Annotated in this window: 45 protein-coding genes and 1 other RNA gene (2 of these 46 only partly in view); 30 read left to right on the top strand and 16 right to left on the bottom strand. The window is 73.1% G+C overall.

What is annotated here, in order from left to right:
- A protein-coding gene (locus tag NI25_RS23920; protein WP_061444405.1) for an ABC transporter permease crosses the window boundary here: on the bottom strand, positions 1-477 show its 5' portion. Its footprint begins 468 nt before the window's first position; only the first 477 of its 945 coding nucleotides appear in the window; its start codon is at positions 475-477; its stop codon lies off the left edge, out of view.
- Between the two features lie 172 nt (positions 478-649).
- Between NI25_RS23920 and NI25_RS23925 the strand changes: the two genes are divergently transcribed.
- Both NI25_RS23925 and NI25_RS23930 read left to right on the top strand, forming a co-directional pair.
- Entirely contained in the window at positions 650-1,282 is a 633-nt protein-coding gene (locus NI25_RS23925) for a TetR/AcrR family transcriptional regulator (RefSeq protein WP_061444406.1), read from the top strand.
- Positions 1,283-1,590: 308 nt separating this feature from the next.
- Positions 1,591-2,028: a glutaredoxin domain-containing protein gene (locus tag NI25_RS23930; RefSeq protein WP_061444407.1), complete on the top strand. Its 438-nt coding sequence runs from the start codon at positions 1,591-1,593 to the stop codon at positions 2,026-2,028.
- 54 nt (positions 2,029-2,082) lie between these two features.
- Here NI25_RS23930 and galE read toward each other — a convergent pair whose 3' ends face one another.
- The gene (gene galE, locus NI25_RS23935) at positions 2,083-3,063 is read right to left on the bottom strand and encodes a UDP-glucose 4-epimerase GalE (RefSeq protein ID WP_061444408.1); all 981 of its coding nucleotides are present in this window, start codon (positions 3,061-3,063) and stop codon (positions 2,083-2,085) included.
- Between the two features lie 78 nt (positions 3,064-3,141).
- Positions 3,142-3,624: a MarR family winged helix-turn-helix transcriptional regulator gene (locus NI25_RS23940; protein WP_061444409.1), complete on the bottom strand. Its 483-nt coding sequence runs from the start codon at positions 3,622-3,624 to the stop codon at positions 3,142-3,144.
- A 115-nt stretch (positions 3,625-3,739) separates the two neighbouring features.
- On the opposite strand from NI25_RS23940, the gene NI25_RS23945 reads away from it, so the two are divergent.
- Complete coding sequence (locus NI25_RS23945) at positions 3,740-4,153, top strand: organic hydroperoxide resistance protein (RefSeq protein WP_061444410.1); 414 nt, start codon at positions 3,740-3,742, stop codon at positions 4,151-4,153.
- A gap of 21 nt (positions 4,154-4,174) precedes the next feature.
- Here the strand turns inward: NI25_RS23945 and NI25_RS23950 are convergent, their stop codons facing one another.
- The 9 genes from NI25_RS23950 to NI25_RS23990 form a co-directional block, all read right to left on the bottom strand.
- Positions 4,175-5,728, bottom strand: a complete 1,554-nt coding sequence (locus NI25_RS23950; RefSeq protein ID WP_061444411.1) for a hypothetical protein — start codon at positions 5,726-5,728, stop codon at positions 4,175-4,177.
- A 128-nt stretch (positions 5,729-5,856) separates the two neighbouring features.
- Entirely contained in the window at positions 5,857-7,215 is a 1,359-nt protein-coding gene (locus tag NI25_RS23955) for a hypothetical protein (protein WP_420710755.1), read from the bottom strand.
- Positions 7,212-9,449 carry a bifunctional glycosyltransferase/CDP-glycerol:glycerophosphate glycerophosphotransferase gene (locus tag NI25_RS23960; RefSeq protein WP_061444412.1) on the bottom strand — a complete coding sequence of 746 codons (2,238 nt, stop codon included), beginning with the start codon at positions 9,447-9,449 and terminating at the stop codon, positions 7,212-7,214. Before NI25_RS23960 ends, NI25_RS23955 begins: the two co-directional genes overlap by 4 nt.
- A gap of 6 nt (positions 9,450-9,455) precedes the next feature.
- Entirely contained in the window at positions 9,456-11,675 is a 2,220-nt protein-coding gene (locus tag NI25_RS23965) for a bifunctional glycosyltransferase/CDP-glycerol:glycerophosphate glycerophosphotransferase (RefSeq protein WP_061444413.1), read from the bottom strand.
- A 145-nt stretch (positions 11,676-11,820) separates the two neighbouring features.
- Positions 11,821-14,106 carry a bifunctional glycosyltransferase/CDP-glycerol:glycerophosphate glycerophosphotransferase gene (locus NI25_RS23970; RefSeq protein WP_061444414.1) on the bottom strand — a complete coding sequence of 762 codons (2,286 nt, stop codon included), beginning with the start codon at positions 14,104-14,106 and terminating at the stop codon, positions 11,821-11,823.
- Between the two features lie 165 nt (positions 14,107-14,271).
- On the bottom strand, positions 14,272-15,189 hold the full coding sequence (locus tag NI25_RS23975) for a carbohydrate ABC transporter permease (protein ID WP_061444415.1): 918 nt from the start codon (positions 15,187-15,189) through the stop codon (positions 14,272-14,274).
- Positions 15,186-16,541, bottom strand: a complete 1,356-nt coding sequence (locus tag NI25_RS23980; protein ID WP_199561021.1) for a carbohydrate ABC transporter permease — start codon at positions 16,539-16,541, stop codon at positions 15,186-15,188. The genes NI25_RS23975 and NI25_RS23980 overlap by 4 nt, the downstream gene beginning before the upstream one ends.
- Before the next feature lie 4 nt (positions 16,542-16,545).
- Positions 16,546-17,943 carry an ABC transporter substrate-binding protein gene (locus NI25_RS23985; protein ID WP_061444417.1) on the bottom strand — a complete coding sequence of 466 codons (1,398 nt, stop codon included), beginning with the start codon at positions 17,941-17,943 and terminating at the stop codon, positions 16,546-16,548.
- A 235-nt stretch (positions 17,944-18,178) separates the two neighbouring features.
- Entirely contained in the window at positions 18,179-22,198 is a 4,020-nt protein-coding gene (locus NI25_RS23990; RefSeq protein WP_061444418.1) for an FHA domain-containing protein, read from the bottom strand.
- Between the two features lie 407 nt (positions 22,199-22,605).
- Between NI25_RS23990 and NI25_RS23995 the strand changes: the two genes are divergently transcribed.
- From NI25_RS23995 to NI25_RS24010, 4 genes are all read left to right on the top strand, one after another.
- The gene (locus tag NI25_RS23995) at positions 22,606-24,228 is read left to right on the top strand and encodes a serine/threonine-protein kinase (RefSeq protein WP_061444419.1); all 1,623 of its coding nucleotides are present in this window, start codon (positions 22,606-22,608) and stop codon (positions 24,226-24,228) included.
- Between the two features lie 105 nt (positions 24,229-24,333).
- Positions 24,334-25,584, top strand: coding sequence for a serine/threonine-protein kinase (locus NI25_RS24000; RefSeq protein WP_061444420.1), 1,251 nt, complete (start codon positions 24,334-24,336; stop codon positions 25,582-25,584).
- 78 nt (positions 25,585-25,662) lie between these two features.
- Positions 25,663-26,769, top strand: coding sequence for a peptide chain release factor 2 (gene prfB, locus NI25_RS24005; RefSeq protein ID WP_061444421.1), 1,107 nt, complete (start codon positions 25,663-25,665; stop codon positions 26,767-26,769).
- 325 nt (positions 26,770-27,094) lie between these two features.
- The gene (locus tag NI25_RS24010) at positions 27,095-27,826 is read left to right on the top strand and encodes a hypothetical protein (RefSeq protein ID WP_061444422.1); all 732 of its coding nucleotides are present in this window, start codon (positions 27,095-27,097) and stop codon (positions 27,824-27,826) included.
- A 141-nt stretch (positions 27,827-27,967) separates the two neighbouring features.
- Here the strand turns inward: NI25_RS24010 and NI25_RS24015 are convergent, their stop codons facing one another.
- Entirely contained in the window at positions 27,968-28,162 is a 195-nt protein-coding gene (locus NI25_RS24015; RefSeq protein WP_030402048.1) for a hypothetical protein, read from the bottom strand.
- A gap of 214 nt (positions 28,163-28,376) precedes the next feature.
- Here NI25_RS24015 and ftsE point away from each other — a divergent pair, with 214 nt between their 5' ends.
- The 5 genes from ftsE (at position 28,377) to ssrA (ending at position 32,339) form a co-directional block, all read left to right on the top strand.
- Positions 28,377-29,066 carry a cell division ATP-binding protein FtsE gene (ftsE, locus tag NI25_RS24020; RefSeq protein ID WP_019325705.1) on the top strand — a complete coding sequence of 230 codons (690 nt, stop codon included), beginning with the start codon at positions 28,377-28,379 and terminating at the stop codon, positions 29,064-29,066.
- Between the two features lie 42 nt (positions 29,067-29,108).
- Positions 29,109-30,026: a permease-like cell division protein FtsX gene (ftsX, locus tag NI25_RS24025; protein WP_030402047.1), complete on the top strand. Its 918-nt coding sequence runs from the start codon at positions 29,109-29,111 to the stop codon at positions 30,024-30,026.
- Between the two features lie 68 nt (positions 30,027-30,094).
- Positions 30,095-31,294 (top strand): S41 family peptidase, encoded by a 1,200-nt coding sequence (locus tag NI25_RS24030; protein WP_199561024.1) that lies wholly within the window; start codon positions 30,095-30,097, stop codon positions 31,292-31,294.
- A gap of 46 nt (positions 31,295-31,340) precedes the next feature.
- Positions 31,341-31,820 carry an SsrA-binding protein SmpB gene (gene smpB / locus NI25_RS24035; protein WP_007450171.1) on the top strand — a complete coding sequence of 160 codons (480 nt, stop codon included), beginning with the start codon at positions 31,341-31,343 and terminating at the stop codon, positions 31,818-31,820.
- A 118-nt stretch (positions 31,821-31,938) separates the two neighbouring features.
- Positions 31,939-32,339: a transfer-messenger RNA gene (gene ssrA, locus NI25_RS24040) on the top strand.
- A gap of 103 nt (positions 32,340-32,442) precedes the next feature.
- Here ssrA and NI25_RS24045 read toward each other — a convergent pair.
- Positions 32,443-33,738 carry an MFS transporter gene (locus tag NI25_RS24045; RefSeq protein WP_061444424.1) on the bottom strand — a complete coding sequence of 432 codons (1,296 nt, stop codon included), beginning with the start codon at positions 33,736-33,738 and terminating at the stop codon, positions 32,443-32,445.
- Between the two features lie 83 nt (positions 33,739-33,821).
- Between NI25_RS24045 and NI25_RS24050 the strand changes: the two genes are divergently transcribed.
- The 7 genes from NI25_RS24050 (at position 33,822) to NI25_RS24080 (ending at position 43,988) form a co-directional block, all read left to right on the top strand.
- Positions 33,822-34,793: a LysR family transcriptional regulator gene (locus NI25_RS24050; protein ID WP_061444425.1), complete on the top strand. Its 972-nt coding sequence runs from the start codon at positions 33,822-33,824 to the stop codon at positions 34,791-34,793.
- 301 nt (positions 34,794-35,094) lie between these two features.
- Positions 35,095-36,567 carry a hypothetical protein gene (locus NI25_RS24055; protein WP_061444426.1) on the top strand — a complete coding sequence of 491 codons (1,473 nt, stop codon included), beginning with the start codon at positions 35,095-35,097 and terminating at the stop codon, positions 36,565-36,567.
- Positions 36,567-38,774, top strand: coding sequence for a glycosyltransferase (locus NI25_RS24060; RefSeq protein WP_061444427.1), 2,208 nt, complete (start codon positions 36,567-36,569; stop codon positions 38,772-38,774). The genes NI25_RS24055 and NI25_RS24060 overlap by 1 nt, the downstream gene beginning before the upstream one ends.
- Positions 38,775-38,881: 107 nt before the next feature.
- Positions 38,882-40,153, top strand: a complete 1,272-nt coding sequence (locus NI25_RS24065; RefSeq protein ID WP_420710756.1) for an acyltransferase family protein — start codon at positions 38,882-38,884, stop codon at positions 40,151-40,153.
- Between the two features lie 81 nt (positions 40,154-40,234).
- On the top strand, positions 40,235-41,197 hold the full coding sequence (locus NI25_RS24070) for a hypothetical protein (protein ID WP_061444428.1): 963 nt from the start codon (positions 40,235-40,237) through the stop codon (positions 41,195-41,197).
- 132 nt (positions 41,198-41,329) lie between these two features.
- A complete protein-coding gene (locus NI25_RS24075) occupies positions 41,330-42,691 on the top strand; it encodes a nitrate/nitrite transporter (protein ID WP_061444429.1) in 1,362 nt (453 codons plus the stop codon).
- A 109-nt stretch (positions 42,692-42,800) separates the two neighbouring features.
- Entirely contained in the window at positions 42,801-43,988 is a 1,188-nt protein-coding gene (locus NI25_RS24080; RefSeq protein WP_061444430.1) for a uroporphyrinogen-III synthase, read from the top strand.
- A gap of 679 nt (positions 43,989-44,667) precedes the next feature.
- Here the strand turns inward: NI25_RS24080 and NI25_RS24085 are convergent.
- Positions 44,668-45,216: a DUF1772 domain-containing protein gene (locus NI25_RS24085; protein WP_107071821.1), complete on the bottom strand. Its 549-nt coding sequence runs from the start codon at positions 45,214-45,216 to the stop codon at positions 44,668-44,670.
- 189 nt (positions 45,217-45,405) lie between these two features.
- Between NI25_RS24085 and NI25_RS24090 the strand changes: the two genes are divergently transcribed.
- The 6 genes from NI25_RS24090 to NI25_RS24115 all read left to right on the top strand — a co-directional run bounded on the left by NI25_RS24090 (position 45,406) and on the right by NI25_RS24115 (position 52,464).
- Positions 45,406-45,996, top strand: a complete 591-nt coding sequence (locus tag NI25_RS24090; RefSeq protein WP_061444432.1) for a CGNR zinc finger domain-containing protein — start codon at positions 45,406-45,408, stop codon at positions 45,994-45,996.
- Positions 45,997-46,191: 195 nt separating this feature from the next.
- Entirely contained in the window at positions 46,192-46,716 is a 525-nt protein-coding gene (locus NI25_RS24095; protein WP_007450155.1) for a sigma-70 family RNA polymerase sigma factor, read from the top strand.
- Positions 46,717-46,775: 59 nt separating this feature from the next.
- Entirely contained in the window at positions 46,776-47,564 is a 789-nt protein-coding gene (gene rsuA, locus NI25_RS24100; RefSeq protein ID WP_061444433.1) for an anti-sigma U factor RsuA, read from the top strand.
- 82 nt (positions 47,565-47,646) lie between these two features.
- The gene (locus tag NI25_RS24105) at positions 47,647-49,974 is read left to right on the top strand and encodes a HelD family protein (RefSeq protein WP_061444434.1); all 2,328 of its coding nucleotides are present in this window, start codon (positions 47,647-47,649) and stop codon (positions 49,972-49,974) included.
- Positions 49,975-50,413: 439 nt separating this feature from the next.
- Positions 50,414-51,829: an NAD-dependent malic enzyme gene (locus NI25_RS24110; RefSeq protein WP_061444435.1), complete on the top strand. Its 1,416-nt coding sequence runs from the start codon at positions 50,414-50,416 to the stop codon at positions 51,827-51,829.
- Between the two features lie 353 nt (positions 51,830-52,182).
- Positions 52,183-52,464 (top strand): HU family DNA-binding protein, encoded by a 282-nt coding sequence (locus NI25_RS24115; RefSeq protein WP_004000874.1) that lies wholly within the window; start codon positions 52,183-52,185, stop codon positions 52,462-52,464.
- Between the two features lie 186 nt (positions 52,465-52,650).
- Here NI25_RS24115 and murA read toward each other — a convergent pair whose 3' ends face one another.
- Positions 52,651-53,997, bottom strand: a complete 1,347-nt coding sequence (gene murA / locus NI25_RS24120; RefSeq protein WP_061444436.1) for a UDP-N-acetylglucosamine 1-carboxyvinyltransferase — start codon at positions 53,995-53,997, stop codon at positions 52,651-52,653.
- Between the two features lie 233 nt (positions 53,998-54,230).
- Between murA and NI25_RS24125 the strand changes: the two genes are divergently transcribed.
- From NI25_RS24125 to NI25_RS24145, 5 genes are all read left to right on the top strand, one after another.
- Positions 54,231-54,803 carry a YqgE/AlgH family protein gene (locus NI25_RS24125; RefSeq protein WP_061444437.1) on the top strand — a complete coding sequence of 191 codons (573 nt, stop codon included), beginning with the start codon at positions 54,231-54,233 and terminating at the stop codon, positions 54,801-54,803.
- A gap of 30 nt (positions 54,804-54,833) precedes the next feature.
- Positions 54,834-55,118, top strand: a complete 285-nt coding sequence (locus tag NI25_RS24130; protein ID WP_030402030.1) for a DUF3039 domain-containing protein — start codon at positions 54,834-54,836, stop codon at positions 55,116-55,118.
- Positions 55,119-55,360: 242 nt separating this feature from the next.
- Positions 55,361-56,659, top strand: coding sequence for an extracellular solute-binding protein (locus NI25_RS24135; RefSeq protein ID WP_061444438.1), 1,299 nt, complete (start codon positions 55,361-55,363; stop codon positions 56,657-56,659).
- The gene (locus tag NI25_RS24140) at positions 56,656-57,648 is read left to right on the top strand and encodes a carbohydrate ABC transporter permease (RefSeq protein ID WP_061444439.1); all 993 of its coding nucleotides are present in this window, start codon (positions 56,656-56,658) and stop codon (positions 57,646-57,648) included. Before NI25_RS24135 ends, NI25_RS24140 begins: the two co-directional genes overlap by 4 nt.
- Positions 57,645-57,671, top strand: partial view of a carbohydrate ABC transporter permease gene (locus tag NI25_RS24145; protein WP_061444440.1) — the beginning only. It continues 819 nt past the right edge of the window; only the first 27 of its 846 coding nucleotides appear in the window; it begins with the start codon at positions 57,645-57,647; its stop codon lies beyond the right edge, outside the window. The genes NI25_RS24140 and NI25_RS24145 overlap by 4 nt, the downstream gene beginning before the upstream one ends.

A 57,671-nucleotide genomic window follows, 5' to 3' on the forward strand; every position in this document is an offset into this window, starting at 1 on the left:
CTGGAGGCAGAAGGACACCGGCAGCGCCGCCCGCGGGAAGTGCAGGGCGCGGACGAGGCCGAGGTTGCCGGAGATGGCCCGGGTGCCCGCCATGACCGAGCTCTGCGTGAACGTCCACACGAACACGCCGGTCACCAGGAACGGGACGAAGTCCTCCACGCCGCGGCTGGTGTTCATCAGCATGCCGAAGATGAAGTAGTACACCGCCGCGTTGAGCAGGGGCGTCATCACCTGCCAGACCTGGCCCAGCTTGGCCTGGCTGTACTGGGCGGTGAGCTTGGCGGTGGAGAAGGCGCCGATGAAGTGCCGGCGCGCCCACAGCTGGCGGACGTACTCGGGCAGGGAGGGGCGGGCACCGCTGACCGACAGTCCGTGCCGGGCGGCGAGTGCCGCGAGGTCGTCCGGGTCGGGGGCGGGTGCGGGGGCGGCCTGGGCCGACGCCTGGGTCGGGGGCGGGGGGTCGAGGACCTGGCTCACATCCGGTGCTTTCGCTCGGGGGAGGGGGCGAGAGGGCGCCGCCCGTCGTTCACCCGGGTGACCGTGTGTGTTCACTTACGTCGGGACGGCACCGTATCGTCGTAACGTGAGCGTAGGGCGTGGCGACGCCGGAACGCAACCGTTTCGTCGTGACGCCCTATGCTTGACGCGCATGACGACCAACGCCGCCGCCGACGAGCCGACGCCGCGCCCGCGCCGCCGGGCCCCCGCCGGGGCGGCGGTGCTGCGCGAGGACGTGACGGAGGCCATCCGGGCGGCGGTCTTCGAGGAACTGGCGGCGGTCGGCTACGCCCGGATGTCCATCGAGGGCATCGCGCGCCGCGCTGGCGTCGGCAAGACGGCCGTCTACCGGCGCTGGCGCTCCAAGCTGCACCTGGTGCTCGACATCGTCTCCGCCCTCGCCGTCCAGGGCCTGCCCGCGCCGGACACCGGCTCCCTGGAGGGCGACCTGCGGCTGCTGTACGAGGTGACCTCCCGCGCCCTGCGCCACCCGGTGGCCTCGCAGATCATCCCCGACCTCCAGGCGGAGGCGGCCCGCAATCCCGACATCGCCGAGGCGCTGCAGAAGACCCTGCGCGAGGGCCAGGACGGCGTCGCCAGCCGGATCCTCGCGGCGGCGACCGAACGCGGCGAGCTGAGTCCCGACCTCGACACCGACCTGGCCCTCGACCTGATCTCGGGCCCGCTGTACTGGCGCGCGGTGGTCGTCCGCAGCCCGAAGCTGCCGAAGGGCTACCTGGGCTCACTGGCCCGGGCGACGGCTCAGGGTCTGAAGGCGGTCTGAGCCCGGGGCGGACTGTCAGTGGTCGTCAGTGGTGACTGTCAGTCAGTGGTCGTCAGTGGTGCCTGTCATGATGCCGCGCGTCGTGGCCGACGGCGAGACCCTGGTCTCCAGGGTGCAGGTCCCGCACGAGACGATGGGCGTCCCATGGGCGTCCCCCGGACCGTGTCCCTGTGGACGGTCCGGGACGGGCGGATAATCGACGGCCGGGAGTACTGACGGCCCTGGGCTCGGACCCGTCGCCCGAGTGGCGGGCGGCGTTCGTGCGACCGCTGCAGGCGGGCCGGCGGGGGTGTGACGGGAGGGTGGACATGAGGCGCGCGTGGACAGGTCCGGTGCTGTTGCTGATCGCCGGAGCGGGAGCCGCGACCGGGCCGTTCGTGCAGGGGCGCACGGGGACGGGTGCCGTGCTGTTGCTGGTGTTCGTGCTGGTGGCGGGGGCGACCTCGCCGCTGGTGTTCCCCCGGTCGGTCGGTGCGGTGGAGGCGCGGCGGCGCAGTGCCGCGGACGGGCGGCCGGTCGTGTTCTGGCGGCCCGGGTGTACCTACTGCATGCGGCTGCGCTTCCGGCTGGGCCGGAGGGCGCGGCGGTTGCACTGGGTCGACATCTGGCGGGACGAGGCCGGGGCGGAGCTGGTGCGGGAGGCCAACGACGGCGACGAGACCGTGCCCACGCTGCTCGTGGCGGGCCGGGCGTACACCAATCCCGACCCCGCGTGGGTGCGTGAGCAGGTCTCCTCGGCCCGGTGACCGGGCGGCCTGGTGGCCCGGGGGGCCGGCGCCACGGCGCTGCGCGCCCCGGTGTCAGTCCCGGGCCGCCTCCGGGTGGAGCCGTACCCAGCCGGCCCAGGCCGACGTGATCATGTCCTCGACGTCGTACTTGGCCTTCCAGCCCAGTTCGACGGCGGCACGGTCGGCCGAGGCGACGACGCGGGCCGGGTCGCCGGGGCGGCGCGGGGTGACCGTCGGGGGCTGGTCGTAGCCGGTGAGGGCGTTGATGCGGTCGATCATCTCGCGGACGGAGACGCCCTCGCCCCTGCCGATGTTGAGGGTGAGGGTGCGGCCGGGGGAGGACTGCAGGGCGCGGGCCGCCGCCACGTGGGCCTCGGCCAGGTCGACGACGTGGATGTAGTCGCGCACGCAGGTGCCGTCCGGGGTGGCGTAGTCGTCGCCGAAGATGCGCGGGGCCGCCGACTCCGTCAGCTTCTCGAAGACCATCGGGACGAGGTTGTAGACGCCGGTGTCGGCCAGCTCCGGGCTCGCCGCGCCCGCGACGTTGAAGTAACGGAGGGAAGCCGTGGCCAGGCCCGAGGCCTTGCCGGTGGCTCGGACCAGCCACTCGCCGGCCAGCTTGGTCTCGCCGTACGGCGACATCGGCACGCACGGCGTCTCCTCGGTCACCAGGTCGACGTCGGGCATGCCGTACACGGCGGCGGAGGAGGAGAAGACGAAGGACGGGACCTCCGCCTCCGTGACCGCCTCCAGCAGGACCCGCAGGCCCTCGACGTTCTGCCGGTAGTAGTGCAGCGGCAGGTCCACCGACTCGCCGACCTGCTTCTTGGCGGCCAGGTGCACGACGCCGGTGACCGAGTGGTCGGCCAGGGCGCGCGCGACCCGCTCGCCGTCCAGGACCGAGCCCACCACCAGGGGAACGCCGTCGGGCACGCGCTCGGCGATGCCCGTGGACAGGTCGTCGTAGACGACGGCCTTCTCGCCCGCCTCGGTCATCGCCCTTACGACGTGCGCCCCGATGTATCCGGCGCCGCCGGTGATCAGCCAGGTCATTGCGGCCGTCCCCTTACGTTCGGTGGTTCTTGGTGCCCATGATCCGTCATCCCGGCAGCCGCCGGGCGTCCGCACCCGTCAGGACGGTACGGACCGTGCGGGTGCCGGATCGGTACCGTACGCGTCCAGGGCCGCCGTGAGCCGGTCGAGGCGGGCGCGCAGGTCGCGGACCTCGCTGATGTCCAGGCCGGTCGCCGCGGCGATCCGGCGCGGTACCTCGACGGCCCGCTCGCGCAGCGCGGCGCCTTCCCCGGTCAGCCGCACCTCCACCGACCGCTCGTCGCGCGCACTGCGCTCGCGCCGGACCAGACCGGCCGCCTCCAGCCGCTTGAGCAGGGGCGACAGGGTGCCGGAGTCCAGGCGGAGGTGCTCGCCGAGCTTCTTCACCGGCAGCTCGCCGTGCTCCCACAGCACCAGCATCACCAGGTACTGCGGGTACGTGAGCCCCAGCTCCTTGAGGACCACGCGGTAGACGCCGCCGAAGGCGCGCGACGCGGCGTTCAGGGAGAAGCAGATCTGCTGGTCCAGGCGGAGCCAGTCGGTCGCGGGCGGGGTGGTCATGCCTCCCAGGGTAGCGGACGGGATTTGTGCGTCATTGAGTTGTGCACAACTTAATTGCGTGCTCTACTTGTGGGCGTCAAGCCACGCAGTCTCCTTCCGAAAGGGACGGTCTCCCATGGACGCGATCTACACCGCCGCCGCCACCGCCACCCACGGCCGTGACGGCCGTGCCGTCAGCTCCGACGGCACGCTCGACCTCGCGCTCGGCGTCCCCGTCGAGATGGGCGGCAACGGGCAGGGCACCAACCCCGAGCAGCTTTTCGCCGCCGGTTACGCCGCCTGTTTCGGCAGCGCCCTCGGTGTGGTCGGCCGCGCGGCGAAGGTCGACGTCAGCGACGCCGCGGTGACCGCCGAGGTCGGCATCGGCAAGGAGGGCGAGGGCTTCGCGCTCGCCGTCACCCTCCGGGTCGAGCTGCCCGACGGCCTCGACGAGGAGACCGGCCGCAAGCTGGTCGAGCAGGCCCACCAGGTCTGCCCCTACTCCAACGCCACCCGCGGCAACATCCCGGTCGACCTCGTCATCGAGTAGTCCCCTTCCGGGGAGCGGTGCTCAGCCGACCCGGGCCAGCACCTCCCCCGTCCGTTCGCTCCACGCCACCACCACCGCCTCCTCGGGCACCGGGTGCCAGCGGGTCAGCAGCAGCCAGCGGACGTGGTAGCGGCGTACGACGGCGGCGCGCTCGGCGCGGGTCGAGTCCGGCGCGAGGTACGCCTCGGCGTCGGCCACCCGCCGCCCGCGCTCCCGCTCGTCCAGCGACGGGTCCGGCCATGCGGGCGCCGCGAGGTTCGGGCCGTACCCGGCGATGGCGTGCCCGGCGTAGTAGCCGTCGGTGATCACCACCTCGCCGGGGCCGATGTGCCGGGCCGCCCACTCGTACGTCGGCCACTGCGGCGGCTGCTCGAAGCCGACCGGGTCCAGCGCGCGCGGCACCACCGCTCCCGCGTGGACCGTGAGGAACCCGAGCAGCGCACCGGCCGTCGCGGTCCAGCCCAGCGCCGCCCGCCACCGCCCCCACGGCCTGGGCGCCGCCAGCTCCACCGCCAGCGCGAACTGCAAGGGCACCAGAGTGAGCCCGAGGATCCGGCCATAGGTGTAGTGGCCGCTGAACCAGCCGTACGCCACCACCGCGCAGTCCAGCGCGAACATCAGCACCAGCGGGTCCCGGCGCGAGCGGCGTCCGCGCGCCCACAGGGCCGGCAGGCCGAGCAGCGCCAGCCAGAACTCCCCGGGCAGGTCGAGGTACAGGACCCGGTGCATGGCGTCCACGCTGCCGTCGCCGGCCAGCGCGAACACGTCGAAGTACGGCCAGGCCGCCGCCGCCCCCACCGCCACGGCGCCCGTCAGCGCCCACCGTCCCGCGACCGGCCCGCGCCACCCGCGCTGCCATCCGGCCACCAGCGCCACCGCGCCGATCACCGCCGCCACCGAGGTGATCGGGTGGACGAGGAGGATCAGGCCGTAGAGGCCGCCCAGCGCCGCGTATCCGGGCAGCCCGCGCAGTCCGCTCGGCCCCACGTACCGCACCCGGCGCGTATCCCGCGTCCGTGCGCCCGTCAGCGCCCAGGCCCAGAAGGTGAGCCCGATGGCGAACGTCGACGGGTAGCCGAGGTTGCCCGTCATCGACATCAGCCCGAGATAGCCGCTCCACCAGGCCCGCTCCGTGCCCCACAGCAGCGTCATCGCGCCCAGTGCGAGGACCGGTGCCCACGGCCGCGGGGTCAGCACCCGGACGAAGCGGTTCAGGCCGGTCAGCAGCACCAGCAGGTTCAGCGGCCCGGCGAGCCGCACCACCTCCCAGCCGCCCAGCCCCGTCAGCCGGGCGAACACGCCCTCGGCCACCGCGTACGGCGAGTAGTACGCGCTGCCCTCGCCCGGCAGGTCGGCCATCGGGTGGCGGGGGTGGAGGAGGTCGGCCTTCAGGCGCTCGACGACGGCCGCGTGCTGGCCGGCGTCGCAGCACAGCGGCACCGCCCAGTACGCCAGCGTCGTCACGAGGAAGAAGCAGAAACCGGCGACCTGGTACGGGGTGGGCCGCCAGGTGCGGCCCCCGCGCAGCGCCGTCGCGCCGCGCACCGGCCGCCGGACGAGGACGCCGGCGCTCACAGGACGGACGAGGAAAAGTGCATTCGGGACATTTGCCGTATGTTCCCGATGTTCCCGAGGGGATCGGCCCCGTGAACCCAAGTCACCTCAACGGGTGACGCTCAGCCCGCTCAGCCCGGTCAGGCCGCTCAGCCCACCGCCTCCGCCCGGTCCCGCTCCCCTCGCGACCCGCGCACCGGCAGGGGCGCCCGGCCGCCGGCCCGCGCCACCGGCTCCAGCAGCAGCGGCACCCCCACCACCGGCAGCAGCCACGCCAGCACGATCAGCCGCTCCCCCCAGATGTTGATGTCCGGATGCCCGGCCTGCGTGAGGATCCCGGTGAACGCCGCCGCGACCAGGAAGCCGCCGACCGCGCCCCCGCGCCGCAGCGCGCCCCACGCCCCGGCACCCAGCGCCGCGGCGAACAGCGGCTGCCAGGCCTGCCTGCGCAGCCATTCCACCCAGAAGTTGCCCTGCAACTGCCAGAACTCCGGCCACGGATGCTTCCGGTCGGGACGGTTGAAGTGGCCGGTGAGCAGGTCCTGGAGGCTGTCCGTCTCGGAGGGGTAGTGCAGCAGCCGTGCCAGCAGCAGGGTGACGGCCACGCCCGCCAGGCCCACGGCCGCGAGCGCCAGCACCTCCCGGGGCGCCGGACCGCCCCGCCCCTGTGCCCGTCGCCGGTGCCGCCGCAGGGCGATCGCCGCCCCCGCCGCCGCGAAGCACACGCCCAGGAACAGCGCCTGGGAGTGCTTCACCGTGAACAGGGCGAGCAGCGAACCGGCGACCAGCGCCAGCCCCGCCCGCGGCCGCCCGGCCCGCAGCACCAGCGCGCAGCCCCACACCGCCGCCAGGGTCAGCGCCATCAGCAGGCCCTCGGTCATCGGGCGCATCGCGGTCGTCCCGCACGGCAGCACGTAGTACAGCGCCTGGCCCGTCAGGGCGAGCGGCACCGGCACCGCCAGGGTGCGCAGGATCAGGAAGACCAGGACGCCGCCCGCGCACGCGATCACGACTCCCGCCGCCCACAGGCCCCACGTCACCCCGAAGGCCAGGACGAACGGCACCAGGAACGCCGGGTAGCCGGGCCGCGCCTCGAAGATCGCCATGAAGCGCTCCGGCATGTACGGCACGGTGTGCCCGCCGGTCTGTCCGGCCGCCAGCCGCGGCCGGACCACCGCCCACTCCCGCTCGCGGCACTCGGCCGTCACCTCGTCGGTGGGGTCGGCGCGGTGGAAGCGGACCACGTGCACGCTCTGGTCCCGGCGGGCCCGCTCCGCCCGGCTCGCACACACGTAGTCGATGGTGGCCGTCGCCGCCGCGCGCTTGTCCTGGCCGGTCAGGCTCAGCGCGTACGACAGGTAGTTCTTGGTGTCGGGGGTGTCCCGGCCGGTGACGTTCGCGAGCTGGAGCGCGGCGAACACGGCGGCCAGGACCAGCACCCCCAGGAACCGGCCGCCCGGCCGGCTGCCGGGCCTCGTGCCGCCGGGCCTCGTGCCGCCGGGCCTCATGTGGAGGGCAGCAGGTCGCGTCCGGACGGGACGCCCCGGGCGCCGGGGACGCCCGAGGGCTCGGGACCGGGCATCGGCTCGCCCAGGAGCAGCGTCCGCACCACCCGCTCGGCGGCCCGGCCGTCCTCGTACTCGCAGTACCGCGCCCGGAAGGACGCCCGCAGCCGCGCCGCCTCCTCGTCCCGCCACGCCCCGGACGCCAGCAGCCACGCCAGCTCCCGGTAGGAGCGCGAGACGTGCCCGGGCGCCTCCTCGGTGATGTCGAAGTACGCGCCGCGCGTCGCCGCGTACGGCCCCCAGTCGTCGGCGTGGATCAGGATCGGCCGGTCGAGGAGGACGTAGTCGAACATCAGCGCGGAGTAGTCGGTGATCAGCAGGTCGGAGGCGAGCATCAGATCCTCGACGTGCGGTTCGTCCGTCACGTCGACCACCACGCCCCGCCGGTGCAGCTCCGACAGGCCGAGACCCCGCGCCGGGCCGGTGGCCAGAGAGGGGTGCAGCCGGACCAGCAGCGTGTGGTCCTCGCCGAGGTCGGCGGCGAGCCGGGCCACGTCCAGGCGTTCGACGAGCCCCCCGCGCCGGTACTCGCGACGGGTCGGCGCGTACAGCACGACGGTGTGGCCGTCGGGGACGCCGAGCCGCTCGCGGACCCGGTGGCCGTCCTCCGGACCGGCGTTCACCAGGACGTCGTTGCGCGGGCTGCCGGTGCGCGCGGACGTGAAGTGGCAGGGGTAGGCCCGCTCCCAGATCCGTTCCGCGTACCGGCCCGCGACCAGGCTGTGGTCCCAGCGGTCGGACCGGCGCAGCATCTGCGGCACGTCCAGGCCGAGCCGGGCGCCGGGCCTGCCCAGCAGATCGACGCCCATGTACTTGAGCGGGGTGCCCTGGTGGGTGTGGATGTGGACGCTGCCCTCCCGCTTCGCCACCGTGCCCGGCCAGTTGACGTTGTTGACGAGGAACGCCGCCCGCTCGGTCACCCGCCGGTAGGCGGCGCTGCCCAGGAGCACGTGCTCGGTGCCCGGCGGCAGCAGGGCGGGGTCCGCCGCGCACTCCTCGTCCCGCACCACCCACACCCCGCGCAGGTGCGGGGCGTGCTCACGGGCCGCGCGGTGGATCGCCGCGGGGTCGCCGAGCACGCCCCGGTGGGAGAAGGCCGAGTACACGACGAGGTCCGGGTCCAGCGCCCGGCGGGGGAGCAGCCCGGCCGCGGCCCGGCGGGCCCGCCCGGCGGCCGTGCCGCGCGCCTGCCGGGTACGGCGCTCCAGCTCCCGGACCGCCCGCCCGGACTGCCGACGCAGCCGGTAGGCGGCGTACGACCCCTCCAGCACCCGGAGTTCGGCCGGGACCGCCGCGTCCTTCGGCCGGTACGCGCGGAACATCTGCGCCGTGCGGTGGAAGAACTCGGCCCGGTCGGACGGCGGCAGGCGGTCCGGCTTGGACAGGATGTCCAGGCAGTGCTCGCCCATCTTGGCGTGCAGGAACGCCCGCCACCGCTCCGCCAGCTCCGGGCGGGCGTCGAGGAAGGCGAAGACCCGCTCGTACTGCGCGTGGACGTCGAAGTGCTTGCGGCTGGTGGTGGACAGGATGTTGCCCTGGCGGCGCTGGCGGTAGTTCAGGCAGATCCGGTCCAGCGCGGCGATCCGCTGCGCGCTGAACATGACCGGGAAGGTCCAGGGCGTGTCCTCGTAGTAGCCCGGCGGGAAGGTGAAGCCCTCGTGGTCGACGAAGTCGCGGCGGTAGAGCTTGTTCCACACCACCATCAGCAGGTCGAGGATCTCCGGGTGCCCGGCCGCCGTGAACGTGCCGTCGCCGGCCTCCGCGAGCACCCGGGCCAGGACGTTGCGCCGGGTACCGCCCCACCAGTAGGTGCGCGCGTAGTCGAAGACCAGCACGTCCGGATCGTCCGTCTCCGCCAGCCGGTCGGCCATCGCGCGCAGGGCGCCCGGGGTGAGGGAGTCGTCGCTGTCGAGGAAGAAGAGGTAGTCGCCGGTGGCGTGCGGCATCCCGGCGTTGCGGGCCCGGCCGAGGCCGACGTTCTCCTCCAGGTGCAGCACCCGCACCCGGTCGTCGCGGGCCGCGTACTCGTCCAGGATCGCCCCCGAACCGTCCGGGGAGCAGTCGTCGACGGCGATCACCTCGATGTCCCGGAAGGACTGGTCCAGGACCGAGTCGAGGCACTCGCGCAGGAAGCCCTGCACCTTGAAGCAGGGGACGATGACGCTGAAGCGGGGCACGGCGGGTCAGCTCCTTACGAGGCTCTCGTGGGGGGCGGCGGCGGGCGCCGGGACGCGGTCCGTGAGCGGGGTCACGGGCGGCAGCGCCTCGGGCGGCTCGCCGAGCAGCACCCGGCGCACGACGCGCTCGGCGGCCCGCCCGTCGTCGAACTCGCAGAACCGCTCCCGGAACGCCGCCCGCAGCGCCGTCGACTCCGGGCCCGCGTAGGTGCCGTCGGCGAACACGCGGGCCAGTTCCTCCGGGGTACGCGCCACCGGTCCGGGCGGGGCCGCCATGAGGTCGAAGTAGACGCCGCGGGTCTCCCGGTAGACGTCCCAGTCGTCGGCGTACACGACGATCGGACGGTCCAGGTTGGCGTAGTCGAACATGATGGACGAGTAGTCCGTGATCAGCGCGTCCGCGGCCAGGCACACGTCCTCCGAGGAGCGGTGCGCGGTCACGTCGAGGACCCGGCCGGTGCGCTCCCGCTTCCCGCCCCGGTCGTAGAAGTAGTGGGCGCGCAGCAGCACGACCACGTCCTCGCCGGCCGCCTCGCAGAACGCCTCCAGGTCCAGGGCGCCCGCGCCGAACCCGGTCTCGTAGTCCCGGTGCGTGGGCGCGTACAGGACCGCCGTCTTGCCCTGCGGGACGCCCAGTTCGCGCCGGACGCGGGCGACGTCCTCGGTGGTGGCCGTGCAGTAGACGTCGTTGCGCGGGTAGCCGTACTCCAGGTGCTCGTAGGAGCCGGGGAAGGCCCGCTCCCACATCCGGGTGGAGTGCCGGTTGGCGGACAGGTTGTAGTCCCAGCGGTCCACGCGGCCCAGCAGCTTGGTGAAGCTGCCGGTGGCGGCCGCCACCACCGGGTACGGCGACTGGTCCACGCCCATCGTCTTCAGCGGCGTGCCGTGCTGCGTCTGCACGTGCACGCTGCCGGGGCGCTTGACGACGCCCTCGGCGAAGTTGGCGTTGTTCACCAGGTACTTGGCGCGGGCCAGCACCTCCCAGTACCGGTGGCTGCCGATGACGGCGTGGTCGACGCCCGCCGGGAGCGTGTGCGCCTGGTCCGGCTCGACCAGGAACACCGACTTCAGGTGCGGGGCGAGTTCGCGGGCCTTGGCGTGGATCGCCGCCGGGTTGCAGGCGTAGCCGCGGCCCCAGTAGGCGCAGTACACGACGAGGTCCGGATCCAGCGGTCGGCGCAGGTGGCGGCGGTAGCGCAGCCGGGTGCGCAGTCCCCGCGGCCACGGCAGGCGGCCGAGGACGCCGGTCGCGGCCCGGTTGGCGGCGCGCAGGGCGCGGAAGCCGGCGTACGAGCCCGACGCCAGCAGCCGGTGCTGCACGCCGAGCCGCCCGCCCGGCGGCCGGAAGCCCGCGGGGCGATGGCGCCGGTACAGACGGCTCGCCCGGCGGTAGAAGGCGCGGCGCCCCCGCCCGGTCAGGCGCCGGGGGTGGGAGGCCGTCTTCAGGACCTGCGCGAAGAGCTGCTCGAACAGCGGGCCGAACCGCGCGGGCGGCAGGCCCCGTTCCGCGGCGTAGGTCAGCGCCAGCTCGGTCTGGTCGAGCAGGTCCGCGTGGTGCTCGCCGGGCAGGTTCAGCCGGTTGCCCTGGCGCCGCACCCGGTGCCGTACGACCACGGAGCGCAGCACCGCCACGCGCTCGGCGCGCACCGCGACGCGGGCGCCGAAGCCGACGTCCGTGAAGTGCCCGTCGGTGAAGTCCAGTCCGCGCTCGGCGAGGAAGGTGCGCCGGTGCACCGCGCTCCACGCCGGCAGGTGCACGCCGGTCAGGTGCGGCGCGCGGTCGGGGGAGAAGGCGCCGTCCGGGGCCTTGGCCAGCAGCGGGGCGGCCGGGTTGGTGGTCTCGCCCTCCCACCAGGGCACGCGCACGTACTCGCAGTACAGGACGTCCACGCCGCCGGTGTCCGCGAGGCGCGCGTCCAGCGCCGCCAGCGCGCCCGGCACGAGCACGTCGTCGCCGTCGAGGAACAGCAGGTACGCGCCGGTCGCCGCCCGCATCCCGGCGTTGCGCGCGCCGGCCAGACCGGCCGACGGCGGCGAGTGCACCGGCGTCACCCGGGAGTCCCGCTCGGCGTGCTCCCCGGCGACGTCCGCCGCGGCGCGGTCCGGCCCGTCGCAGACCGGGATCAGCTCGAAGTCGCCGAAGGACTGGCCGAGGACCGAGTCCAGGGCCTGGGAGAGCCGCCCCGCGACCCCATGGGACGGGACGATGATGCTGAAGCGGGGCATACTGCTCTTTCTCTTCTTTCGTTCGTGGTCCCGGCAGGCCGCGACGGCGGCCCCGGCCGCCCCGCCGGCCGCCACGTGGGCGGCCGGGACGGAGTGGGCCGCGACGAGCTGCGGGACATGGGAACTCCCGGTGGACAAACGGCGGTCAGAGGCTGTCGGTGACGGTCCGGGGCCCCGCCGGTTGCGGCACCGTCGCCAGCGGGGTGCGGGCGAGCAGGGCCGCGGCCGAGGGCGCCGCGCGGCGCTCGGCGAGCGGCACGACCGGCGGCAGGTCGCTGTCGCCCAGGACGATCCGGCGTACGACGCGGTCGGCGGCGCGGCCGTCGTCGTAGGGGCAGAACCGCTCGCGGAAGGCGGCCCGCAGCCGGGCCGTCCGGGCACTGTGCCAGTCGCCGCTCGCGAAGACGCCGATCAGCTCGTCCTCGTCCCGGGCGATCGCGCCCGGCGGAAAGGAACGCAGATCGACGTAGGTGCCGCGGACCGCCTCGTAGGCCTGGGGCTCGTCGGCGTGGATCACGATCGGGCGGTCCAGGCCCGCGCAGTCGAACATCAGGGACGAGTAGTCGGTGACCAGGGCGTCCGAGGCCAGGCAGAGCGACTCCACGTGCGGGTGGTCGCTGACGTCCAGCACCCGGCCGGCGGAGACGGCGAGCGGGCCGCCGTGGGCGGGGTGGGCGCGGGCCAGCACCATGAAGCGCGGGCCCAGCCGGCGCACGACGCGCTCCAGGTCCAGGGCGGAGCGCTGGGTGCGCCGGTAGTCCCGGTGGGTGGGGGCGTACAGGATCGCGACCGTGCCCTCGGGGATGCCGAGGGTCTCGCGCAGCCGGGCCACGTCCGCCGCCGTCGCCCGCTGGAGGACGTCGGTGCGCGGCTGCCCGTGCTCCAGGGTGGTCCAGCCGCCGGGGTGGACGCGTTCCCAGGTCAGCGTGGAGTGGCGGTTGGCGGAGACCACGTAGTCCCACGTGTCGACCTCGCGCAGCAGCCGGGCGAAGTCCGTGCCGCGCGCGGCGCCGGGGCGCTCCTGGAGGTCCAGGCCCATGTGCTTGAGCGGCGTCCCGGCCTGTGTCTGCACCAGGACCTGGCCCCGGCGCCTGACCAGACCGGGGCCGAAGGCCGCGTCGCACACCAGGTAGCGGGAGCGGGCCAGGGCCGTCCAGTGGGCGGCCGTGCCCGGCGTCAGGCGGCGGGTGCCGGGCGGCACGGTGTGGTGGTGCACGGGGTCGGCGGCCCACGCCGTGCGCACGTGCGGGGCGAGCCGGCGGAACGCCTCCTCCAGCGCGCCCGGGTCGCGGCCGTACCCCCGGTGGCCCTCGACGGCGAAGACGGCGCGGTCGGCGCGCAGCGGAAGGCAGCGCTGGACGCGGTAGTGCAGGCGCAGGGCGCCGGTACGGGCGGCGCGCAGCAGGCCCGCGGCGATGCTCGCCGTACGGCGGCGCAGGGCCGATGCCAGGCGCAGGGCGGCGTAGGTGCGGCGCAGGCCCAGGCGGAGCAGGGCGTGGCGGAGGCGCACGGGCAGCGGGGCGGGGGCGCCGGGGACCCGGTAGCGGCGGCAGTGGACGCGGGCCCGGCGCAGGAACTCGGCGCGCAGGGAGCGCGGGAGGCGGTCGGGGCGGGTGTACACCGTCGTCAGGTGGTCGGCCATGCGGCGGTACAGGAGGGGCCGCCAGCGGGCCAGCTCCCGGCGCGCCTCCGGGTGCGACTGCGCGCGCGCGTCCAGGAACGCGAAGACGCGGTCGTACTGCGCGAAGACGTCCAGATGCCGTTCGCTCGGTGTGCCGAGGATGCTGCCCCGGCGCCGCTGCCGGTAGTGCACGCAGACCCGGTCCAGGGTGGCGACGGACCCAGCCGCCATCAGGACCGGGTACGTCCACGGGGTGTCCTCGTAGTAGCCCGGCGGGAAGGCGAGGCCCTCGCGCTCGGCGAACTCCCGCCGCACCGCCTTGTTCCAGGCCACCATCAGCAGCTTCAGCAGCCCCGGCCGGTCGGCGAGCCGGAACGGCGCCGGGCCCTGCTCGGTGAGGTGCGCGGCGGCCTGGTTGCGGACCGTCTCGCCGGTCCAGTACGTGCGCGCGTAGTCGTAGACCAGGACGTCCGGCTCGCCGGTCTCCTTGATCCGGTCGGCGATGCCGCGCAGCGCGTGCGGGGTGAGGGTGTCGTCGCCGTCGAGAAAGACCAGGTAGTCGCCGCCCGCCCGTTCCATCCCGGCGTTGCGGGCGGGGCCCAGGCCCTCGTTGCGCGGCAGGCGTACGACGCGGACGCGCGGGTCCAGGGCCGCGAACTCGTCGGCGATCGCGCCGCAGGCGTCCGGCGAGCAGTCGTCGACCACGATCACCTCGAAGTCCGGGTACGACTGGGCCAGCACCGACTCCAGGCACGCGTGCAGATACGCCTGCACCTGGTACGCGGGAACGATGACACTGAACCGGGGCACGGGGACATCCATGGGTCGGCGGGATCGGCGCGGGCGTTCTGCCCGGCAACGGCCGCCGACGCGACTTGGTTACGGTCCCCGGGGCATTCGGGGGACGTTGTGCCCGTACGGATGAGGGGGCGGGCCGGAGACCGGCCGGCCCCCTCAAGGGTGGCTTCGCGGCGGCTACTTGACGGCGCCCGCCATGACGCCGGAGACGAACTGCCGCTGGAAGGCGAAGAACACGGCCAGCGGGATCACCATGGAGATGAACGCCCCCGGTGCCAGCACGTCGATGTTGTTGCCGAACTGCCGTACCTGGGTCTGCAGGGCGACCGTGATCGGCTGGCTCCCGGAGTCCGAGAAGATCAGCGCGACCAGCATGTCGTTCCACACCCACAGGAACTGGAAGATGCCCAGGCTCGCGATCGCGGGCCCGCCGAGCGGCATCACCACCCGTGCGAACAGCCGCAGTTCGCCCGCCCCGTCCAGCCGGGCGGCCTCCAGCAGCTCCCTCGGGATCTCCGCGAAGAAGTTCCGCAGCAGGAACACCGCGAAGGGCAGGCCGAAACCGACGTGGAAGAGGATCACGCCGATCATCGAACCGAACAGGCCGATCTTGCCGAAGAGTTCGGCGATCGGGATCAGGGCCACCTGCACCGGCACGACGAGCAGCCCGACCACGGCCAGAAACCACCAGTCGCGGCCCGGGAAGTCCATCCACGCGAACGCGTACCCGGCCAGCGCCCCGATGACCACGACCAGGACGGTCGCGGGGACGGTGATCAGCGCGGTGTTGAGGAGGGACGAGGTGATGTCGCCGTTCTTCAGCAGCTCCTCGTAGCTCTGGAAGGTGAGCTGCGAGGGCTCGGTGAAGACCTTCCACCAGCCGCTCGCCGCCATGTCCTGGGGCGTGCGCAGCGAGGACAGCAGCAACCCGATGGTGGGGACCAGCCAGAACAGGCCCACCACGATCAGGAACACCCGGACGAGCCCGCCGCTGACGGCCTCGGCGAGCCGGGACCCGAGAGACTGCTTCGCCACGACGGCCGTCCCGGGCGGCTGTGCGGCCGCCGTGGTGAGGGAATCCGCCTGAGCGGTCATCGCCGCACCTCCCGCCGAAGTCGCCGTACGTTGAACCACATCACCGGGATGACCAGGAGCAGCAGGAACACCGCGATGGCGCTGGCGACGCCCGGCTGGTCGGAGGCGAAGCCCTTGCGGTACAGCTCCAGGGCGAGCACGTTGGCGTCGTCCTGGGAGGAGCCCGGGGCGATGATGAAGACCAGGTCGAAGACCTTCAGCACGTTGATCATCAGGGTGACGACCACGACCGCGAGGACCGGTGCGAGCAGCGGTACCGTGACCCGCCGGAAGACCTGCCACTCGTTGGCGCCGTCGACCCGGGCGGCCTCCAGCAGTTCCCGGGGGACCCCGGCCAGCCCCGCCGCGATCAGCACCATCGCGAAGCCCGCCCACATCCACACGTACGATCCGATGATCGCCGGGGTGACGAGGGAGGGGCCGAGCCAGTTCAGGCCGTTGTACGGCTCCTTGAAGTTGTCGGCGGGGAGTCTGAGCAGCGCCCCGTCGGCCGCGGCGGGCAGCGTGAAGGTGCCGTCCCCGGCCGCCGTCGTCGACGCGACGACCTCGCCGTCCTTGACCGCCTCGATCTTCATCCCGGCGTAGCCCAGCTCGGCCGCGTCGACGCCGCCGAGCTTGCCGACGCCCTTGCCGCGGGTGAAGTCCTGCCAGGTGGTGCCGGTGACCTTGCCGTCCTCGGGCTCGGCGACCGCGGCGTTCTTCGCGCCGTCGGGCATCAGGTCGGGCGCGACGCCCACGAGGGGCAGGACGACCGGGGTGCCCGCGCTGACCGGCCGCTTCGTGATGAACGCGCCGTCGCCGGCCGGTTTCAGCGGCGAGTCGCGGCCCGGGTGCGCCTTCGGGAACGCGGACGACTCGGCGAACGTGTCGTGCACCCCGACCCACACCGCGTTGGCGACGCCCTTGTCCGGGTCCTGGTCGTACACCAGGCGGAAGATGATGCCCGCCGCGAGCATCGAGATCGCCATCGGCATGAAGACGACCAGCTTGAACGCCGTGCCCCAGCGGATGCGTTCGGTCAGCACCGCGAAGATCAGGCCGAGCGCGGTGGCGACCGTCGGCGCGAACACCACCCAGATGACGTTGTTCTTCAGGGCGGTGCGGATGCCGTCGTCGGTGAACAGCGTCTCGTAGTTGTCGAACCCGGCGAAGGAGTCGCCGGACTGGTCGTAGAAGCTGCGGATCAGCGAGTACCCGATCGGGTAGACCACGAGCGCGCCGAGCAGCACCAGGGCGGGCAGCAGGAACAGCGCGGCCACGGACCTGCGGGTGCCGGTCACGCTCCTGCGCGACTTGGGTGACTTGGGGGCGGCGGGGCCCCGCGAGGCTCCCGCCGCCGTGGCCGACGTCATCGCGTCAGCCTCCGTAGGCGGCGGCAGCGTCCGCCTCCAGCTTCGCCTGGGCGCCGGCGACGTCCTTCGGGTTCTTCAGGAAGTCCTGCAGCGTCTTCCACTCGCCCTTGCCGGGCGTACCGCCGAAGGCCTGCGGGGCCTGGTCCGACATGTCGAAGCGGAAGTCGTCACCGGCCGCCACCAGCGCCTCGGCGATCTTCTTCTGCACCTCGTTCGGGTACACGGACGCGTCCACGCTCTTGTTGGGCGAGAGGAACCCGCCGAGCTTCGCCTGGATCGCCGCCGCGTCCGGCGAGGCCAGCCAGGTGGCCAGCGCCTGGGCCGCCTTCGAGTCCTTGAAGACCACGGCCGCGTCGCCGCCGGAGACCACCGGTGCGGTGTCGCCCACGGCCGGGAACGGGAACACCTTGGCGTCCGTGCCGACCTTCGCCTCGGTCTCACCGATGTTGACCTGCACGAAGTCGCCCTCGTAGACCATGCCCGCCTTGGGCTGGTCGCCGCCGGTGAAGGTCTGCGTCACCGAGGCCGGGAACTCCGTCTGGAGCGCCCCGGACGCGCCGCCCGCGACGAAGTCCTTCTTGCCCCAGATCTCCGCGAGCGTGGTCAGCGCCTCCTTCACGGACGGGTCCGTCCACTTGATCTCGTGCTTGGCCAGTTGGTCGTACTTCTCCGGGCCCGCCTGCGAGAGGTAGACGTTCTCGAACCAGTCGGTGAGCGTCCAGCCGTCCGCGCCGCCGACCGAGAACGGCGCGACACCCGAGTCGTAGATCATCTGGGCGGTGTCGAGCAGCTCGTCCCAGGTCTTGGGCTCGGACGCCCCCGCGTTCTCGAAGACCTGCGCGTTGTACCAGATCAGCGACTTGTTGGCGGCCTTGTAGTACACGCCGTACTGCTTGCCGTCGACCTTGCCGATGTCCTGCCAGCCCTGCGAGTAGTTCTCGCCGAGCTCCTTGGCGGCCTCGGCGCCCAGCGGCTTGGCCCAGCCCTTCTCGACCGCCTGCTTGATGGCCCCCGGCTGCGGGAGCATCGCCACGTCCGGCGGGGCGCCGCCCGCGATCTTCGAGCCGAGGAAGTTGATGATCGGGTCCTGGGCCGGCACGAAGGTCACCTTGGCGCCGGTGCGCTTCTCGAACTCGGCGAGGACCTTCTTGAAGTTCTCCTGCTCGGTGCCGGTCCAGACGGCGGCGACCTCCAGGCTCTCGCCGTCCAGCTTCGGGAGGGTGACGGAGGAGGCCGGTGCCTTGGCACCGCCGCCCTTGTCGCCGTTGTCACCGCCGCCGTTGTCGTCGTCACCGCCGCACGCGGTGAGCGAGAGGGCGAGTGCCGCCGCGGCGAGGGCGGCGGCGGCGCGGGTGGCCCTCTTGACGGTTCTGCCTGTCCGGATGGTGCTGCTCGTGCGCATCACTGCCCCGTTCTTCGTTCATCGTCGAACGCTCGGCGCTGTTCCGTGCGCTCTGGTGTACGCCAGGGGGGTGAGAGCGGCAAGGGCGCGTCCGCCGTCGAGCGGGGATTCGTGACCGCGTCGTGACGCGCACGAGCGCCGTCTGCGGGCAGGAGTGCCGCCGGGGCGGCACGGGTGGGGCGCAGGCGGCACCCCGTGGCGCCGGGCCGCGCACCCCCGTACAGCACCCGTTGGGCTAAAGCAGCGACGGGACCTCCGCCGCCGAGACCTCGCGGGCCGCGCGCTCCAGGGCGCTGGCCAGAAGGGCCAAGTCGGTGGGGCCGTTGCCCAGTTCGCGCACCGGGCGGCGGGTGGGCGGGTCGCCCATGCGGTGCCACTCCAGGGGGACGACCGTGGGGCGGAGGGTCGCGGTGCGCGGGATGCGGCCCGTGACCCGGCCGCCCTGGAAAGCGGTGGTGCGTCCGTCGGGGTGGGTCAACACGCCGCGTCCGGGCGCCGGTTCGTCCGGCCCCGGCACGGGCGCGTCCAGGGTGACGCGCAGGGTCGCGCGCAGGGCCGGTTCCGTGTTCTCCGTACGGCCGTCGGGGGCGGTCGCCGCCACCAGGTGGACGCCGAGCCGCTCGCCCTCCCGCGCGACGGCCTCCAGCGCCCGCATCACCGACCCCGCGGCAGGGCGCCCCGGGGAACCGAGCGGGGGAGTGACGAGGGCGTCGAGGTCGTCGACGACCACGACCAGGCGGGGGAGGGGAGGGACGGGTCCCGTGCGGCGTTTTGCGGCGGGCCGCAGGCGCAGGGTGGAGCTGGGCGGGGACTCGACGTCCCCGGAGTCGGAGACGGGCACGGTCCCCGCCGTGGCCGGTGTGCGCTGGGCGACCAGTCGGCCCGACACCTCGCGTCCCGTGTGCCACTCGGCGAAGTGCGACCGCCCGAGCAGCTCGGCGCGCCGCTTCAGCTCGGCGCTCAGGGACTGGGCGAACTCCCGCATCCGCACGGGGTCGTTGGCGGTGAGGTGGGTGGTGACGTGCGGTACGTCCGTGCACACGCGCAGGCCCTCGCCGTGGGCGCCGCCCGAGCTGACGCTGTCGCGGCCGTCCATGAGGACGACGCCGAGCCGGTCGGGGCGTTCGGCCGAGGCGAGGGAGGCGACGAGCGCCCGCAGCAGCTCGGTGCGGCCGCTGCCGGGCGGTCCCTCGATCAGCAGGTGCGGCCCCTCGGCAGCCAGGTCGACCGGGACGGGGCCGCGCGGACCGGCGCCCAGCACCGCCTGTGCGCGTCCTCCGAGGGACTCCGTGTCGTCGGCCGCGGCGGCCCAGCGGGCCATCAGGGAGGCGGGGGTGGCGCGGGCCAGGCCGAGCTCGTCGAGGAGCCGGGCCGTCTGGGGGAGCGGTGCGGACACCCGCGCGTGGTGCTCGCCGCCGGTGGCGGTGTCCGTGCGCAGCGGGGCCAGGGCGCGCGCGAAGCGCTCGGCCCACGGCAGGGAGACGGCGTCCAGCGTGCCGAGGGTGCCGTGACCGACCGGGCCGGCGGGTGCGGCGGGCGCGGCCGGGGTGCCCGGGTCCGAGCCCGGACCGGCGCTCGTGCCGGTGCTCGTCCCCGTGCGCGCGACGCGCAGCAGGCGCAGGGCCGTCGCCACGTCGCCGCTGAGCAGCGCGACGGCACCGCACTCCCGGAACACCGGCGACACCGCGCAGGCCGCCTCGTACGTCCGCGTCACCGGGGACGTGGGGGAGGCGGCGGCCGTCTCGGCGAGGCACACGACGTGGATGCCGGCCCGCGGTCCCTCCAGGGCCAGCCGCGCCACCGCCTCGCGCACGTCGGCACCGCCGGGGTCCCCGTCCACGACGACCACGGTGTACGGGCCGGTGAAGCCGCAGGCAGGGTCGGCCCCGTCGCCGCTTCCGTCGGCGGGGCGGGCCCGGGAGGGCTGGTGACGGGCGGTTTTGCCGGTCGCGTCCGCGGCCGCGTCCCGGGCGCGCGCTCCGGACCGGGCCTGGTCGGCGTGGTGGTCCTCGAGGCGGCGGAGGAGTTCCTGCGCGCGGGCCGTGGCCTGCTCGCGGTCGTGGGCGAGCAGCAGACGGCAGTCCTGGCCGTGTCCCGGGCGCACCTGCGGCAGCCAGCCGAGCCAGGACCACTCGGCGTTCCGCTCGGCCAGCGGACGGGAGCGGTCCGCGCTGATCAGGACGATCTCCAGGGTGTCGGCCGAGTGCAGCGCGGCGAGCTGGGCCAGCACCGAGCGGGCCAGCCCGGTGAGCCGCTCGCGCGGGCCCGCGAGGCCGAGCGCGCCGACCTCGCGCAGGTCGGCGGTGACCGGGACCGCGGGCAGCGGGGCGGCACCGCCCGGTGCCGTCCGGTCGGCCGTGCCGAGCCGCACGGTGAGCGCCTCCGGGTGATCCGGACCGCGCTCCCACAGCCGCGGTCCCGGTCCCAGCGCCGTCAGCAGCAGCGAGGCGGGGTCCGGCCAGGTCTCCGGGGCGCGCGAGGGGGTGCCGGGCGGGGCGTCCGGCGCCGCTGTGGCGGCCGCCGTCCCGTCGTACGCCTGCGCGTCGGACACGCCGGTCTCCTGAGCGCCTGTGCGGCCGCCGGTCAGCCGCCGGGCCCACGCCCCTATCCCACCGCGCCTGCGCACCTCTTGCGGCACGTCGGTGCCGCGCAGGGGGGTGCCCTTGCGGCCGGTGCGGGTCTCGCGGCCCGGGCGGTCGTCAGGGCCTGGGCCGTCGGTCCGGCCGCGGGCGTCGGAGGAACGGCGGGGAGCCTCACCGGCCGCGCCCGCGCGGGGCGCACCCGCACCGGCGGAGCCGCCCCCGGACCCGCCCACGCCGACGTCGCCGTACGCGCACGTGCCGGGATCGCCCGGTCGGTACGGGTCCGGTGCAGAGGTACCGGGGCGGTAGCCGTCCCCGCCGGGCGTGCCGGCGCCGTACGCGCCCCCGCCGGGCGTGCCGGTGCGGGGCGGGGCACCGCCGTGCGCGTCGGCCCCGTACCCGCTCCCGCCGGCTTCGTCGGCCCCGTACCCGCCCGGCGTGGAGGAACCCCGGCCGCTTCCGTGCTCGCCGGGTGTGCCCGGCGCGGGGGTGAGGGGCCCGCCCGCGCGGTGGCCGCCGGTCGCGTACGACCCCGCGCCCTGCGCGCCGCCGTGTGTCTCGCCCGCGGCGGGGGACTGCCGCGGCAGGCCCGGTGCGGGGCCGGTGCCGTGGCTCTCGATGCGGGGGGCGCCGCCCTGGCCGGGGACCTGCGGCGGTTCGGCGGACGCTCCGCCCCTGCCGTACGCCGAGGTGCCGTACGCGTGGTGGGTGCGCCCCGCGGACGCGGTGGTGGCGTCGGGCGCCGGGCCCCAGGTGCCGTGGGCGGTGGCGTCCGGCGCGGTGCCGGACGCGCTCGGGCCGTCGGCCGCACCGCGCGCGGCCGGAACGGCGGCGTCCGGTGCGCCGCCCGCCGCCCGGGCGGCTCGGGCCGGGTCCGTCGCGCGGGAGCGGCCGCCCGCGCCGCCGGGGGCCCCCGCGCCGTCGGCCACGCGTGCGTGGGTCACCGCGCCGCCGTCCCCGCCGCCCGGTGCGGGCGCCCGGTACCCGGACAGCCGTACGTGTCCCTCCCCGTCCGGCGTCGTCGCCACCCGCGCCTCCGCCGTCGGCGGCACCGGCACGAGCCGCAGGGCCGACTCACCGATCCGCAGCAGGGCGCCCGGCGCGAAGCGGACCGGGCGGTCGCCCACGCGGGTGCCGTCCAGCGTGGTGCCGTTGGTGGAACCGAGGTCGGCGACCGAGACGCGGCCGTCGGGGCCGACGGTGACCGCGCAGTGCATGCGGGAGACGTCCGGGTCGTCGAGCGCGACGTCGGCGTCGGCGGAGCGGCCGAGCCGGATCTGGCCGCCGTGCAGGAGGTGGACGCCGCCCGCGTCGGGACCCGCGACCACGTGGAGCTGGACGGGGACGTCCGCCGGCTCGATGTGCGGGTCGGGCTCGCCCGGCGCGCCGAGACAGAGCACGGCGCCGTCGACCAGCGGAGGCTCGCCCAGGGTGCTGCGCTGGGCGTCGAGGCGCTGCGCGCCGGAGTACAGCACCACCTGGCCGGAGCCCGCGCCCTCGCCGGGGAGTGCGGCGGCCAGCGCGGAGGCGACCGCGGCCAGCGCCGTGCCGGCCGGCGCGGTGACGAGTACGTCACTCCGCGCGGCGCGACCCCCCGCCGAAGCGGCCGAAGCGGCCGGGACGGCCGGTGCATGCGGGCCCAGCGGGTCCACGACGGTCAGCCGGATCTGCATCGCCGTAAGCGGTCCCTTCGCGCGGGCGCCCGCACGCCGGGACGGAAGCCGCCACCACGGTCCCCCACCGCGGACTTCCCCCACCGTCACACGAGCACGTCGGCCAGTACTGCACGCATCCTCGCACCTGCCACTGACAACGCGCCCGCCGCCCGCCGTCAAATGATCTTGATTGGTCGGCTCTGCCCCCAAAAATGCCTGACAGCCGCTCCGCGGATGATCGAAAGCCGTCCGCTTGAGATCGGTCACGTTTGGACAGCGGCAACCAAGGGACCGGGTCGAGCGTCTTTCCTTCGAACGTGGCCCGGAGGCGGCACTACAGTTGGGTCCGACTGGGACCCACCGTCGCCCGACCGCTTCTGCGACAGTGGGTCCGAACAGCCAGCAAGCAACTAGGAGCGCATGACGTGCGGCCCGTCGGCAGCAAGTACCTCCTCGAGGAGCCCCTCGGCCGCGGCGCCACGGGCACCGTCTGGCGTGCCCGCCAGCGCGAGACCGCGGGCGCCGAGGCGGCCGTGGCCGGACAGCCCGGCGAGACCGTCGCGATCAAGGTTCTCAAGGAAGAGCTCGCGAGCGACGCCGACATCGTGATGCGCTTCCTGCGCGAACGTTCCGTCCTGCTCCGGCTCACCCACCCCAACATCGTCCGGGTCCGCGACCTGGTCGTCGAGGGCGAGCTGCTGGCCCTCGTCATGGATCTCGTCGACGGCCCCGACCTCCACCGCTATCTGCGCGAAAACGGGCCGCTCACCCCGGTTGCCGCGGCCCTGCTCACCGCGCAGATCGCCGACGCGCTCGCCGCGAGCCACGCCGACGGCGTCGTCCACCGCGACCTGAAGCCGGCCAACGTCCTGCTGAAGCAGACCGGCGACGAGATGCACCCGATGCTCACCGACTTCGGCATCGCCCGCCTCGCCGACTCACCCGGCCTCACCCGCACCCACGAGTTCGTCGGCACGCCCGCGTACGTCGCGCCGGAGTCCGCCGAGGGCCGCCCGCAGACCTCCGCCGTCGACGTCTACGGCGCCGGCATCCTGCTGTACGAGCTGGTCACCGGCCGTCCCCCGTTCGGCGGCGGCTCCGCCCTCGAAGTGCTGCACCAGCACCTGAGCGCCGAACCGCGCCGTCCCTCCACCGTCCCCGACCCGCTGTGGACGGTCATCGAGCGCTGCCTGCGCAAGAACCCGGACGAACGCCCCAGCGCCGAGAACCTCGCCCGCGGCCTGCGCGTCGTCGCCGAGGGCATCGGCGTGCACGCGAACAGCGCGCAGATCGGCGCCGCCGAAGGCGTGGGCGCGCTCCTCGCCCCCGACCCGGCACCCGCGCAGGTCCCCGGCACCCCGGACGCCGCCTACGACCCGAACGGCGCGACCAGCGTCCTGCCGCACACCGGGGGCCCGGCGGGCGCCGCCGACCCCACCGCCGTACTCCCGAACACCGGGGCCGCCGACCCCACCGCCGTCATGCCGCCGGTGGGCCCGGGGCAGGCCGGACAGCCGGGCGCGCCGGGCCAGGGCGGACCCGAGGACCCGCACCCCTGGCAGAACCAGCTCCGCGCCGCACGCGACCGCAACGAGCAGACGCAGGTCCAGTACCTCGACCCCAACCAGGACCCGCTGCGCCGCCGCCCCCAGCGGCAGGTCTCCCGCGCGCCCCAGCAGCCGCGCCAGGCCCCCCAGGGCCCGCCGCCCCAGCAGCCCGGCTACGGCTACCCCCAGCAGCAGCCGCCGCAGCCCCAGCCGCCGCAGCGGTACGCCCCGCCGCCCGCGCCCGAGCCGCAGCCGCCCCGGCGCGAGCCCAGGCCGCCGCGGCAGCGCAGCGCCAACCCCATGCGCATTCCGGGGCTGGGCTGCCTCAAGGGGTGCCTGGTCACGATCGTCGTCCTGTTCGTGGCCGGCTGGCTCGTGTGGGAGCTGAGCCCGCTCCAGGACTGGATCGGCACCGGCAAGGGCTACTGGGACCAGCTCACCGACTGGTTCACCACCGTGACCGACTGGATGGGGGACCTGGGCGGCTCCGGCGGAGGCTGAGTCTGGAGACTTGTCGACATCCGGAGGGTGATTTCCGCCTCCGCGGTGAAGGCCGGCTCCCGGGACGCGTACTTTTAGGCGCAACACGCGTCGGTAGGAGCAGTCTTGGCACGGAAGATCGGCAGCCGGTACACCGCCCATCAGATCCTCGGGCGGGGCAGCGCCGGCACGGTGTGGCTGGGCGAGGGTCCCGACGGACCCGTCGCGATCAAGCTGCTGCGCGAGGACCTGGCGTCCGACCAGGAACTCGTCTCCCGCTTCGTGCAGGAGCGCACCGCCCTGCTCGGCCTGGAGCATCCGCACGTCGTCTCCGTGCGCGACCTGGTGGTCGACGGCAACGACCTCGCGCTGGTCATGGACCTGGTCCGCGGCACCGACCTGCGCACCCGCCTCGACCGGGAGCGGCGCCTGGCGCCCGAGGCCGCGGTGTCCGTCGTCGCCGACGTCGCCGACGGACTGGCCGCGGCCCACGCCGCCGGGGTCGTGCACCGGGACGTCAAGCCCGAGAACGTGCTGCTCGACATGCAGGGCCCGCTCGGTCCCGGCGGCTCGCACCCCGCACTCCTGACGGACTTCGGGGTGGCCAAGCTCATCGACACCCCGCGCCGCACCCGCGCCACGAAGATCATCGGCACGCCCGACTACCTCGCCCCGGAGATCGTCGAGGGCCTGCCCCCGCGTGCCGCGGTCGACATCTACGCCCTCGCCACGGTCCTGTACGAGCTGCTCGCCGGCTTCACGCCGTTCGGCGGCGGCCACCCCGGCGCGGTGCTGCGCCGCCACGTGACCGAGACCGTGGTCCCGCTCCCCGGCATCCCCGACGAGCTGTGGCAGCTCCTCGTCCAGTGCCTCGCCAAGGCCCCCGCCTCCCGGCTGCGCGCCTCCGAGCTGAGCGCCCGGCTGCGCGAGCTGCTGCCGATGCTCGCAGGCATGGCCCCGCTGGACGTGGACGAGCCCGACGCCGAGCAGCAGGAGGACGCCTCCGACGAGTCCGCGGCGTCCGCCGCGTCCCCGGCCGCCCCCGAGCCCGTACGGCGCCGGGGAGCGGTGCCGCTGGTGCCGGGGGCCAAGCCCGCCGACTCCAACCGCGACACCCACACGTCCATGCGCGTCCCCGCCCCGGACGAGCTGGCCGGCGGCGCCCGCGGCACCGCCCGCGCCCCGCGCGCGGCGGGCTCCCCGCGCCCCGGCTCGGCCCGCAACCGCGCCACCGCGCGGCGGCGCCGGCTCGCGGTGGGTGCGGGCGCGGTGGCCCTGCTGGCGGCGATCGGCGTCGGCACCTGGCTGGCCACGGGCGGCGACGAGGACGGCACCGGACCCCAGGACACGCGGAACTCGGCACCGGCCGCTCCCTGAGCCCCGCACCGCCGCCGCGGTCCACGCCCGCACCCCCGCAGGGCGTGGACCGCCGGCCGGAGCCGTTACGCTGGATGCGTGGCAGTCGTCGATGTATCCGAAGAGCTGAAGTCCCTCTCCTCGACCATGGAGTCGATCGAGGCCGTCCTGGACCTCGACAGGATGAGGGCAGACATCGCCGTGCTCGAGGAGCAGGCGGCCGCGCCCTCCCTGTGGGACGACCCGGAGGCGGCGCAGAAGATCACCAGCAAGCTCTCGCACCTCCAGGCCGAGGTGCGGAAGGCCGAAGCCCTGCGCGGCCGGATCGACGATCTCGGCGTGCTCTTCGAGATGGCCGAGGAGGAGGACGACCCGGACACCCGTGCCGAGGCCGAGACCGAGCTCGCGGCCGTCCGCAAGGCGCTGGACGAGATGGAGGTCCGCACCCTGCTCTCCGGCGAGTACGACGCGCGCGAGGCGCTCGTCAACATCCGCGCCGAGGCGGGTGGCGTGGACGCCGCCGACTTCGCCGAGAAGCTCCAGCGCATGTACCTGCGCTGGGCCGAGCAGCACGGCTACAAGACCGAGGTCTACGAGACGTCGTACGCGGAGGAGGCCGGCATCAAGTCGACCACCTTCGCCGTGCAGTCGCCGTACGCCTACGGCACCCTCTCCGTCGAGCAGGGCACCCACCGCCTCGTGCGCATCTCGCCCTTCGACAACCAGGGGCGCCGCCAGACCTCCTTCGCGGGCGTCGAGATCCTCCCCGTGGTCGAGCAGACCGACCACATCGAGATCGACGAGTCCGAACTGCGCGTGGACGTGTACCGGTCCTCCGGCCCCGGCGGCCAGGGCGTGAACACCACCGACTCGGCGGTGCGCCTCACCCACATCCCCACCGGCATCGTCGTCTCCTGCCAGAACGAGCGCTCGCAGATCCAGAACAAGGCCACCGCCATGAACGTCCTCCAGGCCAAGCTCCTGGAGCGGCGCCGCCAGGAGGAGCAGGCCAAGATGGACGCCCTCAAGGGCGACGGGGGCAACTCCTGGGGCAATCAGATGCGTTCGTACGTGCTGCACCCGTACCAGATGGTCAAGGACCTGCGCACGGAGCACGAAGTGGGCAACCCCGAGGCCGTGTTCAACGGCGAGATCGACGGCTTCCTCGAGGCCGGCATTCGCTGGCGCAAGCAGCAGGAGAAGTAAAGCGAAGCGGAATCGCCGCTTTGTCGACAAGGCAACTGCCGCTCTTCGGGCGGCAGTTGCCTTTTGTCTGCCCGCCGTTCGCCGGTGATGTCTGGGTTTTGCATCACACTCACACCCTTTGTGTCCGGCATACGTCCCTTACCTGGACATCGCGTACGCAATGGCCTTGACGTTGCTTTGAACATTAGGAATGGTGAGGCGCGGCATGCGTATTTCTGGGGCGCATGTGAACCGGGGGGCTTGAGCACACATGCAGCCGCCCCCCGTCGATCACAGCCCCGAGTGCGGCCTCACCGACTAATCGGCTACTGGGGGTAGCAACTACATGACGAAGAAGACGCGCATCCGTGTCGCGCGCATCGCGGCCGGCGCCGTGATCGCGGCCGGCGCCTCGCTGACCGCCGCGGGCGCCGCCTCGGCGCTGGAGATCGGCATCGGCGCGGGGGTCGGCGACACCGGTGTCAACCTCGGCGTGAGCGTCGGCGACGACGACGAGCCGACGGACCCGCCCACCATCCCGACGGACCCCAACGAGCCGACGGACCCGGGTACCACGGACCCGACCGACCCGGGCACCACGGACCCGACGGACCCGGGTACGACCGACCCGACGGACCCGGGCACCACGGACCCGACCGACCCGGGCACGTCCGACCCGACGGACCCGGGCACCACGGACCCGACCGACCCGGGCACGAGCGACCCCACCAACCCGACCGACCCGGGTGACGGTGGCGACAACGGCAACGGCAACGGCGGCAACGGCAACGGCGGCTCGGGCAACGGCAACGGAGGCGGCGGCGACAACACCTCCCCCGACGGCGGCGGCAACGACAACGTCACCCAGGACCAGGGTTCCTCGGCCCTGACCGACACCGGCGAGCAGGCTCCGGCCTCCTCCGGCAACGCCGCTCAGGGTGACGGCAAGGAGCTCGCCGAGACCGGTGCCGCTGAGACCACGTTCCTGCTGGTCGGCGCCGCGACGATGATCGCCGGCGGCATCGGCTTCCGCTTCCTGCCGCGTCTGATGAACGGCCGCGGCGGCGCTGCTGCCTGACGGTAGCCGCCCGCGTACGCACCGCGCACGCACCTGAAGGGGCCCGGAGCATCACCGCTCCGGGCCCCTGTTGCGCTCTCCGTGTCCGTGTCGTGCCCGTGTGTCCGCGTCCTGGAGGCCCTGAAGGCCTCCCCAGACCCGTCAGACGGTCTGCTGGGCCAGCAGGGCCACCGCGGCGACCAGCACCGCCAGCAGCGCGATCAGCGCCATCGGGTTCAGCCCCGAGAAGGGGTTGCTCTCCTGCTGCAGCCGCTCGCGGTTGGCCCGGCACACCGGGCACCTGCCCTCGCTCACGGGCGCCGCGCAGTTCGCGCACACCAACCGGTCGTACGTCATGCGCTCGCCCTCCTTGCCACCGGCTCTGTCTGGAACAACGCCCGCGACGGTACGAACGTTCCCCTTCCACTGTGCCAGGTTCCGCGGGGCCCTGCGCGCCCTCCCGCGGGGACAAAACGCGCAACTGCTACGCAACCCCGACCGGTGACTGCGGTCGGCTCCCCGGTTCGCGTATGGTCACGCACATCTACCCCCGGCGACCCGTGGTGCATCCGTGATCCGATTCGACAACGTCTCCAAGGTCTACCCCAAACAGAGCCACCCAGCCCTCAGGGATGTCTCCCTGGAGGTCGAGAAGGGCGAGTTCGTCTTCCTCGTGGGATCCTCCGGCTCGGGAAAGTCCACCTTCCTGCGGCTGATCCTCCGCGAGGAGCGGTGCAGCCACGGACAGGTGCACGTGCTGGGCAAGGACCTCTCCCGCCTGTCCAACTGGAAGGTGCCGCAGATGCGGCGCCAGCTGGGGACGGTCTTCCAGGACTTCCGCCTGCTGCCGAACAAGACGGTCGGCGAGAACGTCGCCTTCGCCCAGGAGGTCATCGGCAAGTCCCGCGGCGAGATCCGCAAGTCCGTGCCCCAGGTGCTCGACCTGGTCGGACTCGGCGGCAAGGAGGACCGCAGGCCCGGCGAGCTGTCCGGCGGTGAGCAGCAGCGCGTCGCCATCGCCCGGGCCTTCGTCAACCGGCCCAAGCTGCTGATCGCCGACGAGCCCACGGGCAACCTCGACCCGCAGACCTCCGTCGGCATCATGAAGCTGCTCGACCGCATCAACCGGACGGGCACCACCGTGGTGATGGCCACGCACGACCAGAACATCGTGGACCAGATGCGCAAGCGCGTCATCGAGCTGGAGAAGGGCCGCCTCGTCCGGGACCAGGCACGCGGTGTCTACGGCTACCAGCACTGACGAGCCGCTGACGACGAGGAACGAAAGGCTTAACGAGACGCCATGCGCGCCCAGTTCGTAGTCTCGGAGATCGGTGTCGGTCTTCGCCGCAATCTGACGATGACCTTCGCGGTCATCGTCTCGGTCGCCCTGTCCCTGGCCCTGTTCGGCGGGTCACTGCTGATGAGCGACCAGGTCAGCACCATGAAGGGCTACTGGTACGACAAGGTCAACGTCTCGGTCTTCCTCTGCAACAAGAGCGACGCCGAGTCCGACCCCAACTGCGCCAAGGGTGCGGTGACCGAGGACCAGAAGAAGCAGATCATGGCCGACCTCGACGAGATGGCCGTCGTCGAGAAGGTGACGTACGAGTCGCAGGACGAGGCGTACAAGCACTACAAGGAGCAGTTCGGCGACTCGCCGCTGGCCAGCTCCCTCACGCCGGACCAGATGCAGGAGTCCTACCGGATCAAGCTGAAGGACCCGGAGAAGTACCAGGTCATCGCGACCGCCTTCGACGGCCGTGAGGGCGTGCAGTCCGTGCAGGACCAGAAGGGCATCCTGGACAACCTCTTCGGTCTCCTCAACGGCATGAACTGGGCCGCCCGCGCGGTGATGGCCCTCATGCTCGTCGTCGCCCTGATGCTGATCGTCAACACCGTGCGCGTCTCGGCGTTCAGCCGGCGCCGCGAGACCGGCATCATGCGCCTCGTGGGCGCCTCGGGCTTCTACATCCAGGCGCCGTTCATCATGGAGGCGGCGGTCGCCGGTCTCATCGGCGGTGGTGTCGCCTGCGGATTCCTGGTGATCGCCCGGTACTTCATCATCGACCACGGACTCGCCCTGTCCGAGAAGCTGAACCTGATCAACTTCATCGGCTGGGACGCCGTCTTGACCAAGCTCCCGCTCATCCTGGCCGTGAGTCTGCTGATGCCCGCGTTGGCCGCGTTCTTCGCGCTGCGCAAGTACCTGAAGGTGTGACACATACCAAGGGGGTCGTACGGTCGAGCGACCGTACGACCCCCTTGCGTTGTCCTAGACTCACCGGCATGTCAGGTCGTGCCCTGTTCTGTCAGCCCCGTCGCGCACGCCACGGGGCCGCCCTGACCTTGGTGTTCGCGAGCGTGCTCGTCGCGGGCGCGGCCACCGGCTCGCTCCCCGGGACGGACCGGAAGTCCGGGCCCGCCACGGCCGGTTCGGCCGTCCCGGCCGGCCGGCAGGCCCAACCCGAGGACGTCGCCCGCGCGGCGGCCGAGGCCATGGCCCACGGCAAGTCCCCCGTGGAGGCCGCCGAACGCGCGGTCAGCCGCAGCGGGGACCGCTGGGGCGCCATCTACTCCCAGGGCGAGTACGAGGAGTTGGAGGACGCCCTCGACGGCCGGTACACCGGCGTCGGGCTCTCCGCACGCCGCGAACGGGACGGCCGTATCCAGGTGACCAGGGTGCGCTCCGGGTCGCCCGCCGCCGACGCCGGGATCCGCGAGGGCGACCGCCTGCGCAGCGTCGACGGCGAGCGGGTCGACGGGCGGCCCGTCACCGAGGTCGTCTCCATACTCCGCGGCGACGCCGAGGCCGAGCCCGCAGGCACCGCCGTACGGCTGGGTCTTGAGCGCGGCACGCGTGCGTGGACGGAGACCGTACGGCGCGCCCGGCTGTCCACGGACCCCGTGACCGTCCGCACGCTCGCCGACGGCCTCACCGTCGTCAAGGTCACCTCCTTCACCAAGGGCGTCGGCGATCAGGTGCGCGAGGCGGTGGCAGGGGTGCCGTCCGGCGCCGGCGTCGTCCTGGACCTGCGCGGCAATTCCGGCGGCCTGGTCACCGAGGCCGTCACCGCCGCCTCCGCCTTCCTCGACGGCGGCCTGGTCGCCACGTACGACGTCGACGGCGACCAGCGCGCCCTGCACGCCGAACCCGGAGGCGACACCGCCAGACCCCTGGTCGCGCTCGTCGACGGCGGCACGATGAGCGCGGCCGAACTCCTCACGGGGGCCCTCCAGGACCGCGGCCGGGCCGTCGTCCTGGGCTCCCGCACCTTCGGCAAGGGCTCGGTGCAGATGCCGAGCCGGCTGCCCGGCGGCTCGGTGGCCGAGCTGACCGTCGGCCACTACCGCACCCCCTCCGGCCGCGGCGTCGACGGCACGGGCATCACCCCCGACCTCGAGGTCGACCCGGTCGACCCCGCCGCCCTGGAGCGGGCCCGGACCGTGCTGAGCGGACTGGGGCGCGAGGCGAACGACCCCGCGTAATCGGCTTTCCGCGAGGCCCCTCCGTAGTGCCAAAATGGACCGCACTATGGCTAAGGAAAAAGGGCGCAAGCTGATCGCGCAGAACAAGAAGGCGCGGCACGACTACCAGATCCTCGACACCTACGAGGCCGGCCTCGTGCTGTCCGGTACCGAGGTGAAGTCACTGCGCCAGGGGCGGGCCTCGCTGGTCGACGGCTTCGTGCAGCTGGACGGACACGAAGCGTGGCTGCACAACGTGCACGTGCCGGAGTACAGCCAGGGCACCTGGACCAACCACAGCGCGCGCCGCAAGCGGAAGCTGCTGCTGCACCGCGTGGAGATCGACAAGCTGGAGTCGAAGTCCCAGGAGACCGGTCACACGATCGTGCCGCTGGCGCTCTACTTCAAGGACGGCCGGGCCAAGGTCGAGATCGCGCTGGCACGGGGCAAGAAGGAGTACGACAAGCGGCAGACCCTCCGGGAGAAGCAGGACCGGCGCGAGGCGGAGCGGACGATCTCGGCGATCCGGCGCAAGCAGCGGGCCTGAGCGCCCCGGAATAGGCTGGCACGCGTGCGTGTTGTTCACGTACGATGGCACCTGCACCTCACAGCGGGTGCGCTCCCTCTCCGGAGGGCCCTCCTCGGAGGGTTTGAAAAATCAACATGGGGATGATCGGTTTCGACAGCGGCTGTCGAAGCAGGGGAAGCGTGTCGAGGAAGCGGCCATGATCTCGTAAACCACAGGCCGAAAAAAATAATCGCCAACACCAAGCGCGATTCCTCCCAGCAGGCCTTCGCCCTCGCTGCCTGATCTCAGGTAGCAGAGCGAGCCTCCTACTAAAGGGAGTGTCAGCCCGGGGCTGTTCCCGACCCGGATCCTGGCATCAGCTAGGGGACTAAACCTTGATCCCGGTCACGGGGTGAAGAGGGAAACCAAACAGTGACTGGGCCCGTCGGAGACTTGTTCGCGTGATCTCCGGGGCCGAGAAAATCGAAGCGGACTGCACACGGAGAAGCCCTGGTTCCGCACCGTTGGACGCGGGTTCGATTCCCGCCATCTCCACGAGGTCGAGGGCGACGTGTGCTCGCGGTAAGCGCGAGCCACGTCGCCCTCGTCGTTTTTGCACGGCTTCGCCGCGCGGCGCGGGGGCTCCGCCACCCGCACCCCCTCACCGGGACCGCTCGGCCGGGAGCAAGGTCAGGAGCAGGGCGATGGCCGCCGCCGTGACCGGGACGGTGTAGGCGGCGGTGGGGGAGACGTGTTCCACCGTCCAGCCGCCCGCCGCGCTGCCGCAGGCGATCCCGCCGAGGAGGCCGGTCACCGCGAGGGTCATGCCCTCGTTCAGGCGGCCCTCCGGCGTGCGGCGCTGGACCAGGGTCATCGTGGTGACCATCGTCGGGGCCGTCGCCATCCCGCCGACCAGCAGCGTGAGCGCCAGCAGGGGCAGGGAGCCGCTGAGGGAGGCCGCGAGCAGGGGCAGGACCAGCAGGGCCGTCATCGCGGCCACGCACCACGGCAGGCGGTGCTCGGCCGGTCCGGCCGGCTTGAGCGCGCCGTAGAGCAGGCCCGCGGCGCAGGAACCGGCCGCCTGCAGGGCGAGCACCGCACCGGCCGCCGCGCGGTGACCCTGTGCGTCCGCGAACGCGATCGTGACGACCTCCATCGCGCCGAAGATCCCGCCCATCGCCAGGCACACCACCAGCAGGGGCGGGATGCCCGGCGCCCGGAAGGGTGCCTTCGCCGTCGGGCGCGGGCGGGCCGGCGGCTCGGTCGAACGCTGGGCGGCGAACAGCAGCATGCCGGTCACCAGCAGCACCACGCCCACGAGCGTGCCCGCCTCGGGAAACAGCGCCGTGCACAGGAACGCCGCGAGGACGGGGCCGAGCATGTAGCACAACTCGTCCGTGGCCTGCTCGAAGGAGTTCGCGGTGTGCAGCGCGTCCGCGTCGCCCTTCAGCAGGTGGGACCAGCGGGCGCGGGCCATGCCGCCGGTGTTGGGGGTCGTCGCCGTGGCGGCGTACGCGGCGAACAGGGTCCAGGCCGGCGCCCCGTACCGCACGCACAGCAGCAGGGCGACGGAGCCCAGCGCGGCGAACAGGGTGGCGGGTACGGCCACCCGCGCCTGGCCGTACCGGTCCACGAGCCGCGCGGTCCACGGGGCGACCAGTGCCGTCGCCGCCAGTCCCGTCGCGGTGACGGCGCCGGCGAGGGCGTACGAACCACGGGTGCCGGCGATCATCACCACCGCGCTCACGCTGAACATGCCCATGGGCAGCCGGGCGATGAGGTTCCCGGTCGTGAAGCCGCGTGCACCGGGTGTGGACAGGAGGCGCCGGTACGGGCCCGGCGGGCGGCGCCGGGTGCGTGGGCGGAAGTCGGCCGCGACCACGGTGTCCGCGGTGACGGCCAGGAAGGGGGCGGGGGAAGCGGGGCGGGACGGGTGCGCGGAGGTCGGTTGCGGCATGGGTCCACCGTCGCCCGGGGGTGATCCGGCGGTCCAACACCTACTCCGTGGCCATTGACGCAACCCCGTTGTAAATTCACCGGATGCCCGCACCCGCCCACCTCGATCCCCGCCTCCTGCGCGCCTTCGTCACCGTCGCCGAGGAACTGCACTTCACCCGCGCCGCCGCCCGGCTCTACGTCGCCCAGCAGGCGCTCAGCAGGGACGTGCGGCGCCTGGAGCGGGAGTTGGGGGCCGAGCTGTTCGTCCGCACCACCCGGCAGGTGACGCCGACGGCCGACGGAGAGCGGCTGCTGCCGTACGCCCGCCGGGTCCTCCAGGCGCAGGACGACCTGCTCGCCGCCTTCGGACAGGCCCGCCCGCTGCTCGTCGACCTCAACTCCCCGGGGCTGGTCACCGGCCGCCTCGTCCTGGAGCGGGCCCGTTCGCTCACGCCCGAGCTGGAGCTGATGGCACGCTACGAGAGCGGACTGACCCACGCCGCCGGAGAACTGGTCGCGGGCCGCCTCGACGCCTCCTTCGGCCGGTTCGCGGGGCTGCCCGCGGCGTTGCGGGCGGGGCTCGGCCACCAGCCGGTGCGCTACGAGCCCATGGCGGTCGTACTGCCCGAGGACCACCCGCTGGCCCGGCTGACGGAGGTGCCGCTGACCGCGCTCGCCGGGGAGAGCGTGTACGCCGGGGCCGGCAACCCGCGCACACCGGAGTGGACCGACCTCGCCCACCTCCTCTTCGAGGGGCGCGGCATCCGGGTGGCGTCCCCCGCGCCGCTGGCGATCGGCGAGGAGGAGTTCCAGCGCATCATGGACAAGACGCGCAACCCGATCCTCGCCGTGCGGAGCTTTCCGGCCATGCCTTCGACGGTGGTACGGCCGCTCGTCGACCCCGTGCCGCTCTCGCCTGTGTCGCTCGTGTGGCGCAAGGGACTGGTGCATCCCGCGCTCGACGCGCTGCGCCGGGCAGCGTCCCAGGTCGCGACCGAAAAGGGTTGGTTGGAGGTTCCCGACGGGGGATGGATTCCGGCCGCCGACGCCGCTGTGATGTCTGTCCACAAGTGACACGCGGCCACCACACATCCCCCGCGTGCGCTACATTCTTTGCCTGAGCACGGTGTGATACAGGGGGCGCTCGAACCTGGTGGGGGCCGGTCCGGCCGACGAGTGCTCGGAGTCGTATGCGCACCCGGAAGTGTTCCGTGGGGGGAAGTGCGCACGCGTGAAGAATTGGCAAAAAGACGCCCAACCGGAGTGGCACGATGTCGAGTCCGGGGCTCGTGATCTCTCGGAGGCAGGACGACATGCTGACGCCACCGAGGTGCTGCCTCCGACCCGGGCCTTCCCTCCGGCTGGGGGGTCCCCGATGAGCGCGAGCCGGCCCGCCGGGTTCGACGGGCCCGACAGGTCCGATTCCAGAGGTTCTTCTGGTTCCTCCGGTCCTTCTGTTCCCTCCGGTTCTTGGGGTTCCTCGGGTTCCTCGGGTTCTTCCGGTTCCGCCGGGGCCCCGTCGGGTCCGGGGTGGTTCGGGGATCCCGGCGCGGGCCCGCGCGGCCGCGGGAGTTCCGCCGCGGACCGGACGGAGATCCTCGGTGCCCGAATAGGCGGCCACGGTCGCCGTGTTCCGGGCCCGGACCCGTCCGCCCAGGGCCGGATAACCTGGGGCACCACCGACCCCGCCGGGGCGAGCCCCGGCAACTTCGCCCCCAGCCACGGCCCGACCGACGCCGTTCCCGGCAACGCGGCCCCGGGGCCCGACCTGTTCGGCAAGGCCCCGCACGCAGCCCCCGCGCCCGGCGCCGCCCACCACGCCCACGGCGCCGCCCACGGCACAGGCGCCGCCCAGGACCCCGACCGGACGGACGTCCTCCCGTCGGCCGGTCCCACCCGCGCCTTCCCCGCACCCGCGCCCATACCCCCGCCCGGCCCCGCCACCGCCGCACTCCGCGATCCCTGGCAGGAGCTGCCGGACACGGACGGCGACGCGGGCCCCGGCACCGGAGCCGCCGGTCACACCCACGACCCGCACGAGGTCACGGTCCAGCTCGACGCCGTCCACCTCGGCGACGGCCAGCTCCTGCGCGCCGACCGCGGACACCGCAAGAGCGGCCCCGAGCCCTCCGAAGGCCCCGTCTTCGTCGACGCGTCGGGCCGCCGCAGCCGCCTGTACCGCCGCCTTGGCATCGTCGTCGGCATCGCCTGCGCGGTCTACGCCGTAGTCATCGTCTCCACGCTGCTCTCCGGCAACTCCGACGCCCCCTGGATGCCCGTACCGGGCCAGCAGGAGGGCGCCCCGGCCGGCCAGGTCGACACCAGCCCGCTGCCCTCGGAGTCGGCGCAGCCCTCCGGCGCCGCCGTCCCGCAGACCAGCCCCTCGGCCGACGCCGGCACGGCGACCGCACCGGGTGCCGGGGCACCCGCGTCCGGTACGTCCGGCGTCACCGGCGGCACCGCGGAGCAGCCCGGCACCAGCACCGGCCCGCAGTCCTCGGCGTCCGGGACCGGCCGGAACCCGGGCGGTTCCGGCGCGACCGGCCCCGACCCGGCACAGTCGACGCGGGCCTCGACCCCGGCCACCACGGACCCGTCGACGCCGGCAGGCGGCGACACCCCCGCCGGCCCGACCGAACCCACCGGCGGCTCCACCACGGACGCCGGCCCGGGCGAGGGCGGCACCAACCCCAACGGCGCGGGCGGCCCGGACCCCGTCGCGGGCCCGGCCGGCGCCCCCGTCGTGGCCGCCGGCCCGGCCGGCACCGCCACGTCGTCCTCCTCCGACTCCTCCGATTCCGCCGCTTCTTCCGACTCCCTTTCCCTGTCCCCGGAGAACACCCTCTGATGGCACCTCGCACCCGCCGTCACGGGGCCGCGCGCAGCGCCCGTGAGGGCTCCCGCCGTCGCCTGCCGTTGCGCCTGCTGCTTCCGCTGCTCCTCCTGGTCGCCCTGGTGGCGATGCTCATGCTGCGCGGATACGTGCACAGCGAGATCCTCGCCGACCACCGCGTCCAGCCGCCCGCCGCCACCACCGACGTACCCGAGAAGATCCTCGAGGGCGGTCCGGTCATCGACACGCGCGGCGGCCGCACCGACAGCCTCAGCGTGCCCGACCACCGGCTCGTCCTCACCTTCGACGACGGACCGGACCCGACCTGGACGCCACGCGTCCTCGACGTGCTGAAGAAGCACGACGCGCACGCGGTCTTCTTCGTCACCGGCACCATGGCCTCCCGCTACCCCGACCTCGTCCAGCGCATGGTCGACGAGGGCCACGAGGTGGGCCTGCACACCTTCAACCACCCCGACCTCTCCTTCCAGTCCAAGAAGCGCATCGACTGGGAGCTGTCGCAGAACCAGCTGGCGCTCACCGGCGCGGCCGGCGTGCGCACCTCGCTGTTCCGTCCGCCGTACTCCTCCTTCGCCGACGCCATGGACAACAAGTCCTGGCCGGTCACCGAGTACATCGGCAGCCGCGGCTACCTCACCGTCGTCAACAACACCGACAGCGAGGACTGGAAAAAGCCCGGCGTCGACGAGATCATCCGCCGGGCCACCCCGCACGGCGGCAAGGGCGCCATCGTCCTGATGCACGACTCCGGCGGCGACCGCCACCAGACCGTGCAGGCCCTGGACAGGTTCCTGCCGGACCTGAAGAAGAAGGGCTACGAGTTCGACAACCTCACCGAGGCCCTGGACGCGCCCAGCGCCATGACCCCGGTGACCGGCGCCGAACTGTGGAAGGGCAGGGCTTGGGTCTTCCTGGTCCAGGCGTCGGAGCACCTCACCGACGTCCTGGTGGTGGGCCTGGCGGTCATCGGCACGCTGGTCATCGGACGCTTCGGCATGATGCTGCTCCTGTCCGGCGTCCACGCCCGCAGGGTGCGCCGCAGACGCTTCCGCTGGGGCCCGGCGGTCACCGAACCGGTGACGGTGCTGGTCCCGGCGTACAACGAGGCCAAGTGCATCGAGAACACGGTGCGTTCCCTGGTGGCCAGCGACCACCCGGTCGAGGTCATCGTCGTCGACGACGGCTCCAGCGACGGCACCGCACGCATCGTGGAGGGGCTCGGCCTGCCGGGCGTCCGGGTGATCCGGCAGCTCAACGCGGGCAAGCCGGCCGCGCTCAACCGGGGTCTGGCCAACGCCCGTCACGACATCGTCGTGATGATGGACGGCGACACCGTCTTCGAGCCCTCCACCGTGCGTGAACTCGTCCAGCCCTTCGGCGACCCGAAGGTGGGCGCCGTGGCCGGCAACGCGAAGGTCGGCAACAAGGACAGCCTCATCGGCGCCTGGCAGCACATCGAGTACGTGATGGGCTTCAACCTGGACCGCCGGATGTACGACGTCCTCGGCTGCATGCCGACCATCCCCGGCGCGGTCGGCGCCTTCCGCCGCTCCGCCCTGGAGCCCATCGGCGGCATGAGCGACGACACGCTCGCCGAGGACACCGACGTCACCATGGCGCTGCACCGGGCGGGCTGGCGGGTCGTCTACGCCGAGAACGCCCGCGCCTGGACCGAGGCCCCGGAGTCCGTCAGCCAGCTGTGGTCCCAGCGCTACCGCTGGTCGTACGGCACGATGCAGGCCATCTGGAAGCACCGCCGCGCGGTGATCGAGAAGGGGCCCTCGGGCCGCTTCGGCCGGGTGGGGCTGCCCTTCGTCTCGCTGTTCATGGTCGTGGCCCCGCTGCTGGCCCCGCTGATCGACGTCTTCCTGCTCTACGGCCTCGTCTTCGGCCCGACCGACAAGACGATCGTGGCGTGGCTGGGCGTCCTCGCCATCCAGGCGGTGTGCGCGGCGTACGCCTTCCGGCTCGACCGGGAGAAGCTGACCCCGCTCATCTCGCTGCCCCTCCAGCAGATCCTGTACCGCCAGATCATGTACGTGGTGCTGCTCCAGTCCTGGATCACGGCGCTCACCGGCGGCCGGCTGCGCTGGCAGAAGCTGCGGCGCAGCGGCGGTGTGTCCGCGCCGCCGCCCGGTGCCGACGGAGTACCGCCCCAGCGGCGCTCCGGCGCCATGGACGGGAGGCGGCCGGTCGGATGACCACCCCGCCGTTCGAGCCGACGCGGCCGTACCCCGCCGCGCCCGTCCCGCCCCCAGCGCCCGTCCCGGCCGGCTCCGCGCCGGCCGCCACCCGGAGAGCCCCGCACGTGACCGCACCACCGTCCCCCTACCTGCCCGCCGGCGCGGACCCGGCCGCCCTGTCCGCCCAGTCCGCGTCGCCCGCCCCGGTGGGCCCGGCCGTGCCCCCGGAGAAGCAGGCCCGGCGCGGTCCCGTCCGGGACCGGTACTTCGACCTGCTCCGGGCGGTGGCCCTCTTCCGCGTGGTCCTCTACCACCTGATGGGCTGGGCCTGGCTGCCGGTGGTGTTCCCGTCCATGGGCGTCATGTTCGCCCTCGCGGGCAACCTGATGGCCCGCAGCCTCAAGCGTCCGGCCGTCCAGGTCGTCCGCAGCCGCATGCGCCGCCTGCTGCCGCCGCTGTGGCTGCTGGGAGCCGTGGGCGTGACCGGCATGGTGCTGCAGGGCTGGGGACCGAACGAGGACGGGCATCCGGGCTGGTGGTGGTTCCACCTCCTCTACTGGATCCTGCCGCTGAGCGATCCGCCGTTCGCCGAGAGCGTGCCGGGCATCCACGGCATCCTGGGCGAGGACTGGGCCGGGGAACTCGCCGGGCCGCTCTGGTACATCCGCGCCTACCTCTGGTATGTGCTGCTCTCCCCGGTCCTGCTGCGCGCGCTGCGGGCCCTGCCCTGGCTGACGATCCTGGCGCCGCTCGCCCTGTCGGCCGCCTTCCAGTTCGGCTACCTGAACCTGCCGGGCGAGCGCTTCCCGTCCGCGCTCACCGACTTCAGCACCTTCGGCGCCTGCTGGATCCTCGGCATGGCCCACCAGGAAGGCATCCTGAAGCGGCTGCCGCGCTACGTGGTGCCCTCGGTGGCGCCGGTGATCGCCGCGCTCGGGCTCTGGTACGCCTTCCGCGAGGGCTTCAACACCGGGTACGACCTGGACTCCATCCCCTTCGCCCAGGCCGTCTGGTCCTTCGCGACGGTGCTGCTGCTCCTGCACGTCAGCCCGTCGTGGACCGAGTGGCCGCGACGGCTGCGCCGCTGGGACCGGCTGATCACCCTGCTCAACTCCCGCGCGGTGACGATCTACCTGTGGCACAACATCTGCATCCTCGTCGCGGCCACGCTCTGGGACCAGCTGTGGGGCTTCGAGGTCATGTACGAGAACGTCCCGTGGCTGCTGGAGAGCCCCTGGCCGGTCCTGGTCATCGCCTGGCTGCTCATCGGGAGCTGCATCGTCTGGTTCGGGTGGATGGAGGACGTGGCCGCCAAGCGCAGGCCCCAGCTGTGGCCGGACGGCGGCAGGCGCCCGGCACCGAAGCGGTCCGGGGCCCGCGCCGCGCACCGGGGCTGACGTGTGTCGGCCCTCCGTGCGAGACTGCCCCGGTTGCGGAAGTGAACAGGGTGGCGTGAGCCGGTCAGGGGGAGCAGCGGGATGAGCAAGCGGCAGACGCAGCGCATGCTGCAGTTGATGGCGAGCGGGGAGCCGGTCCAGCTCACGAGCCGGATGTCGTCCGTGAAGAAGCTCGCCAAACTCGCCTTCGTCGCCCAGCAGTTCGGGTACGAGTACGCGGACGTGCGCCAGAGCGGGGGGAACAACGCCGCGCTCACCATGCTGCTCGTCCCCGACCCGAGCCCGCAGGCCCGCACCCGGGCCGCGCAGAACTGGGCGCAGTACCCGAACGCCGGTGACGGCGTGTCGCTGCCGCCGCTCGTGCCGGACGCCTTCGAACTCCTCAAGGCGCGGATCAACTTCGACCTCACCGGCAAGAACGCCCAGAAGAACATGGGCTACGGCGCGCTCGGCGGCACCATCGCCTGTGTGGTCATCGCCTTCCGCGAAGGCGGTTCGTCCGACGACTTCGTCATCTCCGGGATCATCTGGCTGGTCCTCATGGCGGCCCTGGGCCTCGGCTTCCTCGTCACCCGCAAGCGCAACGCCAAGTTCGCGGCCCGGCTGCAGGCCGCCGGATTCGTGCCGATGACCGACGAGACGGGGCGGGTGCGGTACCTGCCGCCCGGCGGACAGCTGCCGGGGCACGGGAACCCGTTCGCCGGCACCGCGCCCGGCGGCTACGGCCAGCCGGCCCCCGGCCAGTACGCCCCCCAGCCGCCGCAGCAGCAGCCGTACGGCGGGCCGCAGCAGGCCCCCCAGCCGTACGCACCGCAGCAGGCTCCCCAGCCGTACGCACCGCAGCAGGCGCCGCAGGCCCAGCCGCCCTACGCGCCTCCGCAGGGCCGGCAGCCGTATCCGCCGCAGCAGGCCCCGCAGGCCCCGCAGCCGTACGGCCAGCCGCAGCAGCAGCCCTACGCACCCCCGCAGCCGCAGCAGCCGTACCCGCCGCAGGGCCACCCGCAGCAGAACCCGCACTGGCAGCCCCGGCCTCCGCAGGGCTGACCGCGATCTCTCACCGGCCACCGGCGCCGGGTGAGAGCGACGTTCCCTCCCGGTCATCCACAGCCCCACCGGCCCGAAACGCGTCCCGCCTAGCGTCGGCGCGACCGAGTTGTGGAGCACCGTGGAGGCGTCATGACAGTCCCTGGCGGCCGCTGGATCACGTACTGGGATCCCGAGGACGAGATTTTCTGGCGGGAGACGGGGGAGCGGACCGCCCGGCGGAACCTGTTCTTCTCCGTCCTGTCCGAGCACATCGGGTTCTCCGTCTGGACGATGTGGTCCGTGCTGGTGCTCTTCATGGGCCCGGAGTACGGGCTGTCACCGGCCGACAAGTTCCTGCTGACGTCCGTCGTGACGCTCGTCGGCGCGGTGGTGCGGGTGCCGTACACCTTCGCCGTCGCCGTCTTCGGCGGGCGGAACTGGACGGTCGTGTCCGCCGGGCTGCTGCTCGTGCCGACCGTCGCGGCCTTCGCCGTCATGGAACCGGGGACGTCCTTCTCGACCTTCCTGCTGGTCGGGCTGCTGGCCGGCATCGGCGGCGGCAACTTCGCCTCCTCCATGACCAACATCAACGCGTTCTTCCCGCTCAGGAAGAAGGGCTGGGCGCTCGGGCTCAACGCCGGGGGCGGCAACATCGGTGTGCCGGTCATCCAGCTGGCCGCGCTCGCGATCATCGGCGCGGGCGGCGGGCCCCGGGTGCTGCTCGGCGTCTACATCCCGCTGATCCTGCTGGCCGCGGTGCTCGCCGCGCGCCGCATGGACAACCTCGCCTCGGTGAAGAACGACACCGGGGCCGCCAAGGACGCCGCGCGGGACGTCCACACCTGGATCATGTCCGTGCTGTACATCGGCACCTTCGGCTCGTTCATCGGCTACAGCTTCGCCTTCGGGCAGGTGCTCCAGAGCCAGTTCGGGCGGAGTCCGCTCCAGGCGGCGTACCTGACGTTCATCGGTCCGCTGCTCGGCTCGCTGATCCGCCCGGTGGGCGGCAGGCTCGCCGACCGGTACGGCGGTGCGCGCATCACCCTGGGGAACTTCGTCGCCATGGCCGCCGCGACGGCCGTACTGATCGCGGCCAGTGCGGCGGATTCGCTCGCGCTGTTCGTGGCCGTGTTCGTGGTGCTGTTCGTGCTCAGCGGGCTGGGCAACGGGTCGACGTTCAAGATGATCCCCGGGATCTTCCAGAACAAGGCGCTGGCCGAGGGGCTGGAGGGGGAGGCGGCGGTGGCGTACGGACGGCGGCTCTCCGGGGCCTCCATGGGGCTGATCGGCGCGGTGGGAGCGCTCGGCGGCGTGGCGATCAACCTCGCCTTCCGGCAGTCCTTCCTCTCCTCTGGGTCGGGCACCGGCGCCTTCGTGGCCTTCCTCGCCTTCTACGCCGTGTGCCTCGCCGTCACGTGGGCGGTATACCTTCGCCGGCCCGCCGTACGGACGCCGGAGGCCGCCGCGGGCCCGGACCGGGCGAGGGCCGGACTCAGCCGTGCCGAGGTGTGACGTAACACTGGTGACATGAAGCGGAACCGAGCCCGTCACGCGGTGTTGGCAGGCTCGGTCGCCACGTGACTGTGCACGTGGGTGGGAACGGAACGGAGCGCGGCGAGCGATGGACGACGTGAGCGACGTGGGGGAGCCGTACGGCGGGGGCGACGAGGCGCGGGAGCCGGGGCACGGCCCGCTGGCCGGGTTCACCGTGGGCGTGACCGCCGCCCGCCGGGCCGATGAGCTGGGCGCCCTGCTCCAGCGGCGCGGAGCCGCCGTCCTGCACGCGCCGGCGCTGCGGATCGTGCCGCTCGCCGACGACGGTGAGCTGCTGGCCGCGACCAAGCGGATCGTCGACCGGGCACCGGACGTCGTCGTCGCCACCACCGCCATCGGGTTCCGGGGCTGGGTCGAGGCCGCCGACGGCTGGGGGCTCGGGGACGCCCTGCTGGATCGGTTGCGCACGGTGGAGCTGCTGGCACGCGGGCCCAAGGTCAAGGGCGCGGTCCGGGCCGCGGGACTGACGGAGCGGTGGTCACCCGCCTCGGAGTCCATGGCCGAAGTCCTGGACCGGCTCCTGGAACAGGGCGTGGCGGGCCGCCGGATCGCCGTACAGCTGCACGGTGAGCCGCTGCCGGGGTTCGTGGAGGCGCTGCGGGAGGGCGGCGCCGAGGTGCTGGGGGTGCCCGTGTACCGGTGGCTGCCGCCGGAGGACCTCGGTCCCGTGGACCGGCTGCTGGACGCCGCCGTGTCGCGGGGCGTGGACGCCGTGACGTTCACCAGCGCGCCGGCCGCGGTGTCCCTGCTGGGGCGGGCCGAGGAGCGGGGCATGCTCCCGGAGCTGCTCGCCGCGTTCGGCCACGAGGTGCTGCCCGCCTGCGTCGGGCCGGTCACCGCGGTGCCGCTCCAGGCGCACGGCGTCGCCACGGTCCAGCCCGAACGCTTCCGGCTCGGGCCCCTCGTCCAACTGCTGTGCCGGGAGCTGCCGGCCCGTGCCCGTGCCCTGCCGGTCGCCGGGCACCGGCTGGAGATCCGCGGGCACGCCGTACTGGTCGACGGGGAGCTGCGGGCCGTACCGCCGGCCGGCATGTCCCTCCTGCGCGCCCTCGCCCGGCGGCCCGGCTGGGTCGTGCCCCGCGCCGACCTGCTGCGCGCCCTGCCGGGCACCGGCCGCGACGAGCACGCCGTCGAGACGGCCATGGCCCGCCTGCGCACCTCCCTCGGCACCCCGAAGCTCGTCCAGACGGTGGTGAAACGCGGCTACCGCCTCGCCCTGGACCCGGCGACGACCACCAAGTACACGACGGACTGACCCGTCGGCCGCGTACGGCGGGAAGGGGACGTGTCGGGGGTGTCCGCCCGCCGCGGTTGACGCGTCAACGCAGTTCACTTCTGCGGCCGACCGATTCCGCGCCGTTCCGAGGACGGACACCCCCCGGCCCGGCCCCGACCCACACGCACCCCGAGGCGCTACGCGCACCCCCACCGCCGAAGGCACCCCCACAGGCGCCGCGGGCACCCCGCCCCCCGTCGCGGGCACCCCGCACCGCAGGCGCTACGCGCGCCCACACCGCCGAAGGCACCCGCCCCCCGTCGCGGGCACCCCGCACCGCAGGCGCTACGCGCGCCCCCACCGCCGAAGGCACCCGCCTCCCACCGCGGGCACCCCGCACCCCCACCGCCGAAGGCACCCGCACAGGCGCCGCGGGCATCCCGCACCCCGCCGCGGGCACCCCGCACCGCAGGCGCTACGCGCACCCCCACCGCCGAAGGCACCCGCACAGGCGCCGCGGGCATCCCGCGCCCCACCGCGGGCACCCCGCACCCCCACCGCCGAAGGCACCCGCACAGGCGCCGCGGGCATCCCGCACCCCGCCGCAGGCACCCGCCCCCGCCGCTCGCCGCACCCCACCGCGGGCACCCGCACAGGCGCCGCAGGGACCCCGCACCCCGACGCTCGCCGCACCCGCGACCGGGGCGCCCGGCCGCGCTCACCGGGGTGTCCCGTGCGCGGCCTCCCGGCGTACCGCCGCCGAAGCGGCCCATGACGTCGTCCGTGCCCGCGCCGTCGCTCCCGCCGCCAGGCAGGCCGTCGCCACCGTCGACAGCGCGGCGCGTACGGCGTTCCAGGCCAGCCACGGGTCCTCGAACCGCTCCCGCAGCACCGCCGGGTCACCGGGCCGGGCCAGGGCGTCGTTCAGGGGGACGTTGCTGGCCACGGTGACCAGGAAGGCGAGCGCGTACGCCGTCGCGCCCGCCCAGACCCACCAGCGGCCCGGCATCCGGCGCGACTGCCGTGCCGCCAGGCCCGCGAGCACCAGCGCGCCCAGGAAGACCGGCAGGAACACCGGGTTCTCGATCACGTCGTTGATGTCGCGCATGACGTCGACGTAGACCCGGTCGTCGCTGCGCGCCAGCGCCGGCATCACGGCACAGGCGAAGACGTAGAAGGTCCCGGCCATCAGGCCCGTGGCGACCGTGGCCGCGACCAGTACTCCACCGGCGGTGCGGGACCGCCGTACCCCGTTGACGTCTGACATGCGTCCAGTCAACGGGCGCCGCGGCGCGCCGGACATGGCCCGGACGCGCGGGCGCATGCGCGAGCGTCCACGCCGGAGCGGTACGAGGGGTTCCGGGCGCGGAGACGGGCAGGCACTGTAGAGGGAGCGGTTCCCCTGCTCCCCTCTCCGGCCCGCCCCACACGGGCACCCCAAGGCGGTGACAGGAACATGGCACTGGGTACGGCCACCGACCCGTACGAGCTGCGGTTCGACACCGGGCGGTCCTGTCTGGACCTCATCGCCACCACCCACCCCGTCGAACGCCTCGGCTCCCTGGACGCGCTGCGCGCCTGGATCACCGGCTCCGGACTCGTCCCGTCCGGCACCCCGCTGACCCACGCCGACCCCTCCTGGCTGACCGGCTTCCGCGAACTGCGCGCCGAGACCGCGAGGTTGGTCCGCACCCGGCCGGTCCCCCGCACCCCCGCGTACGACCTCGCGCTCGCCCGCGTCAACGAACTCGCCCTCGCCGCGCCCCCCGCACCCCGAGCCGTACCCGGCGAGGACGGCGCGCTGGTGCGGGAGCTGACCGGGCCGCCGCCGTGCGCCGCGCTGCTCGGCGCCCTCGCCCGGGACGCCGTGGAGCTCCTCACCGACCCCGTCGCGCGGGCGAGCCTCAGGCAGTGCGCGGGCGACAACTGCCCCATCGTGTACGTGGACACCTCCCGCGGCCGCCGCCGGCGCTGGTGCTCCAGCGAGATCTGCGGCAACCGCGAGCGCGTCGCCCGGCACCGCCGCCGCGCCGCCCTCGCCCGGTAAGTACCCGTAGATTCCCCCGCGCCCCGTTCGTCGCACCGCCCCCGGGAAATCTCTCATCTCCTTTTGAACACGCCGCACTTCGCGTCCGTACCGAATGGGCGAGCGACCGACTGGGGGAACCCCCGGACATCGGAGGTGGGCGTGCGCAAGGATTCCGTCGTGGCCAATGAACGTGGTGCGAGGGCCCGACATCGCATGTCGCAGTCGTCCTCGGAACCCGACGAGGAGCTGATGCGCGCGCTGTACCGCGAGCACGCCGGCCCCTTGCTCGCCTACGTGCTGCGGCTGGTCGCGGGGGACCGCCAGCGCGCCGAGGACGTCGTCCAGGAGACGCTCATCCGTGCCTGGAAGAACGCCGGTCAGCTCAACCGTGCGACCGGATCGGTACGCCCCTGGCTGGTGACGGTCGCCCGGCGCATCGTCATCGACGGCCACCGCAGCCGGCAGGCCCGGCCGCAGGAGGTCGATCCGTCGCCGCTGGAGGTCATCCCCGCGGAGGACGAGATCGACAAGGCGCTGTGGCTGATGACGCTGTCGGACGCGCTCGACGACCTGACCCCGGCCCACCGGGAGGTCCTCGTCGAGACGTACTTCAAAGGGCGTACCGTCAATGAGGCGGCGCAGACACTGGGCATACCCAGCGGCACCGTTCGCTCCCGGGTGTTCTACGCCCTGCGTTCGATGAAGCTGGCACTGGAGGAGCGGGGGGTGACGGCGTGATGAGCGGGTACGGGGGAGTTCAGGGATTCGGCCCGGGGGACACGGGTAACTCTGTCCCCATGCAGGGATCACCGGCGCCGAACGAGCACGAGACCGTCGGCGCCTACGCCCTCGGGATCCTCGACGACGCCGAGGCGACCGCCTTCGAGGCGCACCTCGCCACCTGCGAGTGGTGCGCCCAGCAGCTCGACGAGCTGGCGGGCCTGGAGCCGATGATGGCCGCGCTCGCCGACCTGCCGGGCACCGGCACGCCCGCGATCGCCGAGTCGCTCACCGTGAAGCCCAGCCCGCGGCTCTCGGAGAAGCTCGTCGACGAGGTCGCCGAACGCCGCGCGAGCAAGCGCCGCCGCAACTTCTACCTGGTGGGCACCGCCGCCGCGCTGATCATCGGCGGCCCGTTCGCCGCCGTGGCGACCACGGGCGGCGGCGGGGGCGGGGACCGTGACGACGGCGGCCGCAGGACGGAGGCGACGCAGCAGGCCGCGAGCCCCGCGGAGTCCGCCTTCGCCGCCATGCCGGACCGGGTCACCGCCACCGACCCGGCCACGCAGGTCAGCGCCACCGTGGCGCTGGAGAAGAAGGCCTGGGGCACCGAAACGGTCCTGGAGCTGAAGAACCTCAAGGGCCCCCAGAAGTGCTCCCTGATCGCCGTCGGCAAGAACGGCGAACGGGAGACGCTCAGCTCCTGGACGGTCCCCGACTGGGGTTACGGCATCCCGGACGCCACCACCGAGAAGGCCAAGAAGCCGCTCTACGTGCACGGCGGCGCCGCCTTCGAACCCAACCAGATCTCCCACTTCGAGGTCATGACCTTCGACGGCAAGCGACTGGTGGAGGTCGACGCGTAGCGGGGGCCGCAGGCGCGCCGTAGCTTCCCGGGCCCCCTTCGCGTATTTTTGACGGCTGCCCAGCACGTCAGAAGGGGGCCCGGTGGCCGCACAGGCTCAACAGGATTCAGCGGTCGACTCGGCGCACGACCCCGTACGACAGGACTCCGCGCGGGAGGACTCCGTACGGGAGCGAGAGATCGGCGTGGAACAGGCGCACCTGGACCGGGTGTACCGACGTCTCGAGGAGAAGATCCACGAGGCGGAGTTCCTCATGCACGACGCCGCCCAGCGCGGCCATGTCGGCACGCCCGGCGCCCTCGCCGAGCGCGACGCCCAGGTCTTCCGGGCCGGTATCCACCTCAACCGCCTGAACAACGAGTTCGAGGACTTCCTCTTCGGCCGCATCGACCTGCTCCTCGGCAAGGACGGCAAGAAGGGCCCGGACGGCGCGTACACGGCGGTCGAGCCCGCCGAGGGCGCCCTCGAGCCCGACGGCACCGCGGACATCGCCGAGACCCTGCATATCGGCCGCATCGGCGTCCTCGACGAGGACTACGCGCCGCTGGTCATCGACTGGCGGGCGCCCGCCGCCGCCCCCTTCTACCGGTCCACGCCGGTCGAACCGGGCCGGGTCGTGCGCCGCCGGGTGATCCGCTCCAAGGGGCGGCGCGTCCTCGGCGTCGAGGACGACCTGATGCGGCCCGAGATCACCGCCCGCCTGGACGGCGAGGAGCTGGCGGTCGTCGGCGACGGCGCCCTGATGGCCGCCCTCGGCCAGGCCCGCACCCACTCCATGCGGGACATCGTGGCCTCCATCCAGGCCGAGCAGGACCAGGTGATCCGCGCCCCCGCCGCCTCCGTGACCTACGTCGAGGGCGGCCCCGGCACCGGCAAGACCGCCGTCGCCCTGCACCGCGCGGCCTACCTGCTCTACCAGGACCGGCGCCGCTACGCGGGCGGCATCCTGATCGTCTCGCCGACCCCGCTGCTCGTGGCGTACACCGAGGGCGTGCTGCCCTCCCTGGGCGAGGAGGGCCAGGTCGCCATCCGCGCGATCGGCTCCCTGGTCGACGGCGCGGAGGCCACGCTGTACGACTCCCCGGCCACCGCCCGCGCCAAGGGCTCCTCCCGCATGCTGCGCGTGCTGCGCAAGGCCGCGCGCGGTGCGCTGGAGCCGGCCGACTCGCCGACCCTGCTCAGGGTCGTCGCCTTCGGCCGCCGCCTCGAACTGGAGGCCGGGGAACTGGCCGGCATCCGCCGCACCGTCCTCGGCGGCACCGCCCCCGTCAACCTGCTGCGTCCCCGCGCCCGCCGGCTGCTCCTGGACGCCCTGTGGCAGAAGTCGGGCGCCGGGGCCCGGCACACCGACCCCGAGCTCGCCGCCGAGCTGCGCTCCTCCTTCGACGAGGACGTCAGCTCCGAGGACTCCTTCATCGCCTTCCTCGACGCCTGGTGGCCCGAGCTGACCCCGGGCGCCGTGCTGGCCGCCATGGCGGACGAGCGGCGCCTGGGCCGCTGGGCCCGGCGCGTGCTGAACGCGGGTGAGGTGCGCAAGGTGGCCCGTTCGCTGCGGCGCGAGGGGTACTCCGTGCACGACATCGCCCTGCTCGACGAGCTCCAGGCGATCGTCGGCACCCCGGCCCGCCCCCGCAAGCGGCGCGAGCAGGACCCGCTGGACCAGCTCACCGGCCTGGAGGAGCTGATGCCGCAGCGCGAGGAGACCCAGTGGGAGCGCGCCGAGCGCCTCGCCCAGGAGCGCACCGAGTACGCCCACGTCATCGTGGACGAGGCCCAGGACCTCACGCCCATGCAGTGGCGGATGGTCGGCCGCCGCGGCCGGCACGCCACCTGGACCGTCGTCGGCGACCCGGCCCAGTCCTCCTGGTCCGACCCCGACGAGGCGGCCGCGGCCCGTGACGAGGCCCTCGGCACCCGGCCGCGCCGCCGCTTCGAGCTGACCGTGAACTACCGCAACCCGGCCGAGATCGCCGAGCTGGCGGCCAAGGTCCTCGCCCTGGCCATGCCCGGCTCGCAGTCCCCGTCGGCCGTGCGCTCGACCGGCGTGGAACCGCGTTTCGCGGTGGCGGAGGACTCCCTCGCCGAGACGGTCCGCGCCGAGGCGGCCCGGCTGCTCGGCCTCGTCGACGGCACCGTCGGCGTCGTCGTCGCCATGAACCGGCGCGAGGAGGCCCGGCGCTGGCTGGACGGGCTCGGCGACCGCGTGGTGGCGCTGGGCAGCCTGGAGGCCAAGGGCCTGGAGTACGACGCCACGGTCGTCGTCTCCCCGGCCGAGATCGCCGACGAGTCGCCCGCCGGGCTGCGCGTGCTGTACGTCGCCCTGACCCGGGCCACGCAGCAGCTGACGGTCGTCTCGTGCGAGCGGGACGAGCCGGACGCCGCGGGGGTGCCGGACCTGCTGCGCGACTGAGGGGGCGGACCCGACCGAGCGGGCGGGTCCGCTCCACGCGAGAGGCCCGCGCCGTCGGACGGCGCGGGCCTCTCGCTCTTCGCGTCTTCGTTTAGGTGGCACCGACCCGCCATGCTCGCCTCGCGGCAAGTGGTCGCTCGTAGCGACGAAGGTTGGGCCCGGGGGCTTGGATCGAGCCGGTGCCACGTCCAAGGTAACAAACGATCCCCGCAAGACAATTCCCGTCCCGCGGGTTCCTTTCGCCGCCCGGGCACGTGCCGCCCGCCACTTCCGCAGACCCCTTCCCCCGACGGGCTACTTCTCGTATGGTGGAAGTCGTTTTCCGAAATCGGAGCGAACAAAAAGTTCGCAATCCGGGGCGGCTACCGCGTACTCGGTGGTAGGTGCGACGATCGGACGGCACAACCCAGTTACACGGTGAAAGCAGAGGAAGTCGGCCATGGCAACGGCGCCCAGCGTCTCCTACTCGATGACGGTCCGACTGGAGGTGCCCGCGGGCGGAACCGCCGTCTCGCAGCTCACCACAGCGGTGGAGTCCGCCGGCGGCTCGGTCACCGGCCTCGACGTCACGGCCTCCGGCCACGACAAGCTCCGCATCGACGTCACCATCGCGGCCGGCTCGACCTCCCACGCCGACGAGATCGTGGAGAAGCTGCGCGGCATCGAGGGCGTCAGCCTGGGCAAGGTCTCCGACCGTACCTTCCTCATGCACCTCGGCGGCAAGATCGAGATGGCGTCCAAGCACCCCATCCGCAACCGCGACGACCTGTCCATGGTCTACACGCCCGGCGTGGCCCGCGTCTGCATGGCGATCGCCGAGAACCCCGAGGACGCCCGCCGCCTCACCATCAAGCGCAACTCCGTTGCGGTCGTGACGGACGGCTCCGCCGTCCTCGGCCTCGGCAACATCGGCCCGAAGGCGGCGCTGCCGGTGATGGAGGGCAAGGCGGCCCTGTTCAAGCGGTTCGCCGGCATCGACGCCTGGCCGATCTGCCTCGACACCCAGGACACCGACGCGATCGTCGAGATCGTCAAGGCCATCGCCCCGGGCTTCGCCGGCATCAACCTCGAGGACATCTCCGCCCCCCGCTGCTTCGAGATCGAGGCCCGGCTGCGCGAGGCCCTCGACATCCCCGTCTTCCACGACGACCAGCACGGCACCGCCATCGTCGTCCTCGCCGCGCTGACCAACGCCCTGCGCGTGGTGGACAAGCCGATCGAGAACGTACGGGTCGTCATGTCCGGCGCCGGCGCCGCCGGTACGGCCATCCTGAAGCTGCTGCTGGCCGCGGGCGTCAAGAACGCCGTCGTCGCCGACATCCACGGCGTCGTGCACGCCGGCCGCGCCGACCTGGTCGACGCCGCCCCTCAGTCCGCGCTGCGCTGGATCGCCGACAACACCAACCCCGAGGGCCTCACCGGCACCCTCAAGGAGGCCGTGCACGGCGCCGACGTCTTCATCGGCGTCTCCGCGCCGAACGTCCTCGACGGCGACGACGTGGCCGCCATGGCCGACGGCGCGATCGTGTTCGCGCTCGCGAACCCCGACCCCGAGGTGGACCCGGCGATCGCCCGCGAGACGGCCGCGGTCGTCGCCACCGGCCGCTCGGACTTCCCGAACCAGATCAACAACGTGCTGGTCTTCCCCGGTGTGTTCCGCGGCCTGCTGGACGCCCAGTCCCGCACCGTCAACACCGAGATGATGCTGGCCGCCGCGCACGCCCTCGCGGACGTGGTGACCGAGGACGAGCTCAACCCGAACTACGTCATCCCCAGCGTCTTCAACGACAAGGTCGCCGGTGCCGTCGCGGGCGCCGTGCGGGAGGCGGCGAAGGCCGCCGGAGTGGTGGCGTAGGTTCCCCCGGCCGGGGAAGGCGGTCCATGGCGTGGTGGTGAGGATCACCACGGCGGGCCGCCGCTCCGGCGCGTCGCGGGATGTCGGGCCTCGGATCGCCCTCTAGGGTTGCGCAAGGCTCAGGCCCTCTCGGCGTGTGACTCCCAAGGGTGCTCTCACGACCTCCTGGGGGTGCCGGATTGGCTTTACCGCCGCAGGTGGAGGCAGGATGCCTCCCTGGGCGCGAGGGTCTGACGACCGACCCGGGTCCGGGGAATGTCAGAGGGCCCTGGCAGCATCGGCATCGCTGTGCCCAACATGCGGCTCCGCCGCGTGGCACGCCTCAACGGCAAGAAGAACACGGGAGTAACAACATGAACCGCAGTGAGCTGGTGGCCGCGCTGGCCGACCGCGCCGAGGTGACCCGCAAGGACGCCGACGCCGTGCTGGCCGCGTTCGCCGAGGTTGTCGGCGACATCGTCTCCAAGGGCGACGAGAAGGTCACCATCCCCGGCTTCCTGACCTTCGAGCGCACCCACCGTGCCGCTCGCACCGCCCGCAACCCGCAGACCGGCGACCCGATCCAGATCCCCGCCGGGTACAGCGTCAAGGTTTCGGCGGGCTCCAAGCTCAAGGAAGCCGCCAAGGGCAAGTAAGCGCTCCGCTCGGAGTGCCGGGGACTGCGCGGGGCGTTCGTTCGGGATGCGGCCGTTTCGCGGCTGCCGGGCCGTCCGCGGCTGGTCGCGCAGTTCCCCGCGCCCCTTGCAGGGGCGCTCGTCTCAACGCCGGTGGGGCGGTCACCCGGATTCGGGTGACCGCCCCACCGGCGTTGAGTGCGTGTGTCAGCCCAGGGCCTTGCCCGGGAGTTCCACCTTCGCGCCCAGCTCGACGAGCTTGTCCATGAAGTTCTCGTAGCCGCGGTTGATCAGGTCGATGCCGTGGACGCGGGAGGTGCCCTGGGCCGCGAGGGCGGCGATCAGGTACGAGAAGCCGCCGCGCAGGTCCGGGATGACCAGGTCGGCGCCCTCCAGCTTCGTCGGCCCGGAGACCACGGCCGAGTGCAGGAAGTTGCGCTGGCCGAAGCGGCAGTCGGAGCCGCCGAGGCATTCGCGGTAGAGCTGGATGTGGGCGCCCATCTGGTTGAGCGCCGAGGTGAAGCCCAGCCGGGACTCGTACACCGTCTCGTGGACGATGGACAGGCCCGTGGCCTGCGTCAGGGCGACCACCAGGGGCTGCTGCCAGTCCGTCTGGAAGCCCGGGTGCACGTCCGTCTCCAGGGCGATGGACTTCAGCCGGCCGCCCGGGTGCCAGAAGCGGATGCCCTCGTCGTCGATCTCGAACGCGCCGCCCACCTTCCGGAAGGTGTTCAGGAACGTCATCATCGAGCGCTGCTGGGCCCCGCGGACGTAGACGTTGCCCTCGGTGGCCAGCGCCGCGGAGGCCCAGGAGGCGGCCTCCAGGCGGTCCGAGAGGGCACGGTGGGTGTAGCCGCCCAGCTCGTCCACGCCGGTGACGCGGATCGTGCGGTCGGTGTCCATGGCGATGATCGCGCCCATTTTCTGCAGGACGCAGATCAGGTCCTCGATCTCCGGCTCCACGGCCGCGTTGGACAGCTCCGTGACGCCCTCGGCGAGCACGGCGGTCAGCAGCACCTGCTCGGTGGCGCCGACGGACGGGTACGGCAGCCGGATCTTCGTGCCGCGCAGCCGCTGCGGGGCCTCCAGGTACTGGCCGTCCGCCCGCTTCTCGATCTTCGCGCCGAACTGCCGCAGCACGTCGAAGTGGAAGTCGATGGGCCGGCCGCCGATGTCGCAGCCGCCCAGGCCCGGGATGAAGGCGTGCCCGAGACGGTGCAGCAGCGGGCCGCAGAACAGGATGGGGATGCGCGACGAGCCCGCGTGGGCATCGATGTCGGCGACGTTCGCGCTCTCCACATGGGTCGGGTCCATGACCAGCTCGCCGGGCTCCTCGCCCGGACGGACGGTCACCCCGTGCAGCTGCAGCAGTCCGCGTACGACCCGCACGTCGCGGATGTCCGGCACGTTGCGCAGCCGGCTCGGCGCGCTGCCCAGCAGGGCGGCCACCATGGCCTTCGGCACGAGGTTCTTCGCACCGCGGACCCGGATCTCGCCCTCCAGTGGGGTGCCGCCGTGGACAAGCAGTACGTCATCAGCGCCGTTGACGGTCATGAATCTCGCGTTCCGTGGGGTTGGGCAGGGGCCAGAAGGGAAAGGGTAATCGTCTTGTACCCCCCTTCAGGGCGCCTCCGCACGGTCCGGCAACGTCATGGATTTGTCACAACACGTGGCGTTCACGGGCGCGTACAGGGGGTCACGGCCGAGCGGCGTGCGCGGGTGCGTGTTCACCCCCGTGCCTCCGATTGCCTCCCCACGGAAGGGGAACATGCGGGATCATGTCTGGCATGACCGAGGTGTCCTCGCTCACGGGGCGGCTGCTCGTGGCAACGCCCGCCCTGGCGGACCCGAACTTCGAGCGTGCGGTGGTGCTCCTCCTCGACCACGACGAGGAGGGCTCCCTCGGTGTCGTCCTCAACCGTCCCACACCGGTCGACGTGGGCGACATCCTGGAGGACTGGGCGGAGCTGGCCGGCGAGCCGGGCGTCGTCTTCCAGGGCGGCCCGGTCTCGCTGGACTCGGCCCTCGGCGTCGCCGTCGTCCCCGGCGGGGCGACCGGCGAGCGGGCGCCGCTGGGCTGGCGCCGGGTGCACGGCGCGATCGGCCTGGTCGACCTGGAGGCACCGCCGGAGCTGCTGGCGCCGGCCGTGGGCGCCCTGCGGATCTTCGCCGGGTACGCGGGCTGGGGACCCGGCCAGCTGGAGGACGAGCTGACCGAGGGCGCCTGGTACGTGGTCGAGTCCGAGCCCGGCGACGTCTCCTCGCCGTTTCCCGAGAGACTCTGGCGCGAGGTGCTGCGCCGCCAGCGGGGCGACCTGGCGATGGTGGCGACGTACCCGGACGACCCGTCGCTCAACTGAAGCGTGTGAGCTTCAGTACCCTTGGCGGTTATGAGCACTCTCGAGCCCGAGCGCGGGACAGGTACGGGAACCCTCGTCGAGCCGACGCCGCAGACGTCCCACGGCGACGGCGATCACGAGCGCTTCGCGCATTACGTCCAGAAGGACAAGATCATGGCGAGCGCCCTCGACGGCACCCCCGTCGTGGCGCTGTGCGGCAAGGTCTGGGTACCGGGCCGCGACCCGAAGAAGTATCCCGTCTGCCCCATGTGCAAGGAGATCTACGAATCCATGAGCGGCGGCGGGGACGAGGGCAAGGGCGGCGACAAGAAGTAGCGCCTCTGCCCGTAAGGACCTCTCAGAACTTCCCGAAGGCCCCCGGAGTGTGCCCGCGCGCACTCCGGGGGCCTTCGTGCGCCGGGGCGGAGCCGGCACCCCGACGGCGCTGACTCACCAAGAGGTTTACGAACTGGTTCAGACCTCTTGTGGACAGGTTCATGTCTCCCTACGCTCCTGGGTGTTGTGCAGAGCGAAACCGTCATTGCATATGTTGCAACGCACGCCCGGAGGAAGACTCCATGAAGCTCGCCCCCCGCCTGGCCGTACTGCTGGCCGCGGCCGTCGTCGCCGCGACCGCCTGCGCCCCCCAGACGTCCGACAACTCATCCTCCGGCAAGGACGAGAAGAGCGGCACGCTGCGCGTCTGGCTGTTCCAGGAGGTCAACAACAAGCCCAAGGAGAAGGTCGTGGACGCGGTCCTCGCCGACTTCGAGAAGGCGCACGACGACACGAAGGTCACCGTCGAGTACATCCCGGTCGAGACCCGCGCCCAGCGCATCAAGGCCGCCTTCAACGACCCGGAGAGCGCCCCCGACGTCATCGAGTACGGCAACACCGACACCGCCGGATACGTCAAGGACGGCGGACTCGCCGACATATCCGGGGAGTTCGCGGCCTGGGACGAGGCCAAGGACGCCGACCCCACCGCCCGCCAGTCGGTCACCGTGGACGGCAAGGTCTACGGCGCCCCCTACTTCGTCGGCGTCCGCGCCCTGTACTACCGCACCGACGTCTTCGACGAACTCGGGCTCGAACCCCCCGAGTCGCTGGCCGAGCTGGCGTCCACCGCCAAGAAGGTGCACGCCGCGAAGCCCGGCCTCTACGGCATCGCGGTCGGCGGCGCCTACACCTACGGCGCGATGCCCTTCATCTGGGCCAACGGCGGCGAACTCGCCACCGGCAAGGGCGGCTCGTACGCCGCCGCCATCGACAGCGCCGCCGCCCGGAAGGGCATCGAGGCCTACACCTCCCTGTTCGGGGACGACAACTGCCCCGCCGCCAAGTGCGCCGGCATGGGCGGCAACGACACCGTCACCGCCTTCGCCTCCGGCAAGGCGGCCATGGCCATCGGCGGCGACTTCAGCCACCAGGCCGTGGAGGCCGGCGAAGTGAAGGGCAAGTACGCGGTCGTTCCGCTGCCCGGCGTCGAGTCCGGCTCCATCGCCCCCGCCTTCGCGGGCGGCAACAACATCGGCGTCCTCAAGAGCACCTCGCACCGCACCCTCGCCGTCGACCTGATGAAGCGGCTCGCGTCGAAGAAGGCACAGGGCGAACTCTTCGACGCGATGGGCTTCCTGCCGACCTTCGCGGACGTACGGCAGCAGGTCGCGGCGAAGGAGCCGTTCGTGAAGCCGTTCGTCGACACGCTCGCCGCCGGCACGAAGTTCGTGCCCGCCTCTCCCGCGTGGGCGACGATCGACTCCTCGCAGGTGCTGCCGACGATGTTCCAGGAGGTGGTGAGCGGCAAGAAGAACGTGGCCGCCGCCGCCGGGGACGCTGCTCGGAAGATGGACGACGCGTTCGGCTCCGCCGGATGAGTGCGTCGCCTTCCGGCACGGGGGGTGCGGTGCGTGCGCGGGTGCCGGTGCGTCGTGGCTTGTCGCGCCCGCGCGGCGGTAGCCGCACATCCAACAGAGCCCCGCGCCCCTACCGGGGCTCGTCCAGCACCCCTTGGTTGTATCTCGCCCCCGCACTCGTCGTCCTCGGCGGGCTGCTCGTCTACCCCGTCTACCAGCTCGGGCTGATCTCCTTTCTGGAGTACACGCAGGCGCAGGTCAGCGGTGGGGAGCCGACGACCTTCCAGGGGTTCGGGAACTACGCCGAGCTGTTCGGGGACGGGGAGTTCTGGCGGGTGCTGCTCGCCACCGTCGTGTTCGCCGCCGCCTGTGTCGTCTCGACGCTGGCCGTCGGCTGTGCGCTCGCCGTGCTGCTCACGCGGGTGCGGGCCGTACCGCGGCTGGCGCTGATGCTGGCGGGGCTGGGGGCGTGGGCGACACCGGCGGTCACCGGGTCCACGGTCTGGCTGCTGCTGTTCGACCCCGACTTCGGGCCCGTCAACCGGATGCTGGGCCTCGGCGACCACTCCTGGACGTACGGGCGCTACAGCGCCTTCCTGCTCGTGCTGCTCGAAGTGGTCTGGTGCTCGTTCCCGTTCGTCATGGTGACCGTCTACGCCGGGATACGGGCCGTGCCTGCCGAGGTGCTGGAGGCGGCCGCGCTCGACGGGGCCTCGCAGTGGCGGATCTGGCGCTCGGTGCTCGCGCCGATGCTCCGGCCGATCCTGGTGGTCGTCACCATCCAGTCGGTCATCTGGGACTTCAAGGTCTTCACCCAGATCTACGTCATGACGAACGGCGGCGGCATCGCCGGCCAGAACCTCGTCCTCAACGTCTACGCCTACCAGAAGGCCTTCGCGTCCTCGCAGTACAGCCTCGGCTCCGCGATCGGGGTCGTCATGCTGCTGATCCTGCTCGCCGTGACGCTGGTCTACCTGCGGCTGCTGCGCCGTCAGGGGGAGGAGCTGTGAATCTTCCGCGCGCGCGTGTGCGC

Origin of the sequence: Streptomyces sp. CCM_MD2014 (assembly GCF_000772045.1) — a bacterium.
GTDB classification, from domain to species: Bacteria; Actinomycetota; Actinomycetes; order Streptomycetales; family Streptomycetaceae; genus Streptomyces; species Streptomyces salinarius.

Coding starts and splice junctions, on each gene's coding strand:
- NI25_RS23940 (WP_061444409.1), bottom strand. CDS start 3,624: ATGACCACCCCGCCCGCGACCGACTGGCTCCGCCTGGACCAGCAGATC.
- NI25_RS24010 (WP_061444422.1), top strand. CDS start 27,095: ATGACGAAGAAGACGCGCATCCGTGTCGCGCGCATCGCGGCCGGCGCC.
- NI25_RS23965 (WP_061444413.1), bottom strand. CDS start 11,675: ATGCCCCGCTTCAGCATCATCGTCCCGTCCCATGGGGTCGCGGGGCGG.
- NI25_RS24015 (WP_030402048.1), bottom strand. CDS start 28,162: ATGACGTACGACCGGTTGGTGTGCGCGAACTGCGCGGCGCCCGTGAGC.
- NI25_RS24085 (WP_107071821.1), bottom strand. CDS start 45,216: ATGTCAGACGTCAACGGGGTACGGCGGTCCCGCACCGCCGGTGGAGTA.
- NI25_RS24050 (WP_061444425.1), top strand. CDS start 33,822: ATGCCCGCACCCGCCCACCTCGATCCCCGCCTCCTGCGCGCCTTCGTC.
- NI25_RS24080 (WP_061444430.1), top strand. CDS start 42,801: ATGGACGACGTGAGCGACGTGGGGGAGCCGTACGGCGGGGGCGACGAG.
- NI25_RS24130 (WP_030402030.1), top strand. CDS start 54,834: ATGAGCACTCTCGAGCCCGAGCGCGGGACAGGTACGGGAACCCTCGTC.
- murA (WP_061444436.1), bottom strand. CDS start 53,997: ATGACCGTCAACGGCGCTGATGACGTACTGCTTGTCCACGGCGGCACC.
- NI25_RS24075 (WP_061444429.1), top strand. CDS start 41,330: ATGACAGTCCCTGGCGGCCGCTGGATCACGTACTGGGATCCCGAGGAC.
- NI25_RS24060 (WP_061444427.1), top strand. CDS start 36,567: ATGGCACCTCGCACCCGCCGTCACGGGGCCGCGCGCAGCGCCCGTGAG.
- NI25_RS24030 (WP_199561024.1), top strand. CDS start 30,095: ATGTCAGGTCGTGCCCTGTTCTGTCAGCCCCGTCGCGCACGCCACGGG.
- smpB (WP_007450171.1), top strand. CDS start 31,341: ATGGCTAAGGAAAAAGGGCGCAAGCTGATCGCGCAGAACAAGAAGGCG.
- NI25_RS24115 (WP_004000874.1), top strand. CDS start 52,183: ATGAACCGCAGTGAGCTGGTGGCCGCGCTGGCCGACCGCGCCGAGGTG.
- NI25_RS24070 (WP_061444428.1), top strand. CDS start 40,235: ATGAGCAAGCGGCAGACGCAGCGCATGCTGCAGTTGATGGCGAGCGGG.
- NI25_RS24125 (WP_061444437.1), top strand. CDS start 54,231: ATGACCGAGGTGTCCTCGCTCACGGGGCGGCTGCTCGTGGCAACGCCC.
- NI25_RS24095 (WP_007450155.1), top strand. CDS start 46,192: ATGTCGCAGTCGTCCTCGGAACCCGACGAGGAGCTGATGCGCGCGCTG.
- NI25_RS24135 (WP_061444438.1), top strand. CDS start 55,361: ATGAAGCTCGCCCCCCGCCTGGCCGTACTGCTGGCCGCGGCCGTCGTC.
- NI25_RS23930 (WP_061444407.1), top strand. CDS start 1,591: ATGAGGCGCGCGTGGACAGGTCCGGTGCTGTTGCTGATCGCCGGAGCG.
- NI25_RS23955 (WP_420710755.1), bottom strand. CDS start 7,215: ATGAGGCCCGGCGGCACGAGGCCCGGCGGCACGAGGCCCGGCAGCCGG.
- NI25_RS23945 (WP_061444410.1), top strand. CDS start 3,740: ATGGACGCGATCTACACCGCCGCCGCCACCGCCACCCACGGCCGTGAC.
- ftsX (WP_030402047.1), top strand. CDS start 29,109: ATGCGCGCCCAGTTCGTAGTCTCGGAGATCGGTGTCGGTCTTCGCCGC.
- NI25_RS24110 (WP_061444435.1), top strand. CDS start 50,414: ATGGCAACGGCGCCCAGCGTCTCCTACTCGATGACGGTCCGACTGGAG.
- NI25_RS23985 (WP_061444417.1), bottom strand. CDS start 17,943: ATGCGCACGAGCAGCACCATCCGGACAGGCAGAACCGTCAAGAGGGCC.
- NI25_RS24055 (WP_061444426.1), top strand. CDS start 35,095: ATGAGCGCGAGCCGGCCCGCCGGGTTCGACGGGCCCGACAGGTCCGAT.
- NI25_RS24090 (WP_061444432.1), top strand. CDS start 45,406: ATGGCACTGGGTACGGCCACCGACCCGTACGAGCTGCGGTTCGACACC.
- NI25_RS23925 (WP_061444406.1), top strand. CDS start 650: ATGACGACCAACGCCGCCGCCGACGAGCCGACGCCGCGCCCGCGCCGC.
- NI25_RS24140 (WP_061444439.1), top strand. CDS start 56,656: ATGAGTGCGTCGCCTTCCGGCACGGGGGGTGCGGTGCGTGCGCGGGTG.
- NI25_RS23975 (WP_061444415.1), bottom strand. CDS start 15,189: ATGACCGCTCAGGCGGATTCCCTCACCACGGCGGCCGCACAGCCGCCC.
- galE (WP_061444408.1), bottom strand. CDS start 3,063: ATGACCTGGCTGATCACCGGCGGCGCCGGATACATCGGGGCGCACGTC.
- NI25_RS23980 (WP_199561021.1), bottom strand. CDS start 16,541: ATGACGTCGGCCACGGCGGCGGGAGCCTCGCGGGGCCCCGCCGCCCCC.
- rsuA (WP_061444433.1), top strand. CDS start 46,776: ATGCAGGGATCACCGGCGCCGAACGAGCACGAGACCGTCGGCGCCTAC.
- NI25_RS23990 (WP_061444418.1), bottom strand. CDS start 22,198: ATGCAGATCCGGCTGACCGTCGTGGACCCGCTGGGCCCGCATGCACCG.
- NI25_RS24045 (WP_061444424.1), bottom strand. CDS start 33,738: ATGCCGCAACCGACCTCCGCGCACCCGTCCCGCCCCGCTTCCCCCGCC.